This window comes from Cryobacterium sp. TMT2-42-4 (assembly GCF_004402645.1).
Lineage (GTDB): Bacteria > Actinomycetota > Actinomycetes > Actinomycetales > Microbacteriaceae > Cryobacterium > Cryobacterium sandaracinum.
Genome location: NZ_SOFT01000024.1, coordinates 115,344 through 173,014, shown reverse-complemented (window position 1 = coordinate 173,014; position 57,671 = coordinate 115,344). Strand labels below are relative to the sequence as shown.

Here is a 57,671-nt window from a genome sequence, read left to right as displayed (position 1 = left end):
CGGCACCCTCGCCGCGCTGAACTCGCCGTGGCAGCCCGCCGTGCTTCAGCTGATCCAGCTCACCGTCGCGGGGGCGATAGACGAGGGCCACAACAAGCCCGTCGGCGTCTGCGGCGAAGCCGCCGCCGACCCGATTCTCGCCGTCGTGCTCGTCGGGCTGGGCGTCAACACCCTGTCCATGACGGCCCGGTCGATGTCCGCCGTGGGCGCCGTGTTGAAGTCCGTGACGCTCGAACGGGCGCAGGAACTTGCCCAGATCGCCGTTTCGGCCCGTAATTCGGACGAAGCGCGTACCCGCGTGCGCGCCGGATTGCCCATACTTGAAGAGCTGGGTCTCTAGCCGCTTCGGATCTACGTCGCATCGCATCATCGCCGGCGAGCCACCCCTTCGCCGGGCACCAATTAGGAGGAACCATGTCCGAACGTAAAGCCACCATCGCGAGCCGCGTCGGCCTGCACGCGCGCCCCGCATCCATCTTCGCGGCGGCCGTCGGCGACCTGACCCTCGAGGTCACCATCGCCCTCGAGACCGACCCGGCCGAGGACGCGATGGATGCCTCCAGCATCCTGTCGCTGATGAGCCTGGGTGCCTCCAATGGCGACATCGTTGTGCTGCGCGCCGAGGGCGACGGAGCCGATGTGGCTCTCGAATCCCTCGTCAAGCTCCTCGAAACGGACCTCGACGCCGAGTAGCACCCCCGACTGAAGGCACCTTCAATCCGCGCGAATCATGCCGGAGTGAGGGTGCCTTTTCGTGGGTCAGGCTTCGACGCCGGAGTCAGGCCCGGGCGGGCGTGACCAGGGTGATGAACGCGCTCAGCTGGGCCAGACTCTCCACACTCGAGGGCAGGGTCTCGGTCAGGGCCGGCGAGTAGACCAGCCAGGCCGCCCACTGGGCACGGGAGATGGCCACGTTGAGCCGGTTTGCCAGGAGCAGGAACTCGAGGCCGCGCGGCACGTCCTCTGCCGCGGAGGCGGCAAGCGAGACCACGGCGACCGCCGCCTCCCGGCCCTGGAACTTGTCGACGGTGCCCACCGGCACGTCACCCAGACCGGCCTGCACGAGGTGGCGGCGAAGCAGCTCGACCTGCGCGTTGTAGGGCGCCACGACGATCACGTCGCCCTGCGCCAGCGGTGCGCACCGGCCACCGGATGTCCAGGGTCGGCCGAGCAGACCGGTCACCAGTGAGACCACGGCTTCGGCCTCCTCCACCGACGAGGTGGAGTTGAACCGGTGCGGCACGGGCATCGGGTGCAGGCCCGGCTCCACTCCCTCGAGTCGGCGATCGGAGGGGTGCGAGCGCAGCCGCCCCTCGTAGGACAGCGCCGACACCGGAGCGCAGACCCTCGGATGCATGCGCCAGCTGGTCTTCAGAAAGTAGCCGAATTCCGGCGGGAGCACCTGGTGTCCGTCGCTGAGCCAGCCCAGAGCCGAGCCGTCGACCGGTTCGGGGTGCGTGCCCTGGCTGACCTGCGGCAGCTGTTGCGGGTCGCCGAGCAGCAGCAGGCGTTCGGCCGCGACGGCAGCTGCGATGGTGCTGGCGAGGGAGAACTGGCCGGCCTCGTCGATCACGAGCAGGTCGAGGGAGCCCCGCGGCACCCGGTCGGCGTTGCTGAAGTCCCAGGCGGTGCCGCCGAGCACCCAGCCGCCGGACTGGCCGGTGAACCGGGCGAAGGTCTTGGTATCCAGGAGGGTCCACGGCACCGGCTTTGTCTCGTCGCCCTTTTTCGCCTTCTTCCCGACCTGGCCGGGCTCCAGCCCCGCGTCGATTCCGGCGGCGAGTACGGCGCGGAGCATGTTCTCGACCGCGGCGTGGGACTGCGCGACGACGCCGACGCGCCAGCCGTGCCGCACGACGAGGTCGGCGATCACCCTCGAGCCGACGAAGGTCTTGCCGGTTCCGGGCGGGCCCTGCACCGCGAGGTAGGACCGGTCGAGCACGAGCAGGGTGTCCCGGATGGCGGTGCGCACATCCCCTTCACCATCACCCTCGCCGTCGCCGGGGCGCGCCGGCGGCTGCACCAGGGGCTGCGTCGGGCCGCTTGCCCCGAGCAACCGGGGCGGGCGTCGGCGCAGCAGGTCGAAGGCCGCGTCCGGCAGCGGTTCCGGCCACAGGGAGAGCACGGCGCGGCCCCACTCCGCGATCGCGGTCACCTGGCTCCCGGCTGGCGGCGGAGTGCCGGGGGTGAGGGCGATCGGCATTTCCCGGTGGGCGGGTGCATCGCGTTCGAGCACCTCCTCGACCAAATAGACCGACTCGTCGATCACGTCGATGATGGTCGCCCTGTTGTGCGCGGTGCGCGCTCCGGGGGCGTCGCTGCGGCTGATCGGCGGGTAGGGCAGGTCGTAGAGCAGGAACGGCTGCTGCCCGACCTTGAGCGAACTGCCCGGCGCGAGTGCCCCGGTCAGGCGCAGTACCCGGCGGTCGAGCGACTGGCGGCCTTCCCGGTGCCAGCCCAGGTGCAGGGCTGCTGTTTCGACGATGAGCACGTCCCTGGTGTCCGCCCAGTCGTCCACGGGCGCGCCCAGGCGACTGTAGTGGTCCCACCAGAACGATTTCTGCTCCCGCCGGTGGTAGTCGATCGCCGCCGAGGCGAGGGCGAGCGCGGTCTGGTCGGCGGTGCGCTCGGCCGGCGGAACGTCGGCAAGCAGCGCGGAGAGTTCCAGGTAGACCGGGTCCGGTTCCCGCACCGGCAGGGGCACGCCTGCCAGGGTCGCCGGCGACGCTGCGGTGGCGCCCGGCTGCTCGGCCGCGCGGGCCAGCAGCCAGTCGCGCAGGCGCAGGGTGGAACGGCAGTCGTACGCGTTGTAACGGGCGATGTCCGTGAGAATCTGCTCCGCGGCATCCGTCTGGCCGGCGGCCGACAGGGTGCGCGAGCGCACGTATTCGGTGATCGAATCGGCGGCGTTGGCCACGCCCTCGCGTTCCTCGAGCCCCATGTAGAGCGGTTCGAGCTTCTTGAGCGAGTAGCTGCGGCTGCCGATGCGCAAGCCCTGCCGCACGATCGGGTAGAGGTCAACGAGCACATTCCGGCGCACTAGGTCGTCGACCGCTTCTTCGCCGACCCCGTGCCGGGCGGCAAGGCCGAGCAGGTGGGTGCGCTCATAGGGGGCGTAGTGGTAGATGTGGAGCCCCGGATGCCGCGAACGGCGCTCTCGCACATACTCCAGGAAGTCGATCAGGGCCTGACGTTCCTCGGCGTGGTCGTGCGCCCAGAAAGTGCGGAAGGTGTCGTCCGGCACGGCCAGACCGAACAGATAGTCCAGCCCCCACGCTCCGTTGCCGGCCTCCTGGTAGAGCGGGTCACCCTCGAAGTCGAAGAAGATGTCCCCCGCGTCGGGTGCGGGCAGCGCCGCGAGGGCGGCCGGGTTGATGATCTCCCAGTTCAGTGGCCGGCCGGGGGCCCGGGAGGCGATCTGCAGCCGGGCCTGCCCCTGCAGTGTCGCCAGCGTGGTGTCCGACAAACCGGGGACGAGCTCGCGCCGCGCGGCGAGGTCGTCGATGGAGCGGACGCCCGCGGAGCGCAGCCGGGCGCGCTGGCCGAGCCGCAGGTTCGCGACCAGGAGCACGTCCCGGTGCTGCTGCACCTGCTCCTCGCACAGGTCACAGCGGCCGCAGGCGGCGTAGCGAGGGTCACCCCACGGGGTGGGTGCAGGGTCGGCGAGGCGTTCGTCGACCAGCCGCTCGAGGCGGGCGCGCCGGGCGCGGTAGACAGGCAGGATGTCCTTCAGCCGGTGCGAGCTGGTGCGGCCGTCGCCCAGCAGAAGGTGCACGTTCTCCCCCGTCGGGATGCCCACCCGCTGCAACTGGTCGCTATACGCCGCCAACTGCAGCAGCGCCGTGATCTTCGCCGAGCGTGCCAGCTTCGTGTCGTAGACCTCGTAGGTCGCGGCAGGGTCGGCGGGGTCGCTCTGGTCGCCGCTCCCGGTGCGGATGATGAAGTCCGCGTAGCCCAGGAATCGCCCGTCGAAGAACGCGGCCTGGAACACCACCTCGGCCCCTGCGCGCAGGGCCGCCTCGCTCATTTCAACGGCGGAACCGATGTCGACGAGGTCGCCACGTTCGATCTCGACGACGGTGCGGGTCGCGCGCAGCTGTTCGAGCATCCGCAGTTCGTGGGCGTCGCCCAGCTCGGCGGTGCGCTGGAGCATGGCGTCAGCGGCTGCCGGGGCGGCGTCGATGCGTCCCAGTTTCGCGTCGAGTCTGCGCAACAGTGCCCACTCGCAGGCGGCCGCGGCGCTGAGGTCGCTCGCCGAGTAGCCAACGGTGGCGGAGTCTGATAGGAACACGTTGATCTCCTTTTTGCGCACGCACAACCACACCGGAAGCGCTGGTCACGGTGGTTTCGAGGCTAGCTGAGACCACCGACCAGAACAGGGGGTGCCGCGCCCTTCCCCCTGCAGCCGTGCTCAACTAGGGTTGGCCTACACGCGGCAGACGAGGCTCCTGATGGCTGTCCGCGCTGCGGTTCACCGTTGATCCGATTCTGGCCGATTGCGGGCCCGATGTGCGACGACCGAGTGCCGTTTCCCTGCAACCAAGCGAAAAGGAACACACCGTGACTGACAGCCAGAACCCCGTACCCACTGCCAACGCCACCGGCCCCGACGCCCACAACATCAAGGACTGGACCGACCTCGGCAAGGAGATGTGGTCCTACCTGACCGGCAAGAGCGCCGCCATCAACTACAGCTTCATCGACATGACCGTGGAGGTGCCTCGCGACATCGGCCCCGACGCCCCCCGTGCCACCTGGAAGCTGAACGGCACCCTGCGGGTCACCACGAGCGAGGGTTCCGGCACCGAACCGCTCACCAAGTAGTCATGAGCCCCACCACCCGCCTGGACATCGACCTGGAGTTCTCCCTCGCGGAGCCGGGCACACCGGGCGACACCACGGAGGCGACCGGCGCCGAGCAGATGGGCGGAACAATCACGGCCAGCGGCCTCGACGTCGAGATCTTCTCCAGCAAGCCCGAGATGTTCGTGCGCACCAGCACGATGAAGCTGAAGCAGCTCCGCGGCCTGGCCGGCGCCCTGGCCGAACGCGGCCTGACCGTCTCCGTGTCCGGCCCCGACGGCCTGATCATCCGGCTGGGAGCCGTCAAGGCACCCGTCATCCAGCGCCTGCTGACCGGTTCGTCGCACATCACGCTCGGCAGCCGGGCCGCGCTGGTTCCGCTTCTGCGGCGGCGCAGTACCGCACCGAAAGCGGGCCTGACCCTGCCGTTGCCGCCGGGCACCCTGTTGCCATTGGTGCCGACCTTCGACCGGCGCATCCGTCGCCGGGTGACCACGACGCACTACACACCGGGGGCAGGCCGGCCCCGGCTGGTTTTCGTGATCGGCTCGGAGAACTGGAACGGTCAGATGCCGCGCGAGTTCGATCTGCTGCCGACGGTCACCACCATCGGTTCGGCCCCGGATGCCGACCTGCAGCTGGCCGGTCTGCACCCGTTCCATGCCGAAATCCGCCACGACGACAACGACGAGTACGTTCTGTATCCGCTCGGCGACGTTTCCGGCGGAGCCAAGCGAAATTACCGGGCGGACGAGCACGATGGGCAGGTCCTGCGCACCGGCGCCCGGATCGAGATGGGTCCGTGGCGCATGGCCTACTTCCGTGAGGAGTACGCCGACCACGGCCGCCCCTACGGCGGTCGCGTGGGCGGGGAGCTGTCCGTGCAAAAGCCGCAACCGAGCCGCCGCGCAGCCCGGTTGGAGCGCGAGGCCAACGCCGCCGCTGCCGGCACCACGAACGGCGGCATAGAGCCGACGTCCGCGCGGCCGGGGCCGGTGGACGACTCCGAGATCTAGGGGCAGGTCCGGGTCGACCGATCCTGGCCTCGCCACTCGCCGCGACGGATGCCGCCGAGCCACCCCGAACCAATTCGACGGATTTTGAGGAAAAAACGGGTTTACGGGCTCTTTGGGAGGGTCGTGGGCAAAATCCCCGTCGGATTCGTTCGGGCTGCGCGGTGGAGCACGGGGTGGCGGGTGGGGTGACGCGGGGGGTCGCGGGGGATGCAGAGCGCAGCTGTGCGGCTGCGGCTCTGGCGGGCCTTGTGGCCAACTCAGGAGATCCGTCCGGCCGGGACGGACATCCGCACCAATTCCGCACTGGTCCGCGGGAGCCGGCAATGCGGGCGACGGATGTCCTGAGTTGGCCACACGTGCAGGCTCGGCCGGGCCTGACCCACGGCGGAGCCCGGGATCCTCCCATCCTCGAAACCCGCTGGCCGTCAGGGACACGCAGCTAGACGGGCTCCCGCGAAGGCGGAGGCTGTGGCGAAGACGATTACGCCGAGAATCAGGATGCGCCGTCGACCGAACCGGTCGGCAAGCGTTCCGAACACCAGCAGCAGGGCCGCGAAAACCAGGGTGTAGCTCTCCTGCACCCACTGCACCTGGGTCGAGGTGATCGCCAGGTCGTCGACGATCGAGGGGATGGCCACGTTGATGATCGTGGAATCGACGATGATCAGGGCGACGGCGACGCTGATGAAGACGAGACCGGCCCAGCGTCGGCGCGCCGAGGTGACGCCCGCCGGGGTGACAGGCAGGGTGGCCGAATCGCTCACGCGGTGACCGATCGGGACGTGGCGGACGTGACGGACCTGGAGGTGCGCACGCGCACGGTGATGGTGACGATCAGGATGGCGGCCACGGCGACGATCGCCGCGATCGCCGTGGGAGCAGAGAGCAGGGTGCCGGCCAGCCGGGCCACGGCCACCCAGGCCAGGCCCCAGCACAGCGACGCGGCCGGGGCGAGGCGGCCGTGGCCGTAGAGCGCGAGGACTACGCCGACCAGCCCGGCGACGGCGATGACCAGCACCGCCCACAGGTCCGCGCTGAGGCCGAAGCCTTCGAAGCCGGAGGCGACGAGCACCGCGGTGACGTTGGCGGCGGTGGCGATGGCCACCCAGCCCAGGTATAGGCCCACGGTGCCGTCGGCGACGATCGTCTCAATCAGGTTTTTGGGCCGGGTGCGGAGCGTGAGCTGGAACGCCCGGATCAGCACGACCAGCAGAAGCACGATCACGGGCACACTGAGCCAGAGCAGGTCGAACTGGATGCTCAGGATCCAGACGGCGTTCAGCACGAGCGACGCGGCGATCGGGTAGCCCAGGGCGCGTTGGCGGGCATCCGTTTTCTGCGCCGGCATGAATTGCCACAGGGCGTAGGCGATGAGGCCGAGGTAGATCGCGGTCCAGATGCCGAAGGCCGGCCCGTCGGGGGCGATCGGGGTCGCGTCGGCGGCGAGCGCACCGCCTGACGCGTTCTGGATCGGGGTTCCGCCGGCGGCCCCGGATCCGATGAACGATCCGACGACGGCCAGGATCGCGCTCACCAGCACCACCGTTTGACGCAGTGGATCGCTGCTCTTATTCATCTCGGTCTCCCAACGATCAGCTAGCGTTATAATCATCGGTTTCATCCTGACCTCCTCCGCCCCCTGGAGTATGCGAAACTGCCGCATGCGCATCAACGGAGTGCACCACATCGCCATTATCGCCAGCGACTACGACGTGTCCAAGGCCTTCTACCTCGACGTTCTCGGCTGCACGCTCGAAGCGGAATACTTCCGGGCCGCGCGCCGGTCGTGGATGGGCAAGCTTGCCTTGAACGGCCACTACCTGATCGAACTGTTCTCTTTTCCCGACACCCCGCCTCGGAGGAGCGGCCCGGAAGCGCTCGGGCTGCGCCACCTCGCGTTCGAGGTCGACGACGTGCCGGCCGCCCGCGACGAGCTGATCGTTAAGCACGTCGAGGTTGAGGAACTGAGGGTGGACCCGAACACCGGCAAAGCGATGTTCTTCTTTCGCGACCCCGACGGGCTGCCGCTGGAGATCTACGAGCGCTGAGTCCGGACGCTATTGCTCCGGGCTGCTATTGCTCGGTCACCAGGTGGAAGACCACTCCGTCATCCTGCACGGACACGCGCAGGCGGTCGAGACCGGAGACCACCAGGTCGGCCTCCAGGTCGGCGGCCCGATGGGTGCCGACGACGCCGATCGTGGCGCAGCCGGCGGCGCGGGCGGCGGCAAGGCCGGCTGGGGCATCCTCGACCACGACGCAGCGGGCCGGGTCGACGCCGAGGCGTTCGGCCGCCAGCAGGAACGGCTCGGGGAACGGCTTGCCGCGGCTGGTGTCGTCGATGGTCACCACCGTGAGCGGTGCAGGGAAGCCGGCGGCGTCCAGGCGCACCAGGCACAGCTGCCGGGCACAGGACGTGACGATCGCCCGGCGGGCCTCGGGGATGCTCGCCATGAGTTCCGCCGCGCCGGCCAGGATCCTGACACCAGCCGTGTCGGCCAGTTCGAACTCGGTGAGCCGGGTGACGGATGTCTCGACCAGTTCCTCCGGCACCAGGGTCGCGATCATCTGACGCGCCGGCACCCCGTGCTCGGGGCCGGTGAACGACGGGCCGAGGCCGACCTCGGCACCCCAGCGCAGCCAGGACCGGGTGACCGCCTGAGTGGAGTCGACCAGGGTGCCGTCCATGTCGAAGAGCACCGCCTGGAAGACCTGCCCCTGCAGGGCCTCCTCTCGGGAGGTTTCGAGCGGGGCGATTCCGGGCTGCGTCATTGTGGTTCCATTCGTCTCTGGGCTGGTACCCCTCAAGTCTGCGCCCTCACGGAACTACGCTATGACTCATGACCACTCCTCCCCGCGCGGTGCAGAAGCCACAGCAGCGCAATTTCCATGACGACGTGTTCACCGACAACTACGAATGGCTGCGCGACAAGGACAGCCCCGAGGTGATCGCACACCTCGACGCCGAGAACACCTTCACGGATGCCCACACCGCCCACCTGGCCCTGCTGCGGGAGCAGATCTTCGAGGAGATCAGGGGCCGCACCCAGGAGACCGACCTCAGCGTTCCGGTGCGACAGGGCCACTGGTGGTACTACACCCGCACGGTCGAGGGGAAGGAATACGGCATCCACTGCCGTGCGCCGATCTCCGCGCCGGACGACTGGACCCCGCCGGTGCTTCCCGAACAGATCCCCGAACAGACCAGCGGGCAGGCGAGCGGGACCGCCGGACTCCCGGACGAGCAGCTCGTGCTCGACGACAACGCCGAGGCGGCCGGCCACGAGTTCTACTCGCTCGGCAGCACCGACGTGAGCGGCGACGAGAGCCGGCTGCTCTACGCCGTCGACACCGAGGGCGACGAGCGATACACCCTGCGCGTGCGCGACATCGCGACCGGCGAGGACCTCGCGGACGAGATCCCGAACACCGGCGAGGGGGCACTGTTCGACCCGAGCGGCCGCTACATCTTCTATACGACCGTGGACGACGCCTGGCGGCCCGACACCGTGTGGCGGCACGAGGTGGGAACCGCGGCCGCCGCCGACGTGTCGGTCTTCCACGAACCCGACGAGCGCTTCTGGGTGGGCATCGGCCTCACCCGCAGCCGCAGGTTCCTGCTGATCGAGGCCGGCTCGAGTGTGACCACCGAGACCCGGCTGCTCGACGCCGTCGACCCGACCGGCGAGTTCGCCCTGGTCTGGCCGCGGCTGGACGGCGTCGAGTACGACGTGGAGCACGCCGTGCTGGGCGGCGAGGATCGCCTGCTGATCGTGCACAACCACCACGCGGTCAATTTCGAGCTGGTCAGCGTCTCCGTCGCCGACCCGCGGGGTGAGAAACGGATTCTGCTGCCCCACGATACGGCCGTGCGCCTCGAGAGCGTCGACGCATTCCGGGACTTCGTGGTGGCCGAATACCGGCGGGACGGGCTCACCCGCGTTGCCGTGAGCGCCGAGGCACCCGACGAGGAACTCGATTTCGTCGAGCTCGGCTTCGAGGAACCGCTGTACTCCGTGGGCACGTCGGCCAATCCCGAGTGGGACACGCCGACCATCCGTCTCGGTTACACCAGCTTCGTCACGCCGTCGACGGTCTACGACCACGTGGTCGCCACCGGCGAGCGCCGGCTGCTGAAGCAGCAGCCCGTGCTCGGCCGCTACGACCCGACCCTGTTCGAGCAGCGCCGCGAGTGGGCCACCGCCGCCGACGGCACGCGCATCCCGATCTCCCTCGTCTACCGGCGCGACCTGGTCGCTCCGGGAACTCCCGCCCCGACCCTGCTCTACGGCTACGGCTCCTACGAGATCAGCATCGACCCGTCGTTCAGCATCGCCCGGCTCAGCCTGCTCGACCGCGGCATGATCTTTGCGATCGCCCACGTGCGGGGCGGCGGCGAGCTGGGTCGACTCTGGTACGAGAACGGCAAGAAGCTGCACAAGCGCAACAGCTTCACGGACTTCGTCGACAGCGCCCGGCACCTGATCGACCAGGGTTACTCCAGTCCCGACCGGCTCGTCGCCGAGGGCCGGAGTGCCGGCGGCCTGCTGATGGGCGCCGTGGCGAACCTGGCCCCGGAACTGTTCTCGGGCATCCTTGCCGGGGTGCCGTTCGTGGACGCGCTGACATCGATCCTGGACCCATCGCTGCCGCTGACCGTGATCGAGTGGGACGAGTGGGGCGACCCGCTGCACGACCCTGAGGTGTACGCGTATATGCGCGGCTACTCCCCCGTGGAGAACGTGCGCGACACGCAGTACCCGCGGATACTCGCCGTGACCAGCCTCAACGACACCCGAGTGCTCTACGTCGAGCCGGCCAAGTGGGTGGCCCGGCTGCGCGAGGTGGGAGCGGATGTTCTGCTGAAGACCGAGATGTCGGCCGGCCATGGTGGGGTGTCCGGCCGGTACAGCCGCTGGCGTGAGACGGCGTTCGACTTCGCCTGGATCATCGATGCCGCCAGGGCGCATCCGTCGAGGGAAGCAGCGGTCACCGCGGTAGCTGTGTGAGCCTCAGCAGTTTTCCGGCGCATTCTCCGTCGAATCGGTTCAACCGCGGACACTGCGCTCCGACCGCGCTGCCCACATGAGAGCATGGAGCCATGTCTGACGCCGGGTCTCCCCCGGCGCGGGTGGACTGGAAGCGGATCGCGGGACCCCCGCCCGGCGAACCGGGTGGGACCGCCGATCCGCCCGTTCCGATGGGCCTCCAATTCGAGCTGCGCGAGCAGACGCCTCGCACGAACGACCGCTGGCGAGGTGCGACGGCCCGGCCGGTCACGAACGTGCGCCCCGGGCAGGGCGAGATCCGGCTCGGGGTGCGCCCGGTCATCCGAAGCGCCCGAGGCAACTGGGTGCGCGCGGACGTGGCGTGGAACCAACTGGGCTTCCACCGCAACCGCCTCAACCTCAACCGCGAGCACCACCGCTGGCTGAGCCAGATCCTGGCCCTGCACCGGGCCGTGCGCGGCGTCTACACCAGCCAGGAGACGGACTGGATCTACCTCGACGACTTCGCCAGCCCGCTGCTCTGGACCCTCTTCGACGAGGCCGAGACCCTGGGGCTGCGTCTCGTGGGCAGCACGAAGGATGCCACGGTCAGCGTGGGCCGCGCGGCCCACGTGAGCCTCGACGCAAGCCGGAACGCCGCCGGCACCGAGGGTCTGCTCCTGACCACCCGGCTCCTGTTTGACGGCACCCCGCATCCCCCCGAGCATTCCGGGGCGATCGGCGGCCACGGGATCTACGGCTATGCCCTCGGGCCGCGCCCGGTGTTCACCCTGGCCCCGACCGTCGACGGTCCGCTCACCGCCGAGCAGCGCCGGCTGCTCGGTGCGCCCGGCACGGTTCTCGTGCCGGCCGACGAGACGGCCGAGTTCCTGAGCGACTTCTATCCGGCGCTGCGGCGTACCCTGCCGGTGACCAGCACGGATGGCTCCGTGCGCTTCCCCCAGACCGACCCACCTCTGCTCGTGCTCACCGCCTGGTTCCGGCCGAGGCAGGCGCTGGAGCTGGCCTGGCATTGGGAGTACCGCGAGGGTGCCCTGCTGAAGAAGCTGCCCGTGCTGTCATCCACGTCCACATCCACGTCCACGCCCACGTCCACGTCCACGTCTTCGTCTCCCTCGAACGGAAGCCGCGACGAGCCCACCGAACGGGTCATCCACGAGCGGGCCAGGCGCCTCCTCGAGGAGGCCGGCCACACCGGCGCAGGCCCGGCCGCGACATCGATCACGCTGCGCGGCATCGATGCGGCCGAGGTGGCCGAACGTGCGCTCCCGCGGCTGGAGACGCTGCCCGGCGCGCGCGTGGACATCCGCGGCACCCGGCCCGACTACCGCGAATTGACCGAGACTCCTGAGCTGACAATCAGCACGGTCGAGACGGACCAGCGGGACTGGTTCGACCTGGGCGTGATCGTCACGATCAATGGTCGGAGCGTGCCGTTCGGCCCGCTGTTCAAGGCTTTGGCGAAGGGGCAGGCGAAGCTCCTGCTGGTCGACAACAGCTATCTGTCGCTGCGGCAGCCGGCGTTCGAGCGCCTGCACGAGCTGATCACCGAGGCCCGCGCCCTGCAGGAATGGGACACCGGCCTGCGCATCAGCCGCTACCAGGCTGCCCTCTGGAGCGACTTCGAGGACCTCGCCGACGACACCGAGCAGGCCGTGGCGTGGCGGGCGGCCGTGTCCGGGCTGATCGGCTTGTCCAAGGGCGCCGACGACGCCGAGCACGCCCCGCCCGCCCCGCTGCCGGCCGCCGTGCACGCCACCCTGCGCCCATACCAGGCGCAGGGCTTCACCTGGCTGACCTTCCTCTGGCAGCACCAGCTGGGCGGAATCCTCGCCGACGACATGGGCCTCGGCAAGACCCTGCAGACGCTCGCACTCCTGGCGCATGCGACCGCCCACCCGGCCGAGCCGGCCCAGCGGCGGCCGTTCCTGGTCGTCGCCCCGACATCCGTCGTCGCCACCTGGCGTTCCGAGGCCGCCCGCTTCACGCCCGGCCTCGACGTTCGGGTGATCACAGGCACCGAGGCGGCCGGCGGCATCCCGCTGACGGATGCCGCGGCCGGCGCCGACGTCGTCGTCACCTCCTACACGCTGTTCCGTCTCGACTTCGAGGCCTACCAGGCGCACGGCTGGGCCGGGCTGATCCTGGACGAGGCACAATTCGTGAAGAATCGCGCCACCCGGGTGCACCTGTGCGCCCGCGACCTGACGACGCCGTTCAAGCTCGCGCTCACGGGCACGCCGATGGAAAACAGCCTGCTCGAGCTGCATGCCCTGTTCGCGATCGTGGCACCGGGCCTGTTCCCCTCTCTTCGGCGGTTCACGGAGGAGTACGTGCGCCCGATCGACCGCGGCGACACCCCCGAGGTGCTCACGCGGCTGCGCCGGCGCATCCGCCCACTGTTGCTGCGTCGCACCAAGGCGGTCGTCGCCCCCGAGCTGCCGCCCAAACAGGAGCAGGTGCTTGAGATCGAGCTGAACCCCCGGCACCGCGCGCTCTACGACACGTTCCTGCAGCGGGAACGGCAGAAGCTGTTCGGCCTGATCGACGACCTCGACAAAAACCGGTTCATCGTGTTCCGCTCGCTGACCCTGCTGCGGCTGCTCAGCCTGGACCCGTCCCTGGTCGACGAGAAGTACACCGGAGTGTCGTCCAGCAAACTGGACGCCCTCTTCGAACAGCTGGGTGACGTCGTCGCCGAAGGTCACCGTGCGCTCGTCTTCAGCCAGTTCACGTCGTTCCTGAAGAAGGCGGCCGCGCGGCTCGAAGCCCGGGGCATCCCTTACTGCTACCTCGACGGGTCCACCCTGCGCCGCTCCGAGGTGATCGACCGGTTCAAGACCGGCAGTGAGCCGGTGTTCCTGATCAGTCTGAAGGCCGGCGGGTTCGGCCTCACCCTGACCGAGGCGGACTACGTCTTCCTGCTCGACCCATGGTGGAACCCGGCCACCGAGACGCAGGCCATCGACCGCACCCACCGCATCGGCCAGACGAAGAACGTGATGGTCTACCGAATGGTCGCCACCGGCACCATCGAGGAGAAGGTCATGGCCCTGCAGAAACAGAAGGCCGAGCTCTTCGACCAGGTGCTCGGCGACGCCCCAGCGGATGCGCCGGGGTTCAGTGGAAACCTCACGGCCGACGACATCCGCAGCCTGCTGGGGAGTTAGACGGACAGCTCCCGGGCGATCTCCGCCGCCCATTCGTCGATCGCGACCCAGTTGCGGAAGTCACCCTCGGGCAGCAGCTCGCGCCCACTCGGGATGCGCCGCACAAGTTTGTCCCGGCGGCCGAGCACGGCCGGGTCGAGCGCACCGAAGAACACCCGCATTCCGCGCGGCTGGAGCGACTGGCCGAACTCCTCGAACTGCTTCGGCTCACTCTCCTTGAGTAGATCCCGCCCCTGGGCGTCCTTGCCCGCGGTGCCCAGCGGCCCGCTGCTGAACAGCCACACCGGATGCGCCGTGATCAGTTCCTGGTGGCGCCGCACGAACTCCGTCGCGTCCTTGCGCCACGACCCCATGTAGGCGGAACTGCCGATCACGAAGGCGTCGTACCCGTCCACCTGGTCAACGGATGCGACCGGCCGGGCCACGGCATCTTGCCCTGCCTCCCGCAGTTTGCGGGCGATGCGCTCGGCGATTCCCTCGGTGGCACCGTACTTGCTCGAAAACCCCACCAGTGTCGTCATGATTGCCTCCAGCTCGTCGGTCGTTCACTCAATCGTAGGGCGGTGCGCCGCCGCGCCCGCCCACGATTCCCATCCCCAATCGAGCGGGTCGGTTGGTTCTCCGTCTCGCACCGCTGCTAATCTGAATTTAGATAACGTGGGGGTTCCGTGCAGTTGAATTCAGGGGCGCCCTACGGCCGCCTAGTTCGAGGTTTCTTTACCAGGAGCGCCTCCTGGCCCGCCTGGCTGATGGCCGTGTTCCTCGGCAGCTACGTCATCGGCCTGCTGATGCCCGACGACGGGTTCCACCTCTTCGTCGACGGCTGGCTGGCGTCCCTCCTGAAGTTGTCCTTGGTCGTCGTGTGCTGGGCCGCCGTGATGCGTAAGCGCTCGCGGAGCCGAGTGCGGATCGCGGCCAACGGTCTGACGCGATTCCGGCATCCCGAACTCCTGCTCACGGCCGCGGCGGTCACCATCATCGCGATCGTCGATTCCTACTCCTTGTGGATGCTGATCTGGGGCGCCGAGATGTTCCCCCGCGTGAGCGAGGTCGGCTACTTGCTGTTCTTCGCCCTCATGCTGGCCGTGCTGGTCATCATGGTGCGCCGCCAGCTGCGCGGCATGGTCTGGTCGGTGGTGCTGGACAGCGCCATCGGTGCACTCGGCGCGGCCTCGGTGCTGGCCGTGCTGCTCGGCCCGATGGCGAACTCACTCGACGCGGCCGGGGCGAACAAGGCCATCGCCGCCGCCGTCGCCTACCCGCTGTTCGACCTGCTGCTGGTTGCCGTCGTCGTCGCGCTCACCACCTCGCAGGGCCCGATTGCCGGCCGCCGTTGGATCCTCCTCGTCTTCGGCCTGCTGATTTTCACGTCGACCGGTCTCGTCTTCGCGATGCTCGAAACCAGGTACGTTCTCGGCACTCCTCTGGACGCCGGCTGGGCCGTGGGGCTGGCCCTGATCGCGGTGTGGGCGGATGCCTCGTCGCGGCCCGATCTGGTTCAGAACAACTCCTCCAACGGCGTGGCGGCCCTGGCGCTGCCGGCGGTGTCGACCGCAGCCGGCCTGGGTGTGCTGCTCCTCGCCAGCCAGACGCCGGTTCCCCACATCGCGGTCGGGCTGGCGGCGGCGACCCTGGCCCTCGCAGCCGTTCCCCTGGTCTCCCGGCAGGTGGCCCTGCGTCGCCAGTCCAAGACCGACGAACTGACCGGTCTGCCGAACCGGCGTGCGCTGTACGCCGAGGTCTCGTCGAGACTGGCCGACGACAGGAGCCGGAACCGGGCGCTGCTGCTGCTGGACCTGGACCGCTTCAAAGAGGTCAACGACAGCCTCGGGCACGACGCCGGCGACCGGTTGCTCGTGCAGGTCGGCCGTCGTCTGCTGGAAGGAATGCGGTCCGGTGACCTGCTCGCGCGGTTGGGCGGCGACGAGTTCGCCATCCTGCTCGAGCACACCGACCAGGTGGAGGCCGAGGCGGTGGCCAACAAACTCCGGGCCACCCTGGCCCAGCCGTTCACTCTGGAAGGCATCTCCCTGCAGACCAGCGCGAGCATCGGAATCGCCCTCTACCCCAACCAGGGCGATGACCTGACCGCACTGCTGCGCAAGGCCGACATGGCGATGTACAAAGCGAAGGCGACCCACAGCGGCCACCACGTCTACCGCAGCGCGGACAACCGCCACGGTGACGCCCGGCTGCGCACCCTGCAGGAGTTGCGCCTCGCCCTGACCGAGGACCAGCTGGTTCTGCACTACCAGCCGAAGATCTGCCTGAAGACCGGATTCGTCTCCGGCGTCGAGGCCCTCGTGCGCTGGAACCACCCCGAGCGGGGCCTGCTGTTTCCCGACCAGTTCCTGACCCTGGTCGAGGAGGCCGGCCTCATGCACGCGCTGACCCAGGAAGTTCTGCGGAAGGCGTTGGACCAGTCCGTGCTCTGGTCGGCCCAGGCCCGCACCCTGACGGTTGCGGTGAACGTGTCCGCCAGCTCACTGATCGACGCCGATCTGCCCGAACGGGTGGGCACCATGCTGTCGGCCCGCGGGCTTCTGCCCACCGCGCTGATGCTCGAGATCACCGAGGACTTCCTGATGGCCGACCGCGACCGAGCCCGGGACATCCTGACTCGGTTGCGCGCCAGCGGTATCCGGATCTCGGTCGACGACTTCGGCACCGGATACAGTTCGCTCGCCTATCTTCGTGACCTGCCCATCGACGAGCTCAAGCTGGACCAGTCCTTCATCTTCCCGATGGCCGACGACGCCCGGGCCGCCGCGCTGGTGGCCTCCACGATCGACCTCGCGCACGGCCTCGGCCTGAAAATGGTCGCCGAGGGCGTGGAGAACAGCGTCGCCTACGACGAGCTGGTGCGCTACGGCTGCGACTTCGCCCAGGGATACTTCATGTCACGCCCCATCTCCGCCGCGGCACTCGACGAGTGGCTGATCGCCCGGCAGAGCGCGGCGGCCCTGCCATGACCGGCAGCACCCGTGAGCGGTTCCGCTTCGGCGCGCTGACGCTCATGCTGGTCCTGGTCATCGCCTATACCCTCGGTCTGGCCCTGAAGGGCGATGACTTCAGCCCGCTGGTCGACGGCTGGCTCGCCATGCTCTCGGTGTGGGCACCCGTGCTCGTGGGCTGCGCCGCCGTCTACCGGGTCGGGCGCGGGCAAATCGAGGTGGGCCTCGCCACCGCCGCTCTGACCATGAACGCCCTGGCGGACGCCTATTACCTCGTCAGCGCGGATGCCGACGGTGTGTCACCGTTCCCGTCGCCGGCCGACATCGGCTATCTGCTGTTCTACCTGCTCCTGCTCTGGGCGCTGGCGGTGCTCGTGAACCGGCAACTGCGCGGATCGGCCTGGTCCGTCTTCCTGGACACCGCCGTGGGTTCGCTGGGTGCCGCCGCAGTGCTGGCCGTCATCCTCAGCCCCGTCTTCGATTCCGCCGCCGCGGACCCGCTCAGCCTCGGCGCTGTCATCGCGGCCGCCTATCCGGCGCTCGACCTGCTGGTGGTGGCGGCGATCGCCGGGATCGTGGCGTCGCACGGCCCGGATGCCGGCAAGCGCTGGATGCTCCTCGTCGCCGGCCTGGTGGTCTTCGCCGGCGCCGACACCGTCTTCGCGCTGCAGGGTGACCTGTACAGGGTGGGCACCCCACTCGACGCGACCTGGAACATCGGGGTCGTACTGATTGCGCTCTGGGTGGACAGCACCTCCCTCCCGCGCCCGGTGCGGGATCGCAGGGCCACGGCCACAACCGTGTCCGCTCTGGCCGTGCCGATGGTGTCGACGATCGCCGGACTGGGGGTTCTGATCCTCGCCAGCCAGGTCACGGTGTCAAACCTCTCCGTGGTCCTGGCCGGGGCAACCATGACGCTGGCGGTAGTGCCGCTGGCCGGCCGGCAACGGGTTCTGAACCTGCTGGCGCGAACGGACGACCTCACCGGTCTGCGCAACCGTCGCGCATTCAACGCGGACGTGCCCACCCGCCTGGCCGCGGTCGAGGGCCGGAAGAATGCCCTGCTGCTGCTGGACCTTGACCGGTTCAAGGAGGTCAACGACAGCCTCGGCCATGACGTCGGTGACCGGCTGCTGATCCAGGTCGGCATCCGTTTGAACCGGCAGCTGCGTGCCGGCGACCTCCTGGCCCGCCTCGGAGGCGACGAGTTCGCGATCCTGCTCACGGACTCCGCGCGGGAGGATGCCCTGACGGTGGCCGTCAAACTGCGTGCCGCGCTGGCCGAGCCGTTCATTCTGGAGGGCATCACGCTGCAGACCAGCGCCAGTGTCGGGATCTCCCTCTATCCCGACCAGGGCAAAGACCTGACGGCGCTGCTCCGCAAGGCCGACATGGCCATGTACAAGGCGAAAACGAGCCGCAGTGGCCACCACGTGTACGACAGCGACGACGACAGCCATGGCGAGACCCGGCTGCGCACCCTGGCCGAACTGCGCCTCGCTCTCATCGATGAGCAGCTGGTGCTGCACTATCAGCCCAAGGTCGACCTCGGCAGCGGGGCGGTGCGGGACGTCGAGGCCCTCGTGCGCTGGAACCACCCCGAGCGCGGCCTGCTGCCGCCCGATCAGTTCGTGCCGATCATCGAGGAGGCCGGGCTGATGCACACTCTGACGCAGGTCGTGCTGCGGCAGGCGCTGGACCAGGCGGTGCTCTGGCAGGCGCAGGGGCGTCCGCTGACCATCGCCGTGAACCTGTCGGCCAGCTCACTGGTCGACACGGAACTGCCGGACCGGATCGGTGCCATGATCGCCGCCCGCGGTCTGCCCTCGTCGATCCTGGCCCTGGAAATCACCGAGGAATTCCTGCTCAATGACCGGGGCCGGGCCCGCGGCATCCTCACCCGGCTACGCGAGCAGGGCATCCGCATCTCCGTCGACGACTTCGGCACCGGCTACAGTTCGCTCGCCTACTTGCGCGATCTGCCCATCGACGAGCTCAAGCTCGACCGATCCTTCGTCTTCCCGATGGCCGGCGATGCCCGAGCCGCGACCCTGGTGTCCTCGACGATTGCGCTGGCCCACAGTCTGGGGCTGCGCATGGTGGCCGAGGGCGTGGACAGCGGCGCCGCCTACGACCAGCTGGTCGGCTTCGGCTGCGACTTCGCGCAGGGCTTCCACCTGTCGCAGCCGGTTTCCGCCGCCGCGCTGGACACCTGGCTCGCCGACCGACGAGTCGCAGATACCGAGTCGGCGCACGCGCGTGACGTCGCACCCGCCGTGCCGCCCGGTGACCTTGTCGCGGAGCCAGCCGAGGTGTAGGCCTGTTTGCGCACCCTGTCCACGATCGGGGTGGGGGCGCATCCGTCGGACACGCCGCCCTACGATCAGATGAGCTTCCGCTTCAGGGGCGGGTTCCCCGGCTACGCGTTGGAGTTCGTGCCCGAACTCGACGGTGACGCCAGCGGACTGCCGATCCCCATGCCCGGCACCAGCCGCATCCTGCGGGTCGTCTTCACCGCGGCGCAGGCGCACACCGAACAGGGCCAGTCGAGCGTCGACTCGGCGCCGCCCGCCTTCATCGACTACGACGCGATCACCCGCTACGCTCCGGCCGGAGACTTCGAGGGCTACGTGACCTACGGGATCGGCGTCGGCCGCCCGGCCCCGGTTCTACACTGGGTGAAGCCGCGGGCCAGACCGACCCGGCACTCCCGGAAACGAGGAACCCACCCGATGGACGCGTCTGCTCAATCGGAGAAATCAGCTCAATCGGAAGAACCGAACCCGATCGACCGTCTCGCGGTCGATCCCGCCGTTACCGATGCCACCGAGATCGCCCGCCGGCTCGAGACCGACGCCGCCCGGGGCCTCACCGGCGCCGAAGCCGCGCGCCGCCTCGTGGCCGAGGGCCCGAACGAGCTGCGCGGCGTGCGCCCGGTGCCGTTCTGGCGCCGGATCCTGGCCCAGTTCAACGACCCGCTGATCTACCTGCTGCTGGTCGCCACCGCGGTGTCGTTCGGCGCCTGGCTGATCGAGGGGGCACCCGGCCTGCCCGTGGACGCCATCGTGATCGCCGTGATCGTAGTGCTCAACGCCGTGCTCGGCCTGGTGCAGGAGGCGCGCGCCGACAACGCCGTGGCCGCCCTGTCCACCATGACAGCGGCATCCTCGACCGTCCTGCGCGACGGCCTGCTCGCCACCGTGCCCAGCACTGACCTGGTGCGCGGCGACCTGCTGGTTCTGGGTGAGGGCGACAGCGTGGGGGCGGATGCCCGCCTCACCGAGGCGAGTTCGCTGCGGATCGCGGAGGCCTCCCTCACCGGCGAAAGCGAGGCCGTCACCAAGAACCCGCGCACCCTTCCCGCCGCGGCCGCCCTCGGCGATCGCCTGAACATGGTCTTCAAGGGCACCGCCGTCAGCCAGGGCGTCGGCCGCTGCATCGTCACCGGAACCGGCATGGACACCGAGGTCGGCGCCATCGCCACGATGCTTGACCGCACCGAGGCTCACCCCACCCCGTTGCAAACCGAGATCGGCCACATCGGCAGGCTGCTCAGCGTCGTCGTGATCGCGATCGCCACGGTCGTGATGCTCACCGTCGTGCTCGTGCAGGGCGTGTCCACGCCCGCCGACTTCGTGACCGTGTTCCTGCTCGGGGTGTCCCTCGCGGTCGCAGCCGTTCCCGAGGGGCTGCCGGCGATCCTGTCGGTGATCCTCTCCATCGGGGTACAACGGATGGCGCGGCAGAACGCCGTTGTCAAGAACCTGAAATCCGTGGAGACCCTGGGCTCCGCATCCGTGATCTGTTGCGATAAGACCGGCACGCTGACCCGCAACGAGATGACGATCCAGCAGCTGCTGACCGCCTCCGGCCGGGTAGACGTGACCGGGGTGGGCTACCGCCCCGAGGGCGAACTGCGCCAGGGCGCCGAGCCGCTCACAGACCCGGCACTCCGCTTTGAGGCCCAGCTGGTGCTGGGCGTCGGTTCCCTCGCCGGCAACGCCCAGCTGACCGAGCAGGACGGCGAGTGGGAGATCCAGGGTGACCCCACGGAGGCCGCGTTCCTGGTGGCCGCGGCCAAACTCGAGGGCACCACCGAGCACATGGCCCGGTTCGAACGTCGGGGTGAGATGCCCTTCACCTCGGAACGCAAGATGATGTCCACCCTGCACCAGGCGACCGGCGACGGCAGTCTGCGCATCTTCAGCAAGGGCGCGCCCGACGTGCTGCTCGAGCGCTGCGCCTACGTGCAGGTCGGCGAGACGGTCGTACCTCTGACCGCCGAGCAGCGGCCACGGTTGCTCGCCGACATCCAGGCGCTCTCGGCCCAGGCCTTCCGCACCCTGGGTGTCGCCTACCGACGCGCCGACGAGAACACGGCCCCGCTGGACGAGGCCGACGAGCAGGGCCTGATCTACGCCGGGGTGGTCGGCATCATCGACCCGCCCCGCGCCGAGGTGACGTCAGCCGTCCAGGAAGCCCACCGGGCGGGCGTGCGCGTGATCATGATCACGGGCGACCACCCCGCCACGGCCGCGCGGATCGCGAGCGACCTGGGGATCGTCGAACCGGGGGCGACGGCGCTGGCGGGAGCAGACCTCGACCACCTCGACGAGCCGGGGCTGCGGGAGGCGGTGCGCGGCACATCCGTGTTCGCCCGCGTCTCCCCGCGGCACAAGCTGCGGATCGTCGACGCCCTGCAGGCCAACGGCGACATCGTGGCGATGACCGGCGACGGCGTCAACGACGCCCCGGCCCTGAAGTCCGCCGACATCGGCGTGGCCATGGGCATCACGGGCACCGAGGTGACCAAGGAGGCCGCGAAGATGATCCTGGTCGACGACAACTTCGCCACCATCGTCGCCGCGGTGCGGGCCGGCCGGGTCATTCTCGACAACATCAAGAAGTTCCTGCGGTACCTGCTGTCCTCGAACATGGGCGAGGTGCTCACCGTGTTCCTCGGCGTGCTCCTCGCCGGGGTGCTGGGCCTGACCGGCGCCAGCAGCGAGACCGTGGTGCTGCCCCTGCTGGTCACCCAGATTCTCTGGATCAACCTGATCACCGACTCCGGTCCGGCCCTGGCGATGGGCGTCGACCCGGAGATCGACGACGTGATGGCCCGCCCCCCGCGCGGGATCAACGACCGTATGATCGACCTGCGCATGTGGGTGGGCATCATGTCGACCGGCCTGGTGATGGCGGTGGTCACCCTCGCCACGATCGACCTGTTCCTGCCCGGCGGGCTGCTGCCGGCGCTGGAACCCGGCACCGACGGCCTCACCGTGGCCCGCACCGCGGGGTTCACCACCCTGGTCTGCGCCCAGCTGTTCAACACGCTCAACGCGCGCTCCGAGCTGACCACCGCGTTTCACCGGCTGTTCGTGAATCCGTGGCTGTGGGGGGCGATCCTGCTTGCGATCCTGTTGCAGGTGGCCGTGGTCGAACTCCCGCTCCTGCAGACCGCGTTCGGCACCACCTCGATGGACCCTCTGCACTGGGCTGTCTGCGTGGGCATGGCATCCGTCGTGCTGTGGGTCGAGGAACTGCGCAAGTGGATCCTGAGGGTGCGCGCCTGACCTCGCCCGTTCCGTGCTCGCCGCGTGCGATCACGTTTTCGCAAAGCGCATTACGATCGGGGCATGAGCCTGTCAGGACCACCGGAACCCACGGCGACGGAGCCGGCATCCGCGCCCCGCCGCAACGAAACGGATGTCCAGCGCCTCGACCGCAATTGGCTCTCGCTGTTGCAGGAGCTCAGGGTCACCCAGACGGGCACCCAGATCGTGGGTGGTTTTCTGCTCGCCCTCGCCTTCCAACCGCGGTTCACCGAACTCGACCTGTACCAACTGACCGTGTATCTGATTCTTGTCGCCACGGCCACCACCACCACCGTTCTGGCGCTCGGGCCGGTCAGCCTTCACCGGCTGCTTTTCGGGAAGCATGCGATGAAGCAGATCGTGCGGATCGCCGACGTGCTCGTGCGGGCCACACTGGTCGGTGTCGCCGTGATCCTCGCCGGCACCACCCTGCTGGTCTTCGACGTGGTGCTGGGCCGAACGGCCGGTCAGGTGGCCGGGGCCGCGGTGCTTCTGGTCATCGTGGCGGTCTGGCTGGTCCTGCCGCGCCGGGCGAAGCGCTGAGGACGACGCGCTGAGGACGACGCGCGGGCGACGACGGGCGGGGATATCGGTGGCACGGCGCCGCCGCATCAGCAGGCGCCCCACTGGCCCGCGCCCGCCGTCGTTGCGGCGTCCTCGGCCGTACGCAGCAGCGGGTAGTGCGCGTCATTCGGCGGGATCATCAGCGACTCGGCGGCGCCGCCGGCGACGAGCTCGTAGTTGACGAATCGCCCGTCCTCGGTCCAGAGATAGAACAGGCTACGGCCGTATCGGTCGGTCGGGTCCTGGTCGGCGGTGACCCAGGTGCGGCTGCCATCGGGGAGGAGTGCCCGCAACTGCTCCGTGGCCTGATCGCCGAAGCATTCGGCGCTGTCCCCCACCTCCGGCGTATCGATTCCGAGCAGTCGTACTTTGACGGCATCCGTCGTCGCCACCAGGGCGTTCGGCTGGTCCGTTCGCAGAAAAAGCGTGTCACCATCGTGCACATGTTCCACGGTCATCGGGACGGCTCCGCTCGGTCGCGCGGGGATGCCGCCGACCGCTGCCTCGGCGGCGCCGTCCGCCACGGTCGCCACCGGACCGGTGCTCTCGCCGGTGCTCTGGCCGGAGCCTTGGCTCACCGAGCTCAGCAGGCTCCCGAACTCGGTCGCCAGGAATCCAGACTGTTGCACCCAGGCGAAGCCGAGTACTCCGAGAACGAGAACACCGATCGGCACGCGCGAGCGGCCCTGTCGTCTACCCATTCCCCGAGACTAGGGCAGAGCCGGACAGAACCGGACAGGGCAGGGCAGGCCGGGGCGAGAGGGTGCTCCGGACGTCTGACCGGCTAGGGCGCTGCGGTTTCCTCCACGGCGTGGAACCACGGCGGGTATACGACGACCTTGGGCTTGTGCGCCGCGGCGGCGAGGATCGTGCGCACCGCGTCGCGCACCTTGTCGTTGGCGACGCCGACGAGCGTGACCAACTCGAACGGGAACGACTCGGTGACGAGCAGCTCCGCCTCCCGGATCTTCTGTGATTCCTGATCGGCGCGCAGCGAACGCAGCATGCGGTCGGCAGTCTCGGGAGCAGCGCCGAACCTGGTCAGGGCCCCGGCGGCATCCCCGTTGGTCACCGCGACGCTCGCTGCGACGGTTTCCTCGGCGCCGGCCTGGGCATCGAGGAGCTTCTTGACCGTGCTGACCAGAATGACGAAGTCGTACGTCGGGGAGCGGTGCGCCTCCGGCGACAGGCGCGGATCGTTGGATTCGGTGAGGAGGCTGTCCCACAGGCGCGCATTGGGCGAGAGGAAGAACGGCACGTAGCAGGCGACGCTCGCGCTGTCGTCTCCGGCGACGAGCGCGGCACGCCGGGCCGCGCGCTGCGGTGCCGACGACAGGTCGACGGCCGGCCGGGCGGTCCAGGCGTCGCTCGCGTCGGCAAGCAGGCGCCCGCTGTTCAGGATGCCGGCGAGGTTACGGATGTGGGTGACGTGGTAGATCCGCTGCTCACCGACGTTGTCGTGGGAGGATTTCGTGCTCCTGACGGGCTTCACGGTGCTGGCAGCCTTGGCGGTGGCCTGCTTCGCGGTAGCGGTCTTCGCGCTCAGGGTGGGGTTGGGTCCGCCCAGGGTGACGGTGCGCGGTGACGGCGAACTGCGAAGCGACGGTGCGCGTCCCGTCGATTTGCTCCGGCTGGCGCGGGTGGCCACGCCGGGCACGATTTCGGGAGCGGCCTTCGGGAAGCAGCTGGCGCAGAGGCCACCCTCGAGTCCATGGATGCATTCGTCGCTCAAACTAGAAAAACCTTTCGTGTGCGTGGCCCCCACACTCTTCAAGTCCGATGCTCGAAGACCACATATCAACGGTACGGTCATTTCTGACCTCGTAGTGACCGATGGGGGGAATCGTTGGACCCATTTCGGACTGAGGGCGCGTCGCACATGCCTTGCCGCTCCCGGCAAGGGATGCTACTACCGATGTATGAGCAGCATTGACGATATCGACGAGGACAAGATCAAGGTCGGCACACCCCGGGAGTGGGCGGCGGGGGTGCCCGGCGTCACCCATGCGATGGGGCCGGCTTTCCGGCAGATGGGTGTGCCCCGCAGCCTGAAGGCACTGACCGCGATGAACCAGCGAGACGGCTTCGACTGCATGAGCTGCGCCTGGCCGGATCCCGATCGGCGCAAGATATTCGAATTCTGCGAGAACGGCGCCAAGGCGGTGACCTGGGAGGCAACCCCGGTCACGGTTCCCGCCGAGTTCTGGGCCCAGAACCCGATCAGCGAGTTGCTCACGAAGTCGGAGTACTGGCTCGGCATGCAGGGCCGCCTCGTGCAGCCGGTGCATAAGCCGGCCGGGTCCGAGCACTACCGGCCGATCACCTGGGACGATGCGTTCAACCTGATCGGCGAGACCCTCCGCGGGCTGGACTCGCCCGACCAGGCGGCCTTCTATACGAGCGGCCGCACGTCGAACGAGGCTGCCTTTCTCTATCAACTGTTCGTGCGCGCGTTCGGCACGAACAACCTGCCGGACTGCTCGAACATGTGCCACGAGTCGACCAGCCACGCGATGGCGGAGACCGTCGGGATCGGCAAGAGCACCGTCACCTACGCCGACTTCGCCCGTGCGGACCTGATCATCATCATGGGACAGAACCCGGGTAGCAACCATCCGCGGATGCTCACGGCGCTGGAAGAGGCGAAGGAGGCGGGCGCCGCCATCGTCGCCATCAACCCGCTCGTGGAGGCCGGGCTGATGCGCTATAAGAACCCGCAGCGGGTGCGGGGCGTCATCGGGGCCGGAACCGTGATGGCCGACCAGTACCTGCAGATCCGGCTCGGCGGCGACATGGCCCTCATGCAGGCCCTCTCCCGCCGGGTGCTCGACGCCGAGGCCGCCCGGCCCGGAACCGTGCTCGACCATGAGTTCCTGCGTGAGAGCTGTGTCGGGCTGGAGGAGTTGCGCGAGCACCTCGCCCACCAGGATGACGATGCGGTCCTGGCGGCCACGGGGTTGCGCGCGGCCGAGATCGACGAGCTGGCCGACCGGTATCTGCGGGCGGAACGGGTCATCATCACTTGGGCGATGGGCATCACCCAGCACAAGAAGGCCGTGCCGACCATCCGGGAGATCATCAATCTGCTCCTGTTGCGCGGCAACATCGGCAAGCCCGGCGCGGGCGCGTCCCCGATCCGTGGGCACAGCAATGTGCAGGGCGACCGCACCATGGGCATCTGGGAGAAGATGCCACCGGTGTTCCTGGATGCCCTGGAACGAGAATTCGGGTTCGACCCGCCCCGCGTGGACGGCCTGGACAGCGTGAACTCCATTCGCGCCATGCAGGGCGGCCTGGTCAAGGTCTGGATCGCCCTGGGCGGCAACCTGGTCGGCGCGATCTCCGACACCGTCGTCGCCGAGGCCGCAATGCAGAAGACGGCGCTGAGCGTGCAGATCTCCACCAAACTGAACCGGTCCCACGCGGTGGTCGGCGAGCAGGCGCTGATCCTGCCGACCCTGGGCCGCACCGAAATCGACCTGCAGGCCACCGGCCCGCAGTTCGTGTCGGTTGAGGACACGGTCTCCGCGGTGCACTCGTCCACCGGCCTGCTCCCACCGGTGTCGGATCAGCTGCTTTCCGAGGTGGCCATCGTGTCGCGCCTCGCCCGGGCCGCCCTGGACGGCACCGCCTCGATCGACTGGGCCGGTTTCGAGAGCGACTACGACATCATCCGTGACCACATCTCGCACGTCATTCCCGGCTTCGCCGACTTCAACCAGCGCATCCGCCAGCAGGAAGGTTTCTCCCTCCCCCATGCTCCGCGCGACCTGCGCACGTTCCCGACCCCCAGCGGCAAGGCCCTGCTTACGGTCAACGAACTCGAGCCCCTCGAACGGCCGCCGGGGCGTCTGCTCCTGCAGACGCTGCGCTCGCACGACCAGTTCAACACCACGATCTACAGCCCCAACGACCGCTACCGGGGCATCAAGAACGGCCGCCAGGTCATCTTCGTCAACCCGGAGGATGTCGCGGAGCTGGGTCTGATCAGCGGCATGCTCGTCGATGTGCACAGCGAGTTCAGCGACAACGTCGACCGTGTGCTGCGGCGGCTCCGGCTCGTCGCCTACCCGAGCGCCCGCGGCTGCGCCGCCGCCTACTTCCCCGAGGCCAACGTGCTGGTGCCCCTGGATTCCACCGCGGAGGGCAGCAACACCCCCGTCTCCAAGGCGGTGCTGGTGCGACTGGAACCCTCGCGCTGACCAGATACACACCCTGACCAGAACGAAAGCGGGGCGCCCGATCCGCTGGACCGGGCGCCCCGTGTATGGGTAGTGTCGTGCTGCTAGCTCACCCTCACTTGTTGTTCGACCTTGGTGCGCCGATGCCTGGATCGATCTGGTGCGGCCCGGCGGCGGAGGGCCGCACGTCGAAGTCGAAGATCGCCGTGGGGATGTAGACGGTGGAGCAGGAGTTCGGGATGTCCACCACTCCCGACAGCCGGCCCTCGATCGGTGCGGCGCCGAGGATGATGTACGCCTGCTCCGGGCTGTAGCCGAACTTCACCAAATAGTCGATCGCGTGCAGGCAGGCCCGCTGGTAGGACAGGTGCGAATCCAGGTAGCGCTGCTCTCCGTCGAGGGTCACCGAGGTCCCCGAGAACGCCAGCCACTCGCTGTACCGAGGGTCGACGTTACCGGGCATGAAGATCGCGTTCTCACTCACGCCGTAGGTGTCCATCCCGCCCTTGATGAGGTCCACCCGCAGGTCGATGAACCCGCCCATCTCGATGGCGCCGCAGAACGTGATCTCACCGTCACCCTGGGAGAAGTGCAGGTCGCCGAGAGACAGGTTGGCTCCGTCGACGAACACCGGGTAGAAGATGCGGGTGCCCTTGGACATGTTCTTGATGTCCTGGTTGCCGCCGTTCTCACGGGGCGGGGCGGTGCGAGCCGCTTCGCCGGCCACCCGGTCGAACTCGGATGCGGCGAGGCTGCCGAGCACCGCGAACTGAGGCTCGGGCGGCAGCGCCAGTGGCGGAACCCGGTTGGGGTTCGTCTTGATCAGGTCACCCTCGCGTTTGTTCCACTTCGCGAGCAGCTCGGCCGACGGCGCAGTGCCCATCAGACCCGGGTGGATCAGGCCGGTGAAGGAGACGTCGGGTACGTGGCGGGAGGTCGCGGTCTGGCCGGTGAAGTCCCAGATGGCCTTGTAGGCATCCGGAAACTGGTCGACCAGGAAACCGCCGCCATTGTTCTTGGCGAAGATGCCGGTATAGCCCCAGCCCTGCCCGGCGAGGGGTCCGGCATCCTCCTGCGGGATCGGGCCGACATCGAGGATGTCAACGATGAGCAGGTCTCCCGGCTGAGCACCCGCGACAGCGAAAGGTCCACTGAGCTTGTGCACCGTCATCAGCGGTGCGTTCAGGATGTCGTCGGCCGAGTCGTCATTGACGATCGCACCGTCGAACCACTCCCGGCAGTCGACCCGGAACGATTCTCCCGGCTTGACTGTGGCCACGGGAGGAATCTCCGGGTGCCATCGGTTGTGGCCGACGAGCTCCTGGTCCTCGAATTTCTTGCTGGAATCCAGGGGAAATATTTTCTTGGGCATGTCGTCTCCTGTACTGGTCGAGCCGGACCGGACTGCTTAGGGCCGCGGCAGTTTCTGATGAAGCGGATTGGACGTGTAGCGCGGGGTCTGGCCCGTGCGCACCCCGGGCTTCTTCGAATCGACGACGGCCGGTTCGTGTGCGCTGCGACTGGCCGCGTCGATCAGCGCGAACGCCGACGAAGCCGTCCGGGAGATATGCGGGGCGGTGATCCGGCGCCGGGCGTCGCCCCGACAGGTCGGGCAGGCCACGACATCCGGCGCCGTGCCCATCGGAAGAATCAGCTCAAAGCTCAAGCAGTCGGCGCACAGGAACTCGTAGATGGGCATGGAGGTTGCGTTCCCTTCTCAGGCGGGCCGGGTCGACGCCGCGGGCCGGGTCGACGCCGCGGGTTCGGTCGATTGCCGCGTGGGGACGGGGCCGTGCCCCAGCACCCACGCCACCCCCAGTGACAGCGCGGCGGCGAGCGCCACGATCAGCGCATAGCCCGTGTTGGTGTCGTATTCACCGAGCAGCAGCAGGAACGCGGGGATCGTTCCGGTCATGTGGCTGATGAAGATGGTGAACCAGCCGGTCGTGCGGGTCAGAGACCCCCTGCCGAGGCCCAGCACGAGGAAGAAAAGGAACCAGAGCACCGCCCAGATGAGCCAGATGACACCGAAAACGGGGTCCTCCAGCAGGGTGAACTGAAGAATGCCGATGACCGTGGCGCAGAAAACCACGAACAGCGAGAACCAGCCGAGGCCCTCCCCACTGATGCCCGTGAACTGCAGAATCGCTACATAGAGGTACGTGAAGCCGAAGAGGTAGAGCCCGGACGCCCCGAAAATGGTGGACAGGTCGCCGTCGGCTCCCAGGATGATCAGCGTCGGGAAGATCACCTGCATCCCGCCGACGAAGAAGTTGAGGATTCCGGCCGACTTGCCTGGAATCACCCCCACCAGCATCAGGCCGTTGATGAAGAGAACGGCCCCCACGTACAGCAAACCCACTGCGCCCATCAGAGAACTCCCGTGCTCAGGAGCAGTCGCAAGACTCGTCACAACCGCTCGGTTGGCGGAGACCGCGCTCGAACACCAGTCACGGTAGACCGGGCCCCCGGGGGGTGTCAACGGAGGCAGATGAAGACCAGACTGAGCCCCCGCCCGGTGAGAAACGACACCGACATGGACAGCAGGACCACGAAGCTCACGGCTGTCGCGGCGCTCGTCGGCACCGTCGGCACCGTCGGCACCGTCGGCACCGTCGGCAGCCGGCCGATGGTGGTGCGTGCCGGCCGGGACGCAGACCGGGTCCAGAACCCGGCCGACGTCAGGTGTCCCGAGCGGGGGTGTCACAGCACCGATCCGGTGCCGGAGCGAGTGCTGCCGCGCCGAGCGCATCCGTTGCGATACTTGAAAGTTCGTAGTCAGAATTGTCAATTTTCCTAGACATCCGGGTTGCGGTCTGCCTACACTGGAAGCTTGCGAATGCCCTTCTCTGGGCTGGGGAACCCGTTTGCAGAATCGAAACTGAACTCCGAGTGAACGACGACAAAGTGCTCCCCACACCGACCTGCGCTTCCTGCTATGACCCGATGGCGCCGGTCGGCGGCGACTGGTGGTGCGATCACTGCCAGGAGTTCGCTTAACCGGTCGCGCCTCGGCCGGTTGCGTGGCTCCGCGCGCGACATCCGCACCGTGAACCCCTAACGAATTTGACTGCGATTTTGTCTCTACGAGCCTGTTTCGGACCGAAACGGGTTCTCTCTGCCACACTCTCCGTCGAGTTGGTGAGACAGGGCGGGGCAGGGAGTTTAGGTAGTGTGGTTGGGTTCCACCACCGCCTGTCCGGGCACCAACCCAGAGGAGTCCCATGTCGATCACCGTTAAAGGCGTCATCGCTCGATCGAAGGGCGCGCCGGTGGAGCTTGTCGACATCGTCATCCCCGACCCCGCTCCCGGTGAGGTCGTCGTCGAAATCGAGACCTGCGGCGTCTGCCACACCGACGTGCACTACCGTGAGGGCGGAATCAACGACGAGTTCCCATTCCTGCTCGGCCACGAGGCCGCCGGCCGGGTCAGCGTCGTCGGCGAGGGCGTAACCCACGTCGCCGTGGGCGACTTCGTCGTGCTGAACTGGCGCGCCGTCTGCGGCGACTGCCGCGCCTGCAAGCGCGCCGAGCCCTGGTACTGCTTCAACACCTTCAACGCCACCCAGAGGATGACCCTCACCGACGGCACCGAGCTCAGCCCCGCTCTCGGCATCGGCGCATTCGCCGAGAAGACCCTCGTGCACGAGAAGCAGTGCACCAGGGTCGACCCTGCCGCCGACCCTGCGGTCGTCGGACTGCTCGGCTGCGGCATCATGGCCGGCATCGGGGCCGCCATGAACACGGGCAACGTGACCTGGGGCGACTCGGTCGCCGTGATCGGATGCGGCGGCGTGGGCAACGCGGCGGTCGTCGGGGCCCGGCTCGCCGGGGCATCCGTCGTCATCGCGATCGACCGCGACGCGAAGAAGCTCGTGACCGCCCAGACGCTGGGCGCCACCCACACCATCGACTCAGCCGGCCTCGACGAGGACGGCGTGGTCGCGGCCGTGCAGGCACTGACCGGCGGTTTCGGTGCGGATGTCGTGATCGACGCCGTCGGGCGTCCCGAGACCTGGCGGCAGGCGTTCTACGCCCGCGACCTGGCCGGCACCGTCGTGCTGGTGGGCGTGCCAACCCCCGAGATGATGCTGGAGATCCCGCTGCTCGACGTGTTCGGCCGGGGCGGTGCTCTGAAGTCGTCCTGGTACGGCGACTGTCTGCCGGAGCGCGACTTCCCGATGCTGACCGACCTCTACCTGCAGGGCCGCTTGCCGCTGGACGAGTTCGTCAGTGAACGAATCGGAATCGGACACATCGAGGAGGCCTTCGCGAAGATGGCCCGCGGCGACGTGCTGCGCTCCGTGGTCGTGCTCTGATGACGGCGCGGATCGAACACCTCGTCACCTCAGGCAGCTTCAGCCTCGACGGCGGCACCTGGGACGTGGACAACAACGTCTGGATCATCGGCGACGACGACGAGTGCGTCGTGGTCGACGCGGCCCACGACGTCGACGCCATCCTCGCCGCGGTCGGCGACCGCAAGCTGGTGGGCATCCTCTGCACGCACGCGCACGACGACCACATCGGTGCCGTCGCCGGGGTGCAGGCCGCGCACACCGCGCCGACCTACCTCCACCCCGACGACATGATGCTGTGGGACCGGGTCTACCCGGATGCCCCGCCGAGCCGTCCGCTCGAGAACGGCCAGCGCATCCGGGTGGCCGGTATTGAACTCGAGGTGCTGCACACGCCCGGGCACTCCCCCGGCGCCGTCTGCTTCTATGCGCCCGCGCTCGGCACTGTCTTCAGCGGCGACACGCTGTTCCACGGCGGACCCGGCGCGACCGGCCGGTCGTTCAGCGACTTCCCCACGATCCTCGCCTCGATCAAGGGCAAGCTGCTGATGCTCCCGGCGAGCACCGTCGTGCTCACCGGCCATGGCGAGTCGACGACAATCGGCGCCGAGGCCGGGCATCTGGATGAATGGATCGCCCGCGGCCACTAGGTCGTGACCCGGAAAGACCGCCCGGGACATCCGGCGAGCGGCGCCGCCGATGTGGTCAGAATCCTTTTTTGGCAGCACGGATTGTGGCTAACTCAGGAGATCCCCGCGCCCGGCCGGCACCCGCCTCGTGATTCCGCGGCCGATGCCGGCCCACACTCATCAGGCTCACCATTCTCCTGAGTTAGCCCCAAACGGGCGGTGGCAGCGGGCAGTAGTAGTGGGTGGCAGCGAGCGAGCAGCGCGCAGCGCGTTGCGACGGATGCCCGCAGCCGGCAGGTCAGCGGCGCACGATCGAGCGCAGTAGCCGCACAACAACGGACAGGGACGCCATGTCGTCCTGACCGAGGGCGTTGACCTCCTCGAACACGCTGCGAGCCCGTCCCAGCTGTTCAGCGTTGAGCGCCTCCCAGGCAAGCAGTCGGGCGTCGGCGTGGCCGGCATGCGTTTCCTTCAGCACCGCCCGCGTCATATCGGCGACCGTCGAGTACAGGTCGTCGCGGAGGGCGGCGCGGGCCAGGGCCTGCCAGCGGTCCTTGCGCGGCAGCACGGTGATGCGCTCCAGCAGGTTGTCCACCCGGAATCGGTCGTAGACCGTGTAGTAGACGCCGGCGACGTCGGCCAGAGGCTCATCGACCTGGGCGGAGATCTGCGCCACGTCCAGCAGGGCGAAGGCCTCGAAGAGTTCTGCCCACCGGCGACCGAGGTTCTCCGGAACGCCCCACTCCTGGGCGGTCTCCAGCAGGGACTGCACGCGTTTGAGGTCGCCGCCCTTGAGGTAATCCTCCAGGTGGGCCCGCATCAGGTCCATCTGCGGTTTGTACTGGGCCACCACCTCGCCCACCGGTCGCGACGCCCCCTGGTTGACCTGCCAGCGCACGGCCCGGTCGAGCAGGCGACGGATGTCCAGGTGGATCGACGTCCAGTGCTTGGTCGGGAACGACGACGGCAGGGCGTTGACCTCGGCGACGAGCACGTCGATTTCGAAGATCTCCCGCAGCGCGACGAACGCCTTCGCGACCGTGGCCTGGTTCGCCGAGGTCTCCTCCATGGCCCGGAAGGCGAAGGTCACGCCGCCGAGGTTGATCATGTCGTTCGCGACGACGGTGGCGATGATCTCGCGGCGCAGCGGATGCGTGTCGAGCTCGGCGTCGAAGCGCTCGGACAGCTGCACCGGAAAGTACCGGCGCAGGGTTCGGCCGAACCAGGGGTCGTCGGGCAGGTCGCTGTCCCGCAGCGTGGTCGCCAGATCGATCTTGGCGTAGGCGGCCAGCACGGACAGCTCGGGTGAGGTCAGGCCCTGGCCCGTTTCGAGGCGCTCCCGCAGCGTCGCCGTGGTGGGCAGCGCCTCCAGCTCGCGCTTGAGGTCGCCCGAGGCCTCCTGCCAGTCCATCAGCCGTTCGTAGCTGGGGCTCCAGGTGGTCACCTTCGCCCGGTCGTTGAGCAGCAGAATGTTCTGGTCGACGTTGTCTTCCAGCACCAGCCGCGCCACCTCGTCGGACATGGAGGCGAGGAACTCCGACCGCTCCGACTCGGCCAGCTTGCCGGCGGCCACCATCCGGTCGACGAAGATCTTGATGTTGACCTCGTGGTCGGAGCAGTCCACCCCGGCGGAGTTGTCGATCGCGTCGGTGTTCAGGATCACGCCGGTGAGGGCCGCCTCGATGCGCCCGAGCTGGGTCATCCCGAGGTTGCCGCCCTCGCCGACGACCTTGACCCGCAGATCCCGGCCGTCGACCCGGATGGCGTCGTTCGCTTTGTCGCCGACCTGCGCGGCCGTCTCGCCGCTGGCCTTCACATAGGTGCCGATGCCACCGTTGTAGAGCAGGTCGGCCGGGGCGGTCAGGATGGCGCGGAGCAGTTCCGGCGGGCTCAGCCGCACCGTCCCGTCCGGCAGCCCGAGTGCGGCGCGCACCTCGGCGGAGATCGGCACCACCTTGGCCTGGCGCGGGAAGACCCCGCCGCCGGCACTGATCAGGCTGGTGTCGTAGTCCGCCCACGACGACCGCGGCAGGGCGAAGAGGCGCGCTCGTTCCTGGAAGGAGCGCGCGGCATCCGGAGTCGGGTCCAAAAAAATGTGTCGGTGGTCGAAGGCCGCCAGCAGACGGATGTGCTCCGAGAGCAGCATGCCGTTGCCGAAGACGTCGCCGGACATGTCGCCCACGCCGACGACCGTGAAGTCCTCGGCCTGCGTGTCGACGCCCAGTTCGCTGAAGTGGCGCTTGACCGACTCCCATGCACCGCGGGCGGTGATGCCCATGGCCTTGTGGTCGTAGCCGACCGAGCCGCCGGAGGCGAAGGCGTCGCCCATCCAGAAACCGTATTCGGCGGCGAGGCCGTTGGCGATGTCGGAGAAGGTGGCCGTGCCCTTGTCGGCCGCGACGACCAGGTAGGAATCGTCGTCGTCGTGGCGCACCACCCGGGCGGGGGGCACGAGCTGCTCCCCGTCCGCCGTGGTCACCAAGTTGTCGGTGAGGTCGAGCAGCCCCCGGATGAAGGTCTTGTAGCTCTCGATGCCCTCGGCCATCCAGGCCGCGCGGTCCAGCGCCGGATCGGGCAGCTGCTTGGCGAAGAAACCGCCCTTGGCGCCGGTCGGCACGATCACCGCGTTCTTGACCGTCTGCGCTTTGACCAGGCCGAGCACCTCCGTGCGGAAGTCCTCCCGCCGGTCCGACCAGCGCAGCCCGCCGCGGGCCACCTTGCCGAAGCGGAGGTGGACACCCTCCACCTGAGGGGAGTACACCCAGATCTCGTACTTCGGTCGCGGAAACGGCAACAGCTCGATCGAGGTCGGGTCGAGTTTGATGCTCAGGTAGGGCTTGTCCTGGAAGAAGTTCGTGCGCAGCGAGGACTCGATCAGGTTGATCAGGGTGCGCAGCACCCGGTCGGCGTCGAGCGTGGTGACCGCTTCCATGGCCACCGTCAGCTCATCCTTGACCTGCTGGCTGCGACGGATGCGCTCCGGCTCGGCCAGGTCCGGATCGAACCGCGCCTCGAAAAGCGCCACCAGCCCTCGGGTGACGGCCGGATTGGCCAGCAGGGTATCGGCGATGAAGCCGTAGGAGTTGGTGTTTCCGGCCTGGCGCAGGTACTTGGCGTAGCTGCGCAGGATGACGACCCGGTGCCAGGGCATGCCCTCCCGCAGCACGAGTCGGTCGAGGCCGTCCGACTCGATGGCCCCGCTGACGGCGGCGCCGAAGGAGTCGGCGAGGAGTGCGCCGGTCGCAACCGGGTCCACGCCCTCGGGGTAGCTCAAGCCCAGGTCATAGAGGTAGAACGCGCGGCCGTCGGCGGTCTCGATCTCGAAGGGCACCTCGTCGAGCACCTCGATGCCGAGGTTCTGCAGGAACGGCAGGATCTGGCTGAGGCTCTTGGGCTCCATCATGTAGAGCTTGATCCGGGCGTCCTCCACCGTGACGCCGCGTCCCGCGGTGCTTCCGTCGTCGGCGTCGATGACCGTGTCACCGGCGCCCGTGCCGGTCGGAAGATACACGTTCAGCGCCGGCCGGATCGGCCCGGTCCCGGCGGCCTCCGCCGCGGCGGCCGCCGCGGCGCCGGCCTCGAATCGCCCGATGTCCTGCACGGCCTCCTCGAGCTCGTAATCCACCCGGTAGCTGGCGGGGAACGCCTCCGACCAGAGTTCGGAGAGGCGCTCCGCCTCGTCCAGCGGGTGACTCGCGCGCAGTTTCTCTCCGATCCCCTCGGGCCAGGACCGCACCGCCATCACCAGCCGGTGCTCCAGTGCGACGGCGTCGACGACACCGACCGTGTCGTTCTTCTGCAACCGGATGCGGAAGAACAGCCGGGCCAGCGCGGACTCGGTCATTCGGGCCTCGAAGTCGACGGACTCGGCGTGGAAGGTGTCCCGCAGCTCCTTCTCGATCCGCAGCCGCACGGCGGTGGTGTACCGGTCGCGGGGGAAGTAGACCAGCGCGGTCATGAACCGGCCATAGACATCCGGGCGGAGGAAAAGCCGGGTGCGCCGCCGCTCCTGCAGACGTTGGATGGCCAGCGTGGTGGTGAACAGGGTGGGCACGTCGATCTGGAACAGCTCATCGCGGGGGTAGGTTTCCAGGATGCCGAGGAGTTCCTTGCCGCTGTGCGACCCTGGTGGGAACCCGGCCTGGTCCATCACGGCGTCGACCTTTTCGCGCAGGATCGGCACGTCCCGCACCGAGCTCGTATACGCCGTGGCGGCGAACAGGCCGATGAAGCGTTGCTCCCCCCGCACGTTGCCGTCCGCATCGAAAGTCTTGATCCCGATGTAATCGAAGTAGGCCGGGCGGTGGACGCTGGAACGCGAGTTCGCCTTGGTGATCACCAGGGCGCTGCGCTCGCGCGCTTTGAGCCGGCCGGCATCCGTCAGGTGCTGAATCTGGTGGCCGTCTTCGGTGGAGCGCAGCAGCCCCAGGCCGCTGCGGTCACGGATGCTCAGCACGTCCTCTCCGTCGACGGTCTCCAGGTCGTACTCCCGGTAGCCGAGGAAGGTGAAGTTGTCGCGGTCGAGCCAGCGCAGTAGTTCCTGCGCCTGCTTGATCTCCTGGATGCCCTCGGCGTGGGCGACATCACCGAGCGCGTCGGCGATCTCCACGGCCTTCGTTCGCATGGCCTGCCAGTCCTCGTTGGCGGCGCGAACGTCGCCGAGGACCGTGGCCAGCCCGGCGACCAGAGCAGCCCGCGCCTCGTCGTTGGCGGTTTCGATCTCGATCGCGATCCACGACTCGACCTGGGTGACGGTCTCGTCGACGTCACCGGGCCGGGCGCCGTCGCCGCCGTGCACGCGGGTGACGCCGAGGAGCTCGTTGGTGTTCCGGTCGCGGGTCACGACGAGGAGCGGGTGCACCTCGAGGTGGATGGCCGAGTGCTGGCGCACCAGCTCGGCGGTGACCGAGTCGACCAGGAATGGCATGTCGTCGGTGACGATGTAGACGATGCTGCGGCCGGCTTCGTTCCGGATCTCGATGTTCGGGGTGCCGGGGGTGCGGCTCTGGGCGACCTGACGATGCTGGACGGCCCGCTCGCGGAGGGTTCCCCCATCGGAGTTCTGCCGGTCTTCCCCGGCCAGGTGCTCGTAGTAGTCGCCCAGGAAAGCGTCCAGTGTGCTGTCTGCCGGTGATTTCCCGGTGCGGGTGGACTCAGACGTCATTGAAATAAGCCTCCATCAGAAAATCTCCGCGTCATTGCGGATCACGTGCGTACGAACCACGGCATGCTACGGCCACGCCCCTGTCTACCATCGTAGATTCGGTGGCCGGGTTCCACAGACCGAACCACCGCGCAGTGGTGGATCCGTCGCAAAGTGCACGCGCGTAGGCTGACCCGATGCGCGCGATCATCGTAGACACCCCCGGCGGCCCCGATGCCCTCACCCTCACCACCGTGGACGACCTGCCCGTCGGGCCCTGCGACATCCGGATTCGGGTCGCCGCGGCCGGCGTGAACCGAGCGGATGTCGCGCAGCGGCTGGGCAGCTACCCGTCGCCGGCCGGGGCGCCGCAGTGGCCCGGCCTGGAGGTGTCCGGAGTCGTCAGTGAAGTCGGCGCCGGGGCAAAGCGGTTCGCGGTCGGCGACCGGGTGTGTGCCCTGCTGGCCGGCGGCGGCTACGCCACCGAGGCCGTGGTGCACGAGGACCTGGCCCTGACCGTGCCCGACTCCATGGACCTCGTCGAGGCGGCGGGCCTGCCGGAGGCGCTGGCCACCGTGTGGTCGAACGTGTTCCTGAGCGCGGGGCTGGCCGCCGGGGAGACGCTGCTCGTGCACGGCGGCACCAGCGGCATCGGCACCACCGCGATCCAGCTGGGCGTGCTCGCCGGCGCGCGGGTGGCCGTGACGGCCGGCTCAGCCGAGAAGCTGGCGGTGTGCCGCAGCCTGGGCGCGGAAATCCTGATCAACTACCGCGAGCAGGATTTCCCCACCGAAATCCAGACCGCCACAGAGGGGCGCGGCGCCGACGTGATCCTCGACATCATCGGCGGCTCCTACGCGGCCCGCAACGTGGCGGCACTGGCGGTCGACGGCCGCATCATGGTGATCGCCAACCAGAGCGGCGAGAACGCCGACTTCAATCCGTTCCATCTGATGCAGAAGCGCGGCCGGTACTGGGGTACCACCCTTCGCTCCCGCCCGTTCGAGGAGAAGGCGGCCATCATGCAGGCCCTCAGGACGGATGTCTGGCCCTGGCTCGAATCCGGCCGCTTCCGCCCGGTGATCGACAGCATTTTTCCGTTTGAGAAGGCCGCCGAGGCACACCGGCGGCTGGAGGTATCCGTTCACGTGGGCAAGATTCTGCTGGTCGGTGATTGAGCCCGTCGGGACTCGGGACTCGGGACTCGAAACTCGGGACTGAAACATGCGCTGGAAAAAAGATCTAAGGGAGGATGAGTCATGGACAGCATCAGTCTGTTCGTGCCGATCCTGCCCGGCAAGCTCGACGCCTGGAAGCAGTTCACCAGGGAGTCGAGCGCGCGCATGGGCGAGCACGCGGAGTCGCGCCGGCGGGCCGGCATCACCTGAGAAACTGGCACACCGAGAGCCAGCGGCAGGCCACGGCCAGCTTCGACACCGAGTGAGGATGCCGCCGTGGATCCAGAGCTGCTCCACGTTGGTCGGCTTCCACTCTGTCGGCGACCTCCGGCGACACGAGGTCGACCAGCCATCCGTCCCGAACGAATTCGACGGAGATTCTGCCGAAATCTGCCCTAAACCCACTCTGGAAGGCGATTTCACCCAAAATCTCCGTCGAATTGGTTCGACGCCGAACCCGGCGCTCGCCCGTGCTGAACAGCGTCCGCGCGGTGCAGTCAGCTCTGCCAATCCGGGAGCGATGCAATCAACCGATTCGGACTCACTCGTCCTGGGCAGGCGAGGCACGTTAAGCGCCCCGCGGGCCTGCTACCGTGAACGCTGGCGAATCCCCACCCGATTGGAACCACCCGCATGAAGAACTGGTCCTTCACCACCTGCGCCGTCGCCGGGTTCAGTTTCAGTGCCTTCGGGGTGGCCCTGATCATTCTCAACGCCGTGACGGCCAACGCGTTCCTCACCGTCCTGCTCTGGATGGCGGGCGTGGCCCTCCTGATCGGCGGATCCCTGTCGGTGCGTGCCCACCTGCTCTGGACGCGCGGCGACACCCGGTAAACGAGGCCCCGCCCCTTAGATCGCGAATTCGCCGCCCGGAGCGCGTTCGGTCTCGGCGAGGCTGGCCGGCACATTCGTGGCGTTCACCGGCTCGTCGCTGTAGGTGGAGGTGACCAGGATGGGCAGGTGGTCGGAGGTGCCGAGGGGCAGCGTCTCGACACTGTCGATGGTCAGTCCGATGGAGGTTGCCAGGTCGAAATGCCCACGGAAGAACTTGTAGCGCGTGTACGTGCGGGTGTCGCTCAGGGTGAGGTCGTAGCCGGACTGAGTGATGTGGTCGCCGAGGCGCCCCTTGAAGATCGGGTAGTTGTAGTCGCCCACCATCAGGGTCGGCAGGCCCGGCCCGAGCACGTGCAGTTCTTCGTGCGCGGTGCGGATCTGGTTGCGCCGCAGGGAGTTGAGCGCGGTGAGCGGCGCGGCGTGGAACGAAGCGACGACGATTTCGCGGTGGGCGACGAGGTCGGTCAGTCGGGTGCCGATCAGGCGCTCATGCGCGGGGGTCAGCACGCGGTCGTGCAGTGACTTCTTGAGCGCAAAGGTCTGGGTGTGCTCGTTGGTGAACCGGTCCTTGCGATAGTAGATCGCCAGGCCGAGTCGGTTGCGCACAGTGGAGTCGGCGAGGTGCAGGAGACCGATCTCCTCGGGGAGCTCGAGGGTGTCGCATTCCTGCAGGCACAGGACGTCGGGATCGTAGTTCTCGGCCAGGGCGATGAGCTCTCCACTGGCACGATTCTTGCGGAGGTTATAGCTGATGACTTTCACGACTGACCTTTTTCGATTCGACTCGACTCGCTGAACACCCACCCAGCCTACGTTTGCAACGCAGAAATGCTATATCGGCGGGGTGAATTCTCGGCGGCCCTCATGCGAGACTCGGGGCATGATGCAGGATGCGGCGGCAACAGTGGCGGCAACGGTGGAGTCGGTCAGCCGAGACGAACGGCACGCGTTCAGCAAGCCGACAGTCCCGGACATCCGTTTGATCGCGGGATTCGGGGTGGAGGGAGACGCTCACGCCGGAGCCACGACGCAGCACCGCTACCTGATCGTGAAGGATCCGACCAGGGCGAACCTTACCCAGGTGCACTTCATGCCCGCCGAGCTCTTCGACGAGCTGCGGGGGGCCGGCTTCGAGGTCTCCCCCGGCGAGCTGGGCGAGAATATCACAACCCGCGGGCTGGATCTGTCCGGCCTTCCGCGGGGTGCCCGGCTGCGACTCGGCACCCACGCGGTCGTGGAGATCACCGGGGTGCGCAACCCCTGCTCACTGATCAACGGGTACCAGAAGGGGCTGATGAAGACGCTGATCGACACGGATGATGCCGGTCTGGTGATCCGCAAGGCGGGGATCATGGGAATCGTCGTCACCGGGGGAAGCGTCGCTCCCGGGGACCCGATTCGGGTGCGGCTGCCGGCCGGAAAACACCTGCCGCTCGGCGTGGTCTGACGCGGGGGTAACGGCACTCGGCGACCCTGCTAGTCTCGGCCTCACCTGACCTGTGAAGGAATCCCGATGGCACGCAAAAACGACACCCCCGATCAGAAAATTTCCCGCCTCCGCGTCTACAACATCGTGGCCGGCTCACTGCACCTCGTGCAGGCCCTGGGCTTCGCGTACGTGCTCACCCTGCTCAGCACTCAGGTCACCTTTGCCGTCACCGCCGACTATCTGTCGGGTCCTCCCGGCGTGCCGCTGCCGCCCGAGCGGGTGACCCTGTTCGACGTCAACGTGGGCATCGGCGTCGTCTCGTTCCTGGCGCTCTCGGCCTTCTTCCATTTCCTGATCTCGTCGCCGAAATTCTTCCCCCGCTACGCGGCGGGGCTCAAAGCCAACCGAAACTACTTCCGCTGGGTCGAATACTCCCTGAGCTCCTCAATCATGATCTGGCTGATCGCCCAGATCACCGGTATCACCGACATCGCGGCCCTGTTCTCGATCTTCGCCGCCAACGCCGCCATGATCATGTTCGGGGCACTGCAGGAGAAGTACGAGACACCCGGCAACGGCAAGTTCCTGCCCTTCATCTTCGGGTCGATGGTGGGCGTGGTGCCGTGGGTCGTCATCCTGATCTACTTCATCGCCCCCGGCTCGAACACCGAGGCCGCACCGCCGGCCTTCGTCTATGGCATCATCGTTTCCCTCTTCCTGTTCTTCAACACGTTCGCCGTCAACCAGGTGCTGCAGTACCGTCAGGTCGGCGGCTGGCGCGACTACCTCCGCGGCGAGCGCGCCTACATCACGTTGAGCCTGGTTGCCAAGACCGCGCTGGCCTGGCAGGTGTTCTCTGGCGCGATCATCCCCGCACTCACCTAGGGCAGTCGTCCAGCCGACCAGCTCGGGCCTGAGCTCGTGCCGGATACGGCGGGAGCACCACCCCCGTGCCTCGATGCTGGTCCGCAGCCCCATCTCGTAATCGTCCCGGGCGAAGCCCGCGACAGCCGTCGTCTCACCGAGGTTCCGGATCGGCAACGGACCGGCGAGGTGACGGCCACAGTGTCGACGGACGAGTGCCCGCAGGGCGCGCACTCGGGGAGTGGGCGCCCGGAGCACGGCCGCCCGGGTCGGGGCCGTCGAGGAACTCGAGGATGTCCGGCAGGAGGCGCGGATCTGAGATCGCGGCCATGTGCCCCTTGCCGGGATAGAGGATGAGGCGGGCGTTGGGGATGCGCGCCACCGTCACGCGGAACAGCTCGGGCGTGTAGAAACCGTGCCGGTCGCCACCGATCAGCAGGGTGGGAGCTTCGATCTCGCCGAGCCGGTCGCGCAGGTTGAAGGCGTCTTCGGCGCGAATGATGGTGATCAGGTCGGGGCTGGCATTGCCGAACGTGCGGGGTCCGAGCATCCAGCCCATGCCGGCTGCCAGCCGACCCGGAGGCGTGTTGCCGAGGACACTGAACATCTCCCGGCTGGCCTGCCGCGGGCGCCCGGCAAGAACCTCTTCAGCGACCCGACGATGCACCTTCTTGCCGTTCGACCCCAGGGTGTAGGCCGCGCAGACCACGACGAGACGCTGCACCACATCGGGGTGGTCGGCGGCGAGTTGCAGGGCGATGCTCCCGCCGGTCGACGTGCCGATCACGTCGACCGGCCCCGGAAACTCCAGGCGCAGGGCGTCGGCGTAGTCCCGGGCGATGTCGGCCATGCTGGCGTTCGGGTCGAGGCCCGGGCGCGGGGTCAGCCTGAGCACGCGGTGCCGGACCGCCACCGGGGCCAGCATCCGGGTCACGAGCATGCGCTCGACGCCGACCGTCGGTTCGAAGTTCTGGGTGAGGTCCGGGATGGCCACCAGCGGCGAGCCCGTGCCGAACCTCAAATAGGGCATCCCTCCGAGGAGGGTGCCCGTTCGCCGAGCCATGGTGCGCGCATCGGTGACATTCTGTGTTTGTGTCGCGGGGGGCATTGAATTGACCCTTTCGTTTCGGTGACTGTTCCGGATGCCGTCAGCCGGCTCCGCGGAGAGCGGTGCGGCAGCGATCGGCCCGGCAGCAATCGGCCCTGGCGTGGCCGGCTGCGCAGAACCGTTGGTGACAGTACCCGCGTCCCGGGACCCTCGAAAGCGTCCCGGCAGATTCGGCCGGGGTTCAGGAGAGCCTTCCCATCCTGAAGCAAACGAGAGGAACGTGATTTTCGAGCGAAGTGGTGCCAGCATAAGGAGCGGGTCTACGCGTGGGAAGGCACGCCCGACTGCGGAGTCGCGTGACAAATGGGCAGCGACATCCGTCTAGATGTGTGAGACCCCATTTACGGAAGGCACCCGCTTCCACCATCGAACGGACCCCACATGACGAGCACGGATCTGCACCACGACGACCTGACCGATGACGTGAGCGCACCCCGGCTCGCCGCTGTCGTCTACAACCCCATAAAGGTTGACGTCGACGAGCTCCGGGATGCCGTCGAGGCCCAGCAATCGGCCGCCGGCTGGCCGGAGACGCTGTGGTTCGAGACGTCGGCGGAGGACCCGGGGCAGGGACCGGCCCGGAAAGCGATCGAGGCCGGAGCCACCATGATCATCGTGGCCGGCGGTGACGGCACCGTGCGCGCCGTCGCCGAAGCCGTACACGGCACGGAGTGCGCACTGGCGCTGCTGCCGTCGGGCACCGGTAACCTGCTCGCCCGCAACCTGCAGCTGCCCCTCGCCGACACCGGGCTGGCCCTGCAAGCCGCGTTCGCCGGCCAGGACAAGGTGATCGACGTGTGCCTGATCGACATCGAGCGGGCCGACCGATCAGTCGACCGGCACGCCTACCTGGTGATGGCCGGGCTCGGCCTCGATGCCAAGATGCTCGCGAACACCGACGACGACCTCAAGGCGAAGGCCGGCTGGCTGGCCTACGTGAAATCCCTGATCGCCGTCGGCAAGGACGGCAGCGAGCTACGGTTCCGGTACCGGCTCAACACGAAGCCCGAGCAGTCGATGCGCGCACACACCATCATGGTCGGCAACTGCGGGTCGCTTCCGGCCAGCATCGAGTTGATTCCCGACGCCGCCCTCGACGACGGACTCTTCGACGTGGTCGTCCTGAAGCCGGAGGGCTTCGGCGGCTGGCTGCAGATTCTGTCGAAGGTGCTGTGGGAGAACGGCGTGCTCAGCCGAACGGCATTGGGCCGCAAACTGCGCACCAATGATGTCGACGCGCTCAACTACGCCACCGGCACGAAGCTCGTGCTGCGGCTCAACCGTCCGGAACAGATCGAACTCGACGGCGACGGGTTCGGCACCGCCGTGGCCTTCAAGACCTGGGTGGATGCCGGCAGCCTCACCCTGCGCATGCCGAGCGACGCCGCGTAGGCGGCGCGGGGCATCCGTCGCCCTTCCCCGTTCCACTCTGCTCGACGCGCGGGACGTGCGCCGCTCTGCGGGTGGCCTGCCACCAGCGCAGCGGCGCGGCACCCGCGCCGGCACCACCGGCGACGGATGAGTGACGGCTGCGGGACGGCTGCGGGACGGCTGCGGGACGGCTGCACAGCCGTCAACGGCCGCCGCCTCCGCCGCCGCCGGAGTACCCGCCGCCGCTGCTGGAGCTGACGGGAACCGTGGCAGAGGTGAGGACCGAGGCGACCCAACCGTTCATGGCGACGCCGAAGCCGCTCGCGCTGAAGCCTCCCTGCGACACGATCCAGCCCGGCTCCGGCGCCCCGTGCTCGTAGAGCACGACGAGTTCCTTCGCCCAGTCCCGTTCGACGCCCCAGAGCACCGCGAAGGGGAGCAGCTCCTCATAGAGCTTGACCAGTTCGACGGTGTCGGGTGCGCCGGCGGCATCCGTCCCCGGGCTCGGCAGCGCCCCCGATGCGACACCCGGCACGGCAGGCGTCGTGCCCCGCAGCGCGCCGTCCGGGCTCTGCAGCATGCGGAAACGCTCCTCCTCGGCGAGCTTCAGATAGACCTTCAGCCCCTTGAGGTAGTCCCGCTGATCGGCCCCGGAATCGGTGAGCTGCACCGTGCCCTGGGCGAGATAGAGGGCCAGGTAGAGGAACAGCGCGGCGATGACGGCGACCGTCATCACCTCGCCGAACTTCGGGGAGCCGTCGATCAGCGCCACCGCCCCGAGGACGGCCAGGGCTGGCAGCAGCACGACGGCCATTCCGATGGCGATCCACCTGCCGCCGCGGCCGGCCACCTTGGCCCGCCAGCCGCGCTCGATGACCGACGCTGTCGCGGCGGGGAGGAACGCGCTCAGTTTGGCGGCGAGCGCGCTGTCGGCGACCCCCAGTTCCCGCGTCGCTCCGATCGTCAGGCGGGGGAACAGCGTCTCCAGCAGCTTTCGCTCCTGACCGTCCACGCCCTCCACGGTCAGCAGCTGCAGCGTGTAGTCGCCGCCGCCGGCGCTGACCGGGTAGTCGAGGATGCGCACCGTGCCGCGCACCGCCAGGCTCACAAGCTCTGCGGCGATAGCGGACTTCGACCGATTCGCAAGGTCCCCCGCCTCCAGCAGGTTGTAACCCTTCGGCACGCTGTACTGGGCGATGATGGTGCCTCGGCCGCGGGCGTCGCGCTGGCCGAGTCGGCGACGGATGAAGGCGAGCACGACCCCGAGGAAGCCGACAGCCGCCACCAGGAACAGCAGCCCGGTCGCCGGTCCTCCCCCACCGTTGTCCGAATCGCTCGCACCGTCGCTGGCCGAGGCCGGCACCGGCACGAAGGTGCCGGGTGCGAAGCCGATGGCCACGGTCAGGTTCTGCCGAGGACCGAGGCCCTGCACGGACGAGGTGAACAGCTGGCCCGTGGATCCGGGCACTGCGGCATCCGTCGTCTGGCTGATCTCGCACCGGGCGCCGTCGTCCTGGGCGCCGGAATAGCAGGCGGTGTCTCCGGTGAGGAACTCGGCGATGCTCGGGTCGACGTGCACACGCGCGGTGACGGAGCCGAACGACTGGTCGAACCCGGTGCCGTTGGTGTCCCAGTAGAGCTCGTCGTCGTCGGTGTCGGCGAACGCGCGCACCACGTTCTGCTGCGTGTAGGTGATCGTGTAGGTCTGCTGGCCGCGCACGAACTCATCGGTGCCGAGCGGCACCTCGGTGACGGAGCCCTGGTCAGTGGTCTCGAAGTTGACGGGGGCTCCGGTGGCGTCGGTGACCGATTCGACGGTGGTGTTCAGCGGCACCCCGTTGTAATCGTTGGGGAGGAGGCGCACCATGCCCCGGTTCTGGTCGAAGTTCGGGAACTGCGCCACGAACGTCTCGACCGTGCGCAGGGTGGAGTGCCCGGCGTCATCACGGGAAAGGTAGTAGTCGGCCTCGAAGGAGGTGAATGTGAAGTCACCGGTGTCTGCCGACGCGGCCAGGGGCATCCCGACGGCCGACATCCCGAGCGCGAGCGCCGCCGCGACCGCGACCGCGAGCGCGGCGATGACCTGCACGAAGCGCCGTAACGGATGTCCGGTCGGTGCGATCTCGTGCATGCTGTCGCTCCCCTGTTTCTGCCGGAGCCGGGCGCCTCGATGCGGCGTCGAACGCGCCGAGCCATGCTGTCCCCACAACATCCGCTCTTCGAAGGCTAGTGCAGCACGGGTTTTTTCGGTGCATGCGAACCGACAGCTGAGGGCCCGGCAACGAGAAAACCGGTCGGCCCCTTCACGAGGGGACGACCGGCCTTGGTGCTGCGGGTAATCAGGGCATCAGTACCAGTTGTTGGCCTGCGAGTGAGACCAGGCGGCGCACGGGGTGCCGTAGGAGGAGGCCTTGATGTAGCCCAGGCCCCAGGCGATCTGCGTGGTCGCGTTGGTGGCCCAGTCGCTGCCGGCCGTCGCCATCTTGTTGCCGGGCAGCGCCTGCGGGATGCCGGTGGCTCCGCCGTTGGAGTTCACGGCGTCGTACTTCCACTCCGATTCCTTCTGCCACAGCTGGTTCAGGCAGGAGAACTGGTCGGCACCCCAGCCGTACTGGGATGCGGCCATGGCCTGGGCCGTGGCGCGCGCGGCGGCGGGAGTGTTGCCGCCCGCCACCGACTGGGCGCGGGAGGACTCGGCGGCGGCCTGCGCTTCTGCCTCGGCTGCGGCCTGGGCTGCGGCCGCGGCGGCAGCCTCGGCGGCGACGCGGTCGGCTTCGATCGACGCCGCGGTGACGGCGGCGGTCTCGGCCTTGGTCTGGGCGGTCAGCGAGGTGATCTCGTCGAGAGGGAGGATCTCGTAGCTGGCGAGCGAGCTGGCGACCGCGGCGAGGCTGGAGGCATCCACCTTGTCCTGGGTGGCGGCGATGACCTGGTTGGCCTCGTTCAGGGTGATGGAGGCCGAGTTGTCGACGTGCGCCTTGGCGACCGCGCTGTAGGCGCCGAGCTGTTCACGGTGCAGGCCGGTGCTGTCGGCGAGTGCGGTTGTGGCCGAGACGCGGTCCTGGGTGGCGGAGGCGGACTGACCGGCGAAGCCGGCGCCGACTGCGAGGCCGGTGATGGCGAGCACACTCGTGGCGATGATAGCGATGCGGTGCGGGCGTTTGATCGTGCCGGGACCGGTGGTGCCGTTGCTGCTGGGAATGCTGTTGCTTCGCTTATTTTGGGCAGCGAATCGGATGCGGATTTCTTCGGGTGTTTCGGGCATGTATGTGCGCTTGACTTCCGTGTTGCGCAAGCCCGCACGCATGAGCGCGCCGGCTCACTGAGCCTCGCGCCTGCGCTTTCGGGGGACGGCGCAGGCAAGATTTCCTATCCTGCCTCATGTTTCTGTACAAACGCTCATTTTAACCTGCGAGGGTCATGGGTAGCCGGGGATTGACACGGGATTCGGCAGGCCGTGCACCTCGATCAGGCGTGCCGCAGCCACCGACCGTCGGATAAAGAAAGCTGCGGGCATCGCGAACAGGTTGCTGAGGGCGATCGGGAGCACGAGGTTGAACATTCAGCGCCAACCGAGCACGCTGAGAATGGCGCCCGAAGTGCTGGAGCCGATGCAGGGGCGACCGAGAAGACGATCAGCCCGTAGCTCCCGTGTGTTACGCCAAATGGCGAGTGCTGTGGTGCCGTCAACGACCGCGCCACAGGATGGGTGGCATGCCCAGACAAATTCGCTTCAACGCTTTTGACATGAACTGCGTCGCCCACCAGTCCTCAGGAATGTGGCGGCATCCGCTTGACCAGTCCTGGCGATACAAGGACCTCTCCTATTGGACCGACCTGGCCAGGCTGCTCGAGCGAGGCACTTTCGATGGCATTTTCATCGCCGATGTGCTCGGAACGTACGACGTCTATGGCGGTTCGAACGAGGCAGCGATCCGGCACGGGGCCCAGGTTCCCGTGAACGACCCGATTCTGCTCGTCTCCGCCATGGCGGCGGTGACCGAGAACCTCGGGTTCGGCGTGACCGCGGGTACAGCGTACGAGCATCCGTACCCGTTCGCACGACGGATGTCGACACTCGACCATTTGACGAAGGGTCGCGTCGGCTGGAACGTCGTCACCGGTTATCTGCCGAGCGCCGCCCGCAACATGGGGCATGAAGACCAATTGGAGCATGACGACCGCTACGACGTCGCCGACGAGTATCTCGAGGTGCTGTACAAGTTGTGGGAGGGCTCGTGGGAAGACGATGCCGTCATCCGCGACCGGGAGACCGGGGTGTTCACCGATCCGAGCAAGGTGCATGAGATCGGGCATTACGGCAAGAACTTCACCGTGCCGGGGATCCACCTGTCCGAGCCGTCGTTGCAGCGCACGCCGGTGATCTACCAGGCCGGGGCATCGCCGCGCGGCATCGCCTTCGCCGCCGGCAACGCCGAGGCGATCTTCGTGGCCGCTTCGACCAAGTCCGGCCTCACCGCGACCGTGAGCAAGATCCGGGATGCGCTCGAGCAGGCCGGTCGAGACCGGTACTCCGCGAAGATCTACACGCTGCTGACAATCATCACCGACGAGACCAGCGAGAAGGCGCACGCAAAACATCAGGACTACCTCTCCTACGCGAGCGAAGAAGGCGCCCTGGTGTTCATGTCGGGCTGGATGGGCGTCGATCTCTCCCGGTATGACCTCGACGAGCCGATCGGCAACGTGAAGAGCAACGCGATCCAGTCGGCGGTGGCAAATTTTCAGGCGGCGAATGATGACGGCTCCGAGTGGACCGTGCGTGACATCGCGAAGCTCGGCGCAATCGGCGGCCTGGGGCCGTTCATCGTCGGCTCACCGGAAGAGGTTGCCGATCACCTGCAGGAGTGGGTCGCCGATACCGATGTTGACGGATTCAACCTCGCCTACGCGATCACACCCGGAACGTTCGAAGACGTGGTCGAGTTCGTGATTCCGGAGCTGCGTCGTCGCGGGGCCTACCCGGAAGAGTACGTCGAGGGCACTCTACGCAACAAGTTGCACGGGCGCGGCGACCGTCTGCCCGAGGAGCACCACGGAGCCGATTATCGGCTCGGGGTGAACCAATCCGTTAGGTGACGAGCGGCGACCGCGCGGTGGCGGCGAACAGGTCAGTTGCCGCTGCCGACCCTCATCGCATAACTCCTGCAATACGGTGAGACTTCCCGCATAATCCGCGTGATTACGCGGGGGGACAAATCGGCAGGCAGAATTTGCAGGAGTTATGCTCGCCCCGCGCGGGTCACCGCGCCTATGCCCGCACCCGCCGCAACCGGATCGGACCCTTCGCCGTCGACGGATCGACCACGGCCCCGCCCTGCGTGATCTGCAGGTCGCCGCGGGCGACCATACGGCGTGCGGCGCGTCGGGCCGGCTCCATGAGGTCGTTCCAGCTCTCACCGCCGACCACTTTCGCCGCCTCGGACGGGCAGATCGTGGCATCCGTCGCCCGCGCACTGAGCAGTGTGGTGATGCTCTCTTCCAGCTTGAGGTCGGTCGCCGTGACCCCGTGTGCGCGGCACGCGCTCGAGCAGTACTTCACCGAATCCCAGTTGTCGGCCCACTTCGCGCGCCACTCGATGCGCCGCCCACACGAGGCGCACGTCTTGTCCGCCCGGTCGCGGGCGGGGTCAGAATCGGCGCGTTTTCGTTGACGGTGGGCCATGCCTTCTATCCTGCGGGATGGCGCGGGTCGTCGAGAGCCGCCGATCGGCGCCGCAGGCATGACGAATCCGGCCCGCATTCGTCTTATCAGTGACGGATGTCTCAGCCCCCGTGAGCGCCCAGGCCACCCGACACTGCCGGAGGCTAGGATTTTGGCACCTGAACCCGAAGGAAACCCTGTGACGAGCACCGACCGAGTGCGTGTCGAACGACGGCGCGCGGCCGCTGTTCCTGCCCGTGGCCGCAGCATCGAGGTGGAGGGGCATCAATTCACCGTGCACTCCCTGAAAAGCACCTCGCCGTCGCCGGACGCGCCGACCTACCTGCTGGTCCACGGCATCGGGGCGTCGCACCGCTACTACCGCCGGGTGCAGCGGAGCCTGGCCGCCACCGGGCACACCCATTCGCTCGATCTGCCCGGATTCGGCGGCACCCGCCGGCCCGTTCGGCCGCTTGCTGTCGAAGAATACGGTGCCCTGCTCGGCCGGCTACTGGATCGACTCGAGGTGCCGCGGGCGGTCCTGGTCGGCCATTCGATGGGCGCCCAATTCGTCACCGAGGTGGCCCGGCAACGCCCCGATGCCGTCTCCCACCTGGTTCTGATCGGCCCTGTCACCGATCCCCGCCGGTCGACAGCCGTTCAACAGGCCCTGGGCCTGACCCGGGATGTGACCAAGGAGTCGCCGTCGGGCAATCTGATCGTGTTCCGTGACTACCTCGAGTGCGGCCCGCGCTGGTTCTCCACCGAGCTCGTCCCCATGCTCGGCTACCGCACCGACCTGGCCCTTGGCGAGGTGCGCTCCCCCGTCCTCGTGATCCGCGGCACCAACGACCCCGTCTCCGGCAGCACCTGGTGCGCAGCACTGGCCGCCGCCGCGCCGGACGGGCATGTGTTCGAGGTTGCGGGGCACCGCCACCTGGTGCACCACAGTGCCGCCGTGCAAACCGCCGCCATCATCGAGGGGCACGCCCTCCGGCTTCCGTCGGTCGCGCACCCGGCACAATGATTCGCCGTCTCCTGAACCCCCGTCTGCTCAGTCGCCATCTGCGCGAGGCCTGGTGGTGGCTGCTCGACTACGTCTATGCGGCGACCGGCCAGACCCGTGCGTTCCTCTCCCGCGCCCGGCCCACGGACTTCCACTCCGGCGCCAAAGCCCCGATCGTGATCATCCCGGGGGTGTACGAATCCTGGCAGTTCATGCGACCGTTGATTGAAATTCTGCATGGCCACGGGCATCCGGTGCACGTGGTGGCGAAGCTCGGCCGCAACCGGCGGTCTCTGGCGGATGCCGCAGCGACCGTGGCCGCCTACCTCGAGCGGGAGAACCTGAACGGCGTCGTCATCGTGGCGCACAGCAAGGGCGGCCTGATCGGCAAACTGCTCATGACGACGGATGACCCGGGCCACCGGGTAAGCGGAATGACCGCGATCAGTTCACCCTTCGGCGGCTCCCGCTATGCGCGCTACTGGGTCGTGCCGAGCATCCGTGCCTTCGCCCCCGTCAACATGGCCCTGCACGACCTCGGCCTGGACCACCGGGTCAACAACCGCATCACGTCTATCTACGGGGTGTTCGACCCGCATATCCCCGAGGGCAGTGAACTCGTCGGCGCCCGCAACATCCAGCTCCGGGTTGGTGGGCACTTCCGCATCCTCGGCGACCCGGCGGCCGTGCGGGCCGTGCTCGACGCGGTGACGCATGCCGCGGAGTCGGCAGTCTGACTCCAGGTCGCAGATCGACCTTCGGTCACGCGGGCAAGGCGCTTGCCCTGCCGCACGTGAAGCCTGACCGCTCGGGCTGATGTTCAGCCGCAGGGAGGACTCCGCCCCGACTACTTCGCCGCGACAGTGCGCGCGCGGCGCGTACGGCGCTTCGTCGACGAGCCTCCTCGCCCGTAGACCAGGTACATGGTGAACCCCATGATGATCATGAGCAGCACGGTGTAGACGAACGTGATCGACATGGAGTCGAGGTTGTTCTCCCCCTCCGTGCTCGCCTTGATCGCAACACCGAGGGGTTGGTAGAGCGGGTGATACAGGAACACCGCGGCGTCATAGTCGTCGAGCAGGCTGTTGAAATTGAGCGCAGTGATCGCAGCCGCGGTCGGGAGAACCAGCGGAACCAGCACCGTGCGAAGGGTGAACATCGACCCGGCACCGAGGATGCGGGCGGCCTCCTCGAGCGACTCCGGCACCGACGAGAAAGCCGCCTTGAGCAACCGCAGGGTGAACGGGATCTTTACGATCACGTAGGCGATCAGCAGGAGACTCGTCGTTCCCGTCAGCACCTGGCCGCCGACCATCGCGTTGGGGCGGTCGAACGTCATGACGAGGGCGAGGGCGATGAGAATCGTCGGCAGGATCCAGGGGATGTGCAGCAGGTACTCCAGCGTGACGGTCAACGGGTTGCGGTGCTTCTGCAGCAACCGTGAGACGAACAGCATCCCGCCGACCACGATCACCGACGCCAGCGCGCTGTAGACGACGCTGACCACGAACGGCCGGAGCACCGCGGGCGTGCCGAAGACCGTGGCGTAGTTGTCGACCGTGAACGAATTCCAGCTGATGCTCCCCGTGACGATGGCACTCGAGTGCACGAAGGAAAACAGCACGATCAGCAGCACCGGCGTCGCGTAGACGACGAAGAGAGCGTAGGCGGCCACGTGCACGGCAGCGTTCGCCACTGGGTTCGGGATTCTCTGTTTTTGCAGCGGGGTCGCCACCTTCGCCACCGAGAAGTACACCCCCGACTTTTCGACCCGGTTCATCATTGCCAGAAGCACGATGGTCGCCAGGCCGAGGATTACGGCGAGCAGCGCGGCGAGGTCACGCGACCCGGTGCTTTTGGAGAAGGTGAGGATCATCGGGGCGATCGTTTGGAAATCGGTGCCGCCCAACACGAGCGGCGCTGTCAGTGCGCCGAGACCGGTCAGGAAGGTGAGAACTGTCACGGCGAAGATCATCGGGCGCAGGGCGGGCAACACGATTCGCCAGAGGATGCCCATGGTCGATGCGCCCATATTGCGCGCCGCCTCGATGGTCTGGTAGTCGATCTTCGCCAGCGACGATCCCAGGAAAAGCATATGGTTCGTCGTCGTGGCCAGCGTCATCACGACGACGACCGCGAAGTAACCGGAGAACCAGTTCGGGTCGATCTCGGGAAACCAGTTGCGCACGGCGTTGGTGACGAATCCGTAGCGGCCGTAGATGAAGTTGTAGCCGGCGGCGAGCACGATGCCCCCGTAGATAAGGGTGGTGGCGTAGCCGAGCCACAGCATCCGTGCGCCCCGGATCTTGAAATAGTCGGTGACGAGAACGATGAAGATGCCGACGGCATTCACCGTGACGGCCAGCGTGGCGGCCAACGCGAAGCTGTGCCAGAGGCTGTTCATCGCACGTTCGGAGCTGACCAGTTTCTCGACGGCCCGAAAGCTGAACTGACCCTCCGGGAAGAAGGTTCTGATGAGCAGGTTGGCGTTCGGGAAGACCAAAAACGTCGCCACGAACCACAGCGTCACCAGGGTGATGATGACGACGAACGGGGATCGGAACATTGAAGCCCACGACGAAGTGCGCACGGATGTTCCCCTCTAGTACTGCAGGATCGACGACGGGTCGATATACAGTCGCGCCGCAGAACCCGGTTCGAGCGCAGATCCGCCGCCCTCGGGCACCAGAGCACGAATGCTGCTGCCATGACTGTCGATTGTGTAGGTGCTGTGCGAGCCGTGGTAGGAACGGCCGGCGACAACGCCATCGAGCCGGATCGCATCCGTGTTGCCTGGGGGCGCCTGCAACGACACCTTCTCCAGGCGCAGGTACGACGTTTTCGCTGGTGCGAGACCGGTGCCACCGCGCTGGCGCAGCTGGTGCACGACGTCGCCCGAGAGCTTGTTCATCGCACCGACGAAGGTACAGACGAACTCGGTGCCGGAGCGGTTGTAGATCTCCTCCGGGGTGCCTACCTGCTCGACCACACCGTGGTTGAAAACGGCGATCCGGTCGCTCATGGTGAGGGCCTCTTCCTGGTCGTGCGTGACGTACACCGTGGTGATGCCGAGTTCCCGCTGCAGGTTCTTCAGCTGTTCGCGCAGCTGCACGCGCAGCTTGGCGTCGAGATTGGAGAGGGGCTCGTCGAGCAGCAGGATGCGCGGCTTGAGCACGAGGGCCCGGGCGATGGCGACCCGCTGCTGCTGGCCACCGGAGAGTTCGGACACGTTCTTCGCGAGCTGCTCCTCGCTGAGCTCGACCTGAGCGGCGATCTCGTCGACGAGCAGCGCCGTCTCGGCCTTCCTGGTCTTTCGCACCCGCAGGCCGAACGCGATGTTCTCCCACACGCTCATGCTGGGGAACAGCGCGTAGTTCTGGAAGACCATGCCCACGCTGCGTTTTTCGCTCGGCAGCCGGGTGGCCACCTTCCCGTCGATGTAGATCTCACCCCGGGACGGTTCGATGAACCCGGCGAGCGTGCGCAGGGCCGTCGTCTTGCCGCACCCGGAGGGCCCGAGCAGGGTGAAGAACTCACCCTGCTCGATCTCGAGGGTCAGGTCCGGGATGGCGATTTTCTCGCCGAAGCTCACTTCGACGTTCTCGAATCTGATCATGACTGTTCGTGCCCGGGCCGAGACTTAGGGCAGGTACTCGAGCTCGGTCTTCTCGACCCACTCGGAGATGCGTTCGCGGGTCAGCGACCAGTCGATGTCCTGCTTGGGGAGGGACTCGATCAGTTCGACGACCTCCGGAAGCGCCTCGGCGCGAGCCTTCTCATTCACCGGGTAGGACGCGAATTCGGCGGCGAACTCGCCCTGCACCTCGGCTCCGCCGAACCAGTCGATGAACTTCTCGGCCTGGTCCTGGCGCGGCGTGCCGTTGATGACCGCGATCTGCTCGGTGACGTAGGGGACACCGTCTTCCGGGCTGATCACGCCGGTCTTGGTGGCGTATTCGGCGTCGCGGCTGGTGATTCCGCTGCTCGGGAGCACGCCGTAGTCGACCTCGTCGCGGGTCAGGCGCGCATACAGGTCGGTGCCCTCGATCGCTGGTGAACCGTGCTTGTAGTAGTCCTGCACCTGCTTCCAGCCGGCATCCGAGACGCCCAGGTCGCCCTTCTCGTCGGCATAGGGCGCGAGCATGCCGGCGAGAACCAGTTGCGGGGTGGCCTGGCCGAGGCTGGTGTTCACTTCGTATCGGCCGTGGTATTCGGCGCCGTCCCACAGGTCGCTGACCTGTTTCGGGGCGTCTGCGCTCGTCACGGTGTTGGTGTCGTAGACGGTGACGATGGCCTGTTCGACGAGGGGCCAGAACGCCCCGTCCTTGGCGTCACCGGCTTTCTCGTCGACATCCCCCGACCACTCCGGCGTGTAGGCGGTGACGGCATCCTCTGCCTTCAGCGTTTCGAAGAACATATTGTTCAGGCCGAAGACGACGTCGCCCACCGGGTTATTCTTCTCGGCGACGATGCGGTTGGCGAGGTCGGCCCCGCCCAGCCCCACGATCTCGATCTTCATCCCGGCCTCGGCGGCCTTGGCGGTCACCCATTCCCCTCGCCCATCCGAATTGCTGTTCGTGTAGACGATGAGGGTTCCGGAGGATTCCCCCGACGACGCCTCGCCTGCCGTGCTGCTGCATGACGCCAACGCGACGGTGCCCAGAAGCACGGCCGCAAGAGTGGCCGCTGTGAGAATGCGCTTGTTCAATTGTGAGTCCTTTTCTGGGCCGCGAGAGGGCAGATGGCCACTCACCGACCGAATCAAGTTTTAGCAACGGTTCATTCACACTAAGTCGCAGCAAATACCGCCCCAGGCCACCTGAACGAAAGTTCGCCTTGCGTTAACTGGCTGTACTGACGCCGTTGGAAGCGATGCCGCAGTTGATGTCTTGCGCACGCAGCTGACGCAGAAATGTCCCGGGTTTTACTCGGCGCTCGTTCCCCGTAGAGTGCACACGATGGGCGCAGGTCGGCGGTTGGCCATTCAATGGGCTGAAGCTCCGGCGACACTGGGGGTGAGCGTTGGCGCGTTCGGCGGGCGCGGGCCGTCACTCCCTGCTCAGAGCGCACGGTTCACGGTTCACGGTTCACATTGCTCACGCCGCCGGAGCGAACCCCACCGACACGTCGATCAGCACCTTCCCGACAACGCCGCTCTCGACCAGGGCATGGGCATCCGCCGTGTGCGCCACTTCGGTGCGGTGCAAAGGCAACCCCGCCTCCTCCCCCACGCCCAGCGCGCCGTCGACGAGGGCCGCGGTGATGTCCTCGGCCGCCGCCCGAATCACGTCGGCCCCCACCGTGTAGAGCAATACGAACTGGTAGCGCACGTTGAGGCTGAAGTGCTGGCGCACGTCGAGCGTCTCCTGGTCGCCGCCGTTGTTGGCATAGACCGCGATCGACCCCCGATTACGGATGACGGCCAGGTCCAGCCTCGCATTCTGGGCCGGTGCGACCTCCACGATCAGGTCCACCCCCTCCGGTGCGATCGCCCGGATCTGGGCCACGACGTCCGGGTCGGTGTAGGTGAGCACGTGCTGCGCGCCGGCGGCCGTGGCGAGCGCCGCCTTCGCCGGCCCGCTCACGGTCGTGACAACGGATGCCCCCGCCCATCGGGCCAGCTGGATCGCCGCGTGCCCGACCGCACCTGCTCCGCCGGCCACGAGCACCACTTTCCCGGCTAGGGCGCCCGGGTGCAGCCGCCGCGGTCCGTCTTCGGCCACCGTCAACGCGCGGTACGCCGTGATCGCCGGCACTCCGAGGCTCGCGCCCTGGTCGAAACTCGCATTCGCGGAAAGCAAAAAGACGCGCTCCGCGGGCAGCACGGCGTACTCCTGGGCCGAGCCGCTATTTGCGCGCTGGTACGCGGCGAGCGCCTGGCCCGGTGCCGAGCCGCGGCGCGACTTCCAGTCGGTGGGGTTCACGCCGCTGACCACGATCCGCACCCGCACCTCGCCGGCACCGGGTTCGGTCACCGGCCGATCCACGAGGTGGAGCACAGACGGGTCACCGGTCTGGCTGTACACAATGGACTTCACGTCAGGGGCAACGCGGGCGGGGGTGGAAAGATTCTCGCCTTGCCCTCATCTCGGGCTTCGGCCCCACGACGCGCACCAGTGCGGCATCACCGATCGCGCAGGCATACCGAAAATCGCACGAAACCGCCTTCCTCACCGCGACTTCGCAGCCGCCCCGCGCCCAAGCTCGGAGCATGTCCACTCCCTTAGACGACCCCAACTTCCGAAGCGCATTCGGCGCAGCCGGCATGGTCCACCGGCCAGGCATGGCCAATGACCTTCTTTAGGAGATGGCACCGCTCTTGGCGAAAGATGGCCTAGATGTCAATGATCCGTCGAGTTTCGACATCGCTGCCTTGAACGCGGCACTCGCACGCACGGTTGAGCGAACACACCTGGAACGATTCATGCCGATCGGCGTGACCAGGTCGAATACGTTGACCGTGCTCCCAGCCGGTACAGGTGTCAGAACCCAGCCCCGAAGCACTCCGAACAGGAACAGAGGGCGACCCCGCACCGCGGGGCCGCCCTCTGGCGAAACGTCGAGCCGGTGAACCTAACCGGCCTCGGCCGCCGCTTCCTTTTCCGCCTTGCGACGAGCCTTCTCGGCGTCGAGAACGGCCTTCTCGGCCGCCTTCTCTTCGGCGATCCAGACGTCACGCTTGGCCCCGGGCACCCAGCCCTTGTCCACAACGTGGATCTGGTAGACGATCGCGACGCTGACGAGCACCACGGCGATGAGGATCGCAAGGACGACCCCGAGTCCGCCGCCCACACCGACGCTGACACCCACGAGGGTGCCGAACCAACCGAAGTCGGCGTCGCCGAAGGT

44 protein-coding genes and 2 pseudogenes (2 of these 46 cut by a window edge) are annotated in these 57,671 nt (G+C 67.8%); 24 read left to right on the top strand and 22 right to left on the bottom strand.

Features of this window, described 5'->3' with window-relative positions; genetic code table 11:
* Nucleotides 1-340: the 3' portion of a phosphoenolpyruvate--protein phosphotransferase gene (gene ptsP, locus E3O18_RS08545; RefSeq protein WP_134417905.1), read on the top strand. Its footprint begins 1,346 nt before the window's first position; only the last 340 of its 1,686 coding nucleotides appear in the window; the start codon falls outside the window, past its left edge; its stop codon occupies nt 338-340.
* Nucleotides 341-414: 74 nt separating this feature from the next.
* Complete coding sequence (locus E3O18_RS08540) at nt 415-693, top strand: HPr family phosphocarrier protein (protein WP_134393571.1); 279 nt, start codon at nt 415-417, stop codon at nt 691-693.
* An 85-nt stretch (nt 694-778) separates the two neighbouring features.
* Here E3O18_RS08540 and E3O18_RS08535 read toward each other — a convergent pair whose 3' ends face one another.
* Nucleotides 779-4,291, bottom strand: a complete 3,513-nt coding sequence (locus tag E3O18_RS08535; protein ID WP_134417904.1) for a TM0106 family RecB-like putative nuclease — start codon at nt 4,289-4,291, stop codon at nt 779-781.
* 269 nt (nt 4,292-4,560) lie between these two features.
* On the opposite strand from E3O18_RS08535, the gene E3O18_RS08530 reads away from it, so the two are divergent.
* Complete coding sequence (locus tag E3O18_RS08530) at nt 4,561-4,824, top strand: hypothetical protein (protein ID WP_174720110.1); 264 nt, start codon at nt 4,561-4,563, stop codon at nt 4,822-4,824.
* A 2-nt stretch (nt 4,825-4,826) separates the two neighbouring features.
* Nucleotides 4,827-5,819, top strand: a complete 993-nt coding sequence (locus E3O18_RS08525; protein WP_174722061.1) for an FHA domain-containing protein — start codon at nt 4,827-4,829, stop codon at nt 5,817-5,819.
* A gap of 461 nt (nt 5,820-6,280) precedes the next feature.
* Here E3O18_RS08525 and E3O18_RS08520 read toward each other — a convergent pair.
* Nucleotides 6,281-6,583 (bottom strand): annotated as a pseudogene (locus E3O18_RS08520) (MFS transporter); the annotation flags it as partial.
* Nucleotides 6,580-7,395: a tryptophan-rich sensory protein gene (locus E3O18_RS08515; protein ID WP_134393569.1), complete on the bottom strand. Its 816-nt coding sequence runs from the start codon at nt 7,393-7,395 to the stop codon at nt 6,580-6,582. The gene E3O18_RS08515 and the pseudogene E3O18_RS08520, both read right to left, overlap by 4 nt.
* A gap of 85 nt (nt 7,396-7,480) precedes the next feature.
* Here E3O18_RS08515 and E3O18_RS08510 point away from each other — a divergent pair, with 85 nt between their 5' ends.
* Nucleotides 7,481-7,867: a VOC family protein gene (locus E3O18_RS08510; RefSeq protein ID WP_134393568.1), complete on the top strand. Its 387-nt coding sequence runs from the start codon at nt 7,481-7,483 to the stop codon at nt 7,865-7,867.
* 25 nt (nt 7,868-7,892) lie between these two features.
* Here the strand turns inward: E3O18_RS08510 and E3O18_RS08505 are convergent, their stop codons facing one another.
* The gene (locus E3O18_RS08505) at nt 7,893-8,591 is read right to left on the bottom strand and encodes an HAD-IA family hydrolase (RefSeq protein WP_134393567.1); all 699 of its coding nucleotides are present in this window, start codon (nt 8,589-8,591) and stop codon (nt 7,893-7,895) included.
* A 68-nt stretch (nt 8,592-8,659) separates the two neighbouring features.
* Here E3O18_RS08505 and E3O18_RS08500 point away from each other — a divergent pair.
* Both E3O18_RS08500 and E3O18_RS08495 read left to right on the top strand, forming a co-directional pair.
* Nucleotides 8,660-10,828 (top strand): annotated as a pseudogene (locus E3O18_RS08500) (S9 family peptidase); the annotation flags it as partial.
* Nucleotides 10,829-10,920: 92 nt separating this feature from the next.
* On the top strand, nt 10,921-13,998 hold the full coding sequence (locus tag E3O18_RS08495; RefSeq protein WP_134417903.1) for a DEAD/DEAH box helicase: 3,078 nt from the start codon (nt 10,921-10,923) through the stop codon (nt 13,996-13,998).
* Here E3O18_RS08495 and E3O18_RS08490 read toward each other — a convergent pair.
* The gene (locus E3O18_RS08490; protein WP_134393564.1) at nt 13,995-14,519 is read right to left on the bottom strand and encodes a flavodoxin domain-containing protein; all 525 of its coding nucleotides are present in this window, start codon (nt 14,517-14,519) and stop codon (nt 13,995-13,997) included. The two genes, E3O18_RS08495 and E3O18_RS08490, sit on opposite strands and share 4 nt — an antisense overlap.
* Nucleotides 14,520-14,666: 147 nt before the next feature.
* Between E3O18_RS08490 and E3O18_RS08485 the strand changes: the two genes are divergently transcribed.
* From E3O18_RS08485 to E3O18_RS08470, 4 genes are all read left to right on the top strand, one after another.
* Nucleotides 14,667-16,970, top strand: coding sequence for an EAL domain-containing protein (locus tag E3O18_RS08485; protein WP_134417902.1), 2,304 nt, complete (start codon nt 14,667-14,669; stop codon nt 16,968-16,970).
* Nucleotides 16,967-19,270: an EAL domain-containing protein gene (locus E3O18_RS08480; RefSeq protein ID WP_134417901.1), complete on the top strand. Its 2,304-nt coding sequence runs from the start codon at nt 16,967-16,969 to the stop codon at nt 19,268-19,270. Before E3O18_RS08485 ends, E3O18_RS08480 begins: the two co-directional genes overlap by 4 nt.
* Nucleotides 19,271-19,276: 6 nt before the next feature.
* A complete protein-coding gene (locus E3O18_RS08475; protein WP_241978154.1) occupies nt 19,277-22,528 on the top strand; it encodes a cation-translocating P-type ATPase in 3,252 nt (1,083 codons plus the stop codon).
* A gap of 63 nt (nt 22,529-22,591) precedes the next feature.
* Nucleotides 22,592-23,092, top strand: coding sequence for a DUF6328 family protein (locus E3O18_RS08470; RefSeq protein ID WP_134393561.1), 501 nt, complete (start codon nt 22,592-22,594; stop codon nt 23,090-23,092).
* 68 nt (nt 23,093-23,160) lie between these two features.
* Here E3O18_RS08470 and E3O18_RS08465 read toward each other — a convergent pair whose 3' ends face one another.
* Nucleotides 23,161-23,814, bottom strand: a complete 654-nt coding sequence (locus E3O18_RS08465) for a thermonuclease family protein (protein WP_134417899.1) — start codon at nt 23,812-23,814, stop codon at nt 23,161-23,163.
* 83 nt (nt 23,815-23,897) lie between these two features.
* Entirely contained in the window at nt 23,898-24,845 is a 948-nt protein-coding gene (locus tag E3O18_RS08460; RefSeq protein ID WP_166784907.1) for a DarT ssDNA thymidine ADP-ribosyltransferase family protein, read from the bottom strand.
* A gap of 187 nt (nt 24,846-25,032) precedes the next feature.
* On the opposite strand from E3O18_RS08460, the gene E3O18_RS08455 reads away from it, so the two are divergent.
* The gene (locus tag E3O18_RS08455) at nt 25,033-27,315 is read left to right on the top strand and encodes an FdhF/YdeP family oxidoreductase (protein WP_134417897.1); all 2,283 of its coding nucleotides are present in this window, start codon (nt 25,033-25,035) and stop codon (nt 27,313-27,315) included.
* A gap of 94 nt (nt 27,316-27,409) precedes the next feature.
* Here the strand turns inward: E3O18_RS08455 and fmdA are convergent, their stop codons facing one another.
* Genes fmdA through E3O18_RS08440 form a run of 3 tightly spaced genes read right to left on the bottom strand, consistent with a single transcriptional unit; the run spans nt 27,410 to nt 29,665 of the window.
* Complete coding sequence (fmdA, locus tag E3O18_RS08450) at nt 27,410-28,666, bottom strand: formamidase (RefSeq protein ID WP_134393557.1); 1,257 nt, start codon at nt 28,664-28,666, stop codon at nt 27,410-27,412.
* Nucleotides 28,667-28,702: 36 nt separating this feature from the next.
* Nucleotides 28,703-28,993, bottom strand: a complete 291-nt coding sequence (locus E3O18_RS08445) for a zinc ribbon domain-containing protein (protein WP_134393556.1) — start codon at nt 28,991-28,993, stop codon at nt 28,703-28,705.
* A gap of 18 nt (nt 28,994-29,011) precedes the next feature.
* Nucleotides 29,012-29,665: an AmiS/UreI family transporter gene (locus E3O18_RS08440; protein WP_134393555.1), complete on the bottom strand. Its 654-nt coding sequence runs from the start codon at nt 29,663-29,665 to the stop codon at nt 29,012-29,014.
* Nucleotides 29,666-29,785: 120 nt separating this feature from the next.
* On the opposite strand from E3O18_RS08440, the gene E3O18_RS16110 reads away from it, so the two are divergent.
* The 3 genes from E3O18_RS16110 to E3O18_RS08430 all read left to right on the top strand — a co-directional run bounded on the left by E3O18_RS16110 (nt 29,786) and on the right by E3O18_RS08430 (nt 32,242).
* Nucleotides 29,786-30,094: a hypothetical protein gene (locus tag E3O18_RS16110; protein ID WP_166784895.1), complete on the top strand. Its 309-nt coding sequence runs from the start codon at nt 29,786-29,788 to the stop codon at nt 30,092-30,094.
* A 424-nt stretch (nt 30,095-30,518) separates the two neighbouring features.
* Nucleotides 30,519-31,613, top strand: a complete 1,095-nt coding sequence (locus E3O18_RS08435; protein ID WP_134393553.1) for an S-(hydroxymethyl)mycothiol dehydrogenase — start codon at nt 30,519-30,521, stop codon at nt 31,611-31,613.
* On the top strand, nt 31,613-32,242 hold the full coding sequence (locus tag E3O18_RS08430; RefSeq protein WP_134417896.1) for an MBL fold metallo-hydrolase: 630 nt from the start codon (nt 31,613-31,615) through the stop codon (nt 32,240-32,242). Before E3O18_RS08435 ends, E3O18_RS08430 begins: the two co-directional genes overlap by 1 nt.
* Nucleotides 32,243-32,519: 277 nt before the next feature.
* On the opposite strand, the gene E3O18_RS08425 is transcribed toward E3O18_RS08430, so the two are convergent.
* The gene (locus E3O18_RS08425) at nt 32,520-37,385 is read right to left on the bottom strand and encodes an NAD-glutamate dehydrogenase (protein ID WP_134417895.1); all 4,866 of its coding nucleotides are present in this window, start codon (nt 37,383-37,385) and stop codon (nt 32,520-32,522) included.
* 176 nt (nt 37,386-37,561) lie between these two features.
* Here E3O18_RS08425 and E3O18_RS08420 point away from each other — a divergent pair, with 176 nt between their 5' ends.
* From E3O18_RS08420 to E3O18_RS08415, 3 genes are all read left to right on the top strand, one after another.
* On the top strand, nt 37,562-38,542 hold the full coding sequence (locus tag E3O18_RS08420; RefSeq protein ID WP_134417893.1) for an NAD(P)H-quinone oxidoreductase: 981 nt from the start codon (nt 37,562-37,564) through the stop codon (nt 38,540-38,542).
* An 81-nt stretch (nt 38,543-38,623) separates the two neighbouring features.
* Complete coding sequence (locus E3O18_RS16785) at nt 38,624-38,752, top strand: hypothetical protein (protein ID WP_255570051.1); 129 nt, start codon at nt 38,624-38,626, stop codon at nt 38,750-38,752.
* A gap of 423 nt (nt 38,753-39,175) precedes the next feature.
* A complete protein-coding gene (locus E3O18_RS08415) occupies nt 39,176-39,376 on the top strand; it encodes a hypothetical protein (RefSeq protein ID WP_134393549.1) in 201 nt (66 codons plus the stop codon).
* Between the two features lie 15 nt (nt 39,377-39,391).
* Here the strand turns inward: E3O18_RS08415 and E3O18_RS08410 are convergent, their stop codons facing one another.
* Nucleotides 39,392-40,138, bottom strand: coding sequence for an endonuclease/exonuclease/phosphatase family protein (locus tag E3O18_RS08410; RefSeq protein ID WP_134393548.1), 747 nt, complete (start codon nt 40,136-40,138; stop codon nt 39,392-39,394).
* A 121-nt stretch (nt 40,139-40,259) separates the two neighbouring features.
* Here E3O18_RS08410 and E3O18_RS08405 point away from each other — a divergent pair, with 121 nt between their 5' ends.
* Entirely contained in the window at nt 40,260-40,823 is a 564-nt protein-coding gene (locus tag E3O18_RS08405) for an MOSC domain-containing protein (RefSeq protein ID WP_134393578.1), read from the top strand.
* Between the two features lie 66 nt (nt 40,824-40,889).
* The gene (gene heR / locus E3O18_RS08400; protein ID WP_134417892.1) at nt 40,890-41,690 is read left to right on the top strand and encodes a heliorhodopsin HeR; all 801 of its coding nucleotides are present in this window, start codon (nt 40,890-40,892) and stop codon (nt 41,688-41,690) included.
* 133 nt (nt 41,691-41,823) lie between these two features.
* On the opposite strand, the gene E3O18_RS08395 is transcribed toward heR, so the two are convergent.
* Nucleotides 41,824-42,732: an alpha/beta hydrolase gene (locus E3O18_RS08395; RefSeq protein WP_166784632.1), complete on the bottom strand. Its 909-nt coding sequence runs from the start codon at nt 42,730-42,732 to the stop codon at nt 41,824-41,826.
* Between the two features lie 426 nt (nt 42,733-43,158).
* On the opposite strand from E3O18_RS08395, the gene E3O18_RS08390 reads away from it, so the two are divergent.
* Nucleotides 43,159-44,169, top strand: coding sequence for a diacylglycerol kinase family protein (locus E3O18_RS08390; RefSeq protein ID WP_134393545.1), 1,011 nt, complete (start codon nt 43,159-43,161; stop codon nt 44,167-44,169).
* Nucleotides 44,170-44,350: 181 nt separating this feature from the next.
* Here the strand turns inward: E3O18_RS08390 and E3O18_RS08385 are convergent, their stop codons facing one another.
* The 3 genes from E3O18_RS08385 to E3O18_RS16105 form a co-directional block, all read right to left on the bottom strand.
* Nucleotides 44,351-46,279, bottom strand: a complete 1,929-nt coding sequence (locus tag E3O18_RS08385) for a DUF2207 domain-containing protein (protein ID WP_166784906.1) — start codon at nt 46,277-46,279, stop codon at nt 44,351-44,353.
* 216 nt (nt 46,280-46,495) lie between these two features.
* On the bottom strand, nt 46,496-47,413 hold the full coding sequence (locus tag E3O18_RS16575; RefSeq protein WP_241978153.1) for a hypothetical protein: 918 nt from the start codon (nt 47,411-47,413) through the stop codon (nt 46,496-46,498).
* Between the two features lie 153 nt (nt 47,414-47,566).
* Nucleotides 47,567-47,710: a hypothetical protein gene (locus E3O18_RS16105; protein ID WP_166784630.1), complete on the bottom strand. Its 144-nt coding sequence runs from the start codon at nt 47,708-47,710 to the stop codon at nt 47,567-47,569.
* Between the two features lie 152 nt (nt 47,711-47,862).
* Between E3O18_RS16105 and E3O18_RS08375 the strand changes: the two genes are divergently transcribed.
* Entirely contained in the window at nt 47,863-49,248 is a 1,386-nt protein-coding gene (locus tag E3O18_RS08375; protein ID WP_134399069.1) for an LLM class flavin-dependent oxidoreductase, read from the top strand.
* Nucleotides 49,249-49,420: 172 nt separating this feature from the next.
* Here E3O18_RS08375 and E3O18_RS08370 read toward each other — a convergent pair whose 3' ends face one another.
* Nucleotides 49,421-49,834 (bottom strand): DUF2256 and DUF3253 domain-containing protein, encoded by a 414-nt coding sequence (locus E3O18_RS08370; RefSeq protein WP_134417890.1) that lies wholly within the window; start codon nt 49,832-49,834, stop codon nt 49,421-49,423.
* Nucleotides 49,835-50,012: 178 nt separating this feature from the next.
* On the opposite strand from E3O18_RS08370, the gene E3O18_RS08365 reads away from it, so the two are divergent.
* Both E3O18_RS08365 and E3O18_RS08360 read left to right on the top strand, forming a co-directional pair.
* Nucleotides 50,013-50,840: an alpha/beta hydrolase gene (locus E3O18_RS08365; protein WP_166784905.1), complete on the top strand. Its 828-nt coding sequence runs from the start codon at nt 50,013-50,015 to the stop codon at nt 50,838-50,840.
* A complete protein-coding gene (locus tag E3O18_RS08360; RefSeq protein ID WP_134417888.1) occupies nt 50,837-51,556 on the top strand; it encodes an alpha/beta hydrolase in 720 nt (239 codons plus the stop codon). Before E3O18_RS08365 ends, E3O18_RS08360 begins: the two co-directional genes overlap by 4 nt.
* Nucleotides 51,557-51,666: 110 nt before the next feature.
* Here E3O18_RS08360 and E3O18_RS08355 read toward each other — a convergent pair whose 3' ends face one another.
* The 5 genes from E3O18_RS08355 to E3O18_RS08335 all read right to left on the bottom strand — a co-directional run.
* Entirely contained in the window at nt 51,667-53,388 is a 1,722-nt protein-coding gene (locus E3O18_RS08355; RefSeq protein ID WP_166784904.1) for an iron ABC transporter permease, read from the bottom strand.
* Nucleotides 53,389-53,424: 36 nt separating this feature from the next.
* On the bottom strand, nt 53,425-54,438 hold the full coding sequence (locus tag E3O18_RS08350; RefSeq protein ID WP_134374055.1) for an ABC transporter ATP-binding protein: 1,014 nt from the start codon (nt 54,436-54,438) through the stop codon (nt 53,425-53,427).
* A 24-nt stretch (nt 54,439-54,462) separates the two neighbouring features.
* A complete protein-coding gene (locus tag E3O18_RS08345) occupies nt 54,463-55,530 on the bottom strand; it encodes an extracellular solute-binding protein (protein WP_134417885.1) in 1,068 nt (355 codons plus the stop codon).
* 388 nt (nt 55,531-55,918) lie between these two features.
* Nucleotides 55,919-56,797, bottom strand: a complete 879-nt coding sequence (locus E3O18_RS08340; RefSeq protein ID WP_241978152.1) for a zinc-binding dehydrogenase — start codon at nt 56,795-56,797, stop codon at nt 55,919-55,921.
* A gap of 598 nt (nt 56,798-57,395) precedes the next feature.
* Nucleotides 57,396-57,671: the final stretch of a PTS ascorbate transporter subunit IIC gene (locus E3O18_RS08335; RefSeq protein ID WP_134393537.1), read on the bottom strand. It continues 1,251 nt past the right edge of the window; 276 of the gene's 1,527 nt are visible here — the last part of the coding sequence; its start codon lies off the right edge, out of view — the gene reads right to left on this strand; its stop codon occupies nt 57,396-57,398.

What these genes read in the sequence shown, in the direction of transcription:
- E3O18_RS16575 (WP_241978153.1), bottom strand. Translation starts at nt 47,413, where the DNA reads ATGCCCGAAACACCCGAAGAAATCCGCATCCGATTCGCTGCCCAAAAT.
- E3O18_RS08510 (WP_134393568.1), top strand. Translation starts at nt 7,481, where the DNA reads ATGCGCATCAACGGAGTGCACCACATCGCCATTATCGCCAGCGACTAC.
- E3O18_RS08405 (WP_134393578.1), top strand. Translation starts at nt 40,260, where the DNA reads ATGCAGGATGCGGCGGCAACAGTGGCGGCAACGGTGGAGTCGGTCAGC.
- E3O18_RS08445 (WP_134393556.1), bottom strand. Translation starts at nt 28,993, where the DNA reads ATGCCCATCTACGAGTTCCTGTGCGCCGACTGCTTGAGCTTTGAGCTG.
- E3O18_RS08490 (WP_134393564.1), bottom strand. Translation starts at nt 14,519, where the DNA reads ATGACGACACTGGTGGGGTTTTCGAGCAAGTACGGTGCCACCGAGGGA.
- E3O18_RS08420 (WP_134417893.1), top strand. Translation starts at nt 37,562, where the DNA reads ATGCGCGCGATCATCGTAGACACCCCCGGCGGCCCCGATGCCCTCACC.
- E3O18_RS16785 (WP_255570051.1), top strand. Translation starts at nt 38,624, where the DNA reads ATGGACAGCATCAGTCTGTTCGTGCCGATCCTGCCCGGCAAGCTCGAC.
- E3O18_RS08375 (WP_134399069.1), top strand. Translation starts at nt 47,863, where the DNA reads ATGCCCAGACAAATTCGCTTCAACGCTTTTGACATGAACTGCGTCGCC.
- E3O18_RS08435 (WP_134393553.1), top strand. Translation starts at nt 30,519, where the DNA reads ATGTCGATCACCGTTAAAGGCGTCATCGCTCGATCGAAGGGCGCGCCG.
- E3O18_RS16105 (WP_166784630.1), bottom strand. Translation starts at nt 47,710, where the DNA reads ATGTTCAACCTCGTGCTCCCGATCGCCCTCAGCAACCTGTTCGCGATG.
- E3O18_RS08525 (WP_174722061.1), top strand. Translation starts at nt 4,827, where the DNA reads ATGAGCCCCACCACCCGCCTGGACATCGACCTGGAGTTCTCCCTCGCG.
- E3O18_RS08360 (WP_134417888.1), top strand. Translation starts at nt 50,837, where the DNA reads ATGATTCGCCGTCTCCTGAACCCCCGTCTGCTCAGTCGCCATCTGCGC.
- E3O18_RS08480 (WP_134417901.1), top strand. Translation starts at nt 16,967, where the DNA reads ATGACCGGCAGCACCCGTGAGCGGTTCCGCTTCGGCGCGCTGACGCTC.
- E3O18_RS08540 (WP_134393571.1), top strand. Translation starts at nt 415, where the DNA reads ATGTCCGAACGTAAAGCCACCATCGCGAGCCGCGTCGGCCTGCACGCG.
- E3O18_RS08415 (WP_134393549.1), top strand. Translation starts at nt 39,176, where the DNA reads ATGAAGAACTGGTCCTTCACCACCTGCGCCGTCGCCGGGTTCAGTTTC.
- E3O18_RS08425 (WP_134417895.1), bottom strand. Translation starts at nt 37,385, where the DNA reads ATGACGTCTGAGTCCACCCGCACCGGGAAATCACCGGCAGACAGCACA.
- E3O18_RS08470 (WP_134393561.1), top strand. Translation starts at nt 22,592, where the DNA reads ATGAGCCTGTCAGGACCACCGGAACCCACGGCGACGGAGCCGGCATCC.
- E3O18_RS08515 (WP_134393569.1), bottom strand. Translation starts at nt 7,395, where the DNA reads ATGAATAAGAGCAGCGATCCACTGCGTCAAACGGTGGTGCTGGTGAGC.
- E3O18_RS08350 (WP_134374055.1), bottom strand. Translation starts at nt 54,438, where the DNA reads ATGATCAGATTCGAGAACGTCGAAGTGAGCTTCGGCGAGAAAATCGCC.
- E3O18_RS16110 (WP_166784895.1), top strand. Translation starts at nt 29,786, where the DNA reads ATGAAGACCAGACTGAGCCCCCGCCCGGTGAGAAACGACACCGACATG.
- heR (WP_134417892.1), top strand. Translation starts at nt 40,890, where the DNA reads ATGGCACGCAAAAACGACACCCCCGATCAGAAAATTTCCCGCCTCCGC.
- E3O18_RS08385 (WP_166784906.1), bottom strand. Translation starts at nt 46,279, where the DNA reads ATGCACGAGATCGCACCGACCGGACATCCGTTACGGCGCTTCGTGCAG.
- E3O18_RS08455 (WP_134417897.1), top strand. Translation starts at nt 25,033, where the DNA reads ATGAGCAGCATTGACGATATCGACGAGGACAAGATCAAGGTCGGCACA.
- E3O18_RS08430 (WP_134417896.1), top strand. Translation starts at nt 31,613, where the DNA reads ATGACGGCGCGGATCGAACACCTCGTCACCTCAGGCAGCTTCAGCCTC.
- E3O18_RS08495 (WP_134417903.1), top strand. Translation starts at nt 10,921, where the DNA reads ATGTCTGACGCCGGGTCTCCCCCGGCGCGGGTGGACTGGAAGCGGATC.
- E3O18_RS08355 (WP_166784904.1), bottom strand. Translation starts at nt 53,388, where the DNA reads ATGTTCCGATCCCCGTTCGTCGTCATCATCACCCTGGTGACGCTGTGG.
- E3O18_RS08505 (WP_134393567.1), bottom strand. Translation starts at nt 8,591, where the DNA reads ATGACGCAGCCCGGAATCGCCCCGCTCGAAACCTCCCGAGAGGAGGCC.
- E3O18_RS08465 (WP_134417899.1), bottom strand. Translation starts at nt 23,814, where the DNA reads ATGGGTAGACGACAGGGCCGCTCGCGCGTGCCGATCGGTGTTCTCGTT.
- E3O18_RS08395 (WP_166784632.1), bottom strand. Translation starts at nt 42,732, where the DNA reads ATGGCTCGGCGAACGGGCACCCTCCTCGGAGGGATGCCCTATTTGAGG.
- E3O18_RS08440 (WP_134393555.1), bottom strand. Translation starts at nt 29,665, where the DNA reads ATGGGCGCAGTGGGTTTGCTGTACGTGGGGGCCGTTCTCTTCATCAAC.
- E3O18_RS08370 (WP_134417890.1), bottom strand. Translation starts at nt 49,834, where the DNA reads ATGGCCCACCGTCAACGAAAACGCGCCGATTCTGACCCCGCCCGCGAC.
- fmdA (WP_134393557.1), bottom strand. Translation starts at nt 28,666, where the DNA reads ATGCCCAAGAAAATATTTCCCCTGGATTCCAGCAAGAAATTCGAGGAC.
- E3O18_RS08390 (WP_134393545.1), top strand. Translation starts at nt 43,159, where the DNA reads ATGACGAGCACGGATCTGCACCACGACGACCTGACCGATGACGTGAGC.